This window comes from Bacteroides zhangwenhongii, from assembly GCF_009193325.2.
Taxonomy (GTDB): Bacteria; Bacteroidota; Bacteroidia; order Bacteroidales; family Bacteroidaceae; genus Bacteroides; species Bacteroides zhangwenhongii.
The window spans coordinates 5,128,399-5,186,069 of record NZ_CP059856.1 but is presented as its reverse complement, the minus strand read 5'-3'; the positions used below and the strand labels follow the sequence as shown (position 1 = coordinate 5,186,069).

Here is a 57,671-nt window from a genome sequence, read left to right as displayed (position 1 = left end):
GACAAGAAACCGGTTGAGGCAAAATGTTGTTGTGGCGGTGGCAAAGAACATACTTGTGAGAAAGATGTGGCTACTTTGGTATCCGACCGTGCTGCCAGCGAATTCGAGGCTTTGCGTCTTGAGACGGAAGCGTCCGGCAAACGTCCGAAAGCGTTCATGTTGACTATCGGTAATCTGGCAATGCGTCAGGCACGTGCGCAATACTCTTGCAACTTCCTGGCTTGTGCCGGTTATGAAGTGATTGATAATCTTGGCTTCGAAACGGTTGAGGCAGGAATAGAGGCGGCTATGGCTGCTAAGGCGGATATCGTGGTGCTTTGTTCCAGTGATGATGAATATGCGGAATATGCAATTCCCGCTTTCAAAGCTTTGAATGGCCGTGCTATGTTTATCGTCGCCGGTAATCCGGAATGTGCCGATACATTGAAAGCCGCAGGTATTGAGTACTTTATCCATGTCCGTGTGAATGTGCTGGATACCTTGAAAGAGTTTAACGCCAAACTATTGAAGTAAGATGAGAAAAGATTTTAAAAACATTGATATATATGCCGCATTTCAGCCTGCTAACGGTGCTGAATGGCAAAAGGCTAACGGTATCTCCGCTGATTGGAAAACACCGGAACACATCGAAGTGAAGCCTGTTTATACAAAAGAAGACCTTGAAGGAATGGAACATCTCGGCTATGCTGCCGGACTTCCTCCGTACCTGCGTGGTCCGTACTCGGTAATGTACACTCTGCGTCCTTGGACGATCCGTCAATACGCCGGATTCTCCACTGCCGAAGAATCAAATGCTTTCTATCGCCGTAACCTGGCTTCCGGTCAGAAGGGGTTGTCGGTTGCGTTCGACTTGGCTACGCATCGCGGCTACGACCCCGATCACGAACGTGTGGTAGGTGACGTAGGTAAAGCGGGTGTATCTATCTGTTCTTTGGAAAACATGAAGGTCCTGTTCGACGGTATTCCTTTGAACAAGATGTCCGTATCCATGACAATGAACGGGGCGGTGCTTCCGGTTATGGCATTCTACATCAATGCCGGTCTGGAGCAAGGTGCGAAATTGGAAGAAATGGCAGGTACTATCCAAAATGATATCCTGAAAGAATTCATGGTGCGTAATACCTATATTTACCCGCCTGCATTCTCAATGAAAATTATTTCCGACATCTTTGAGTATACTTCGCAGAAGATGCCTAAGTTCAACTCCATTTCCATTTCCGGTTACCATATGCAGGAGGCAGGTGCTACCGCAGATATCGAGTTGGCTTATACGCTTGCCGACGGTCTTGAATATCTTCGTGCCGGAACTGCCGCCGGTATTGATATCGATGCATTTGCTCCGCGTCTGTCTTTCTTCTGGGCGATTGGAACGAACCATTTCATGGAAATTGCCAAAATGCGTGCCGCGCGTATGTTGTGGGCGAAGATTGTGAAACAGTTTAACCCGAAGAATCCGAAATCATTGGCACTGCGTACCCACTCACAGACTTCCGGTTGGTCATTGACCGAACAAGATCCGTTCAATAACGTGGGACGTACTTGTATCGAAGCGATGGCTGCCGCTTTGGGACATACACAGTCTTTGCATACCAATGCGTTGGATGAGGCTATCGCACTTCCGACGGACTTCTCCGCACGTATTGCCCGTAACACTCAGATCTACATTCAGGAAGAAACATACATTTGCAAGAATGTTGACCCGTGGGGTGGTTCTTATTATGTAGAGACTCTGACGAACGAGTTGGCGCATAAGGCTTGGGAGCATATTCAGGAGATTGAAAAACTGGGTGGCATGGCAAAAGCTATCGAAACAGGTATTCCTAAGATGCGTATCGAAGAGGCCGCTGCACGTACACAAGCTCGTATCGACAGTGGTCAGCAGACGATTGTCGGTGTGAACAAGTATCGTCTGGACAAAGAAGCTCCGATCGATATTCTTGAAATTGATAATACGGCGGTTCGTCTTGAACAGATCGAAAACCTGAAACGTCTGAAAGAGGGACGTAACCAGGCTGAGGTAGATAAAGCGTTGGCGGCTATTACCGAGTGTGTGAAGACCGGTAAGGGTAACTTGCTGGAACTGGCAGTGGAAGCAGCGCGCGTCCGTGCCACATTGGGCGAGATTTCATCTGCTTGCGAACAGGTCGTAGGACGTTATAAAGCAATAATTAGAACTATATCAGGCGTGTATTCATCAGAAAGTAAAAACGATAGCGACTTCAAGCGTGCTTGTGAACTGGCTGAGAAGTTTGCGAAGAAAGAGGGGCGTCAACCCCGTATCATGATTGCGAAGATGGGACAGGACGGTCACGACCGTGGTGCCAAAGTAGTAGCGACCGGTTATGCCGACTGCGGTTTTGACGTGGATATGGGACCGTTGTTCCAGACACCTGCGGAAGCTGCCCGTGAAGCTGTTGAAAACGATGTTCATGTAGTCGGTGTTTCTTCGTTGGCTGCCGGACATAAGACATTGGTTCCGCAGATTATTGAGGAATTAAAGAAGCTGGGGCGCGAAGATATCGTAGTGATTGCCGGTGGCGTTATTCCTGCACAGGATTATGATTTCTTGTATAAAGCAGGGGTGGCTGCTATCTTCGGTCCGGGTACTCCGGTGGCGAAAGCTGCTTGCCAGATTTTGGAAATCCTGATGGACGAAGAATAAGACAGGACTTTCCTGTTTTTGATTTTATCCCGCCTTTTTAGTTCAAATGAACTGAAAGGCGGGATGTTTTTTACTGACATTCGTTTGTCTGAAATTAAAATTGGCTATATTTGTCCGGCTTTCATTATAAAAAGCAGAATAGATGAGTGAAAAAGTAGAAGACTTGGATGTTCGTTTTGAACGGTTTTACGCGGCTAACTACCCTCGTGTCAAGAACTTTGCGAAGTTGTTGACCAAATCGGAGGAAGATGCGGAAGACATCGCTCAGAATATATTTCTTAAGTTGTGGACACGTCCTGAACTTTGGCAGGAGCAAGAAACCATGACGAGCTATCTTTATACCGTTACCCGAAATGAAATCTTCAACCTTTTCAAACATCAGAAAGTGGAACAGGAATACGAAGATAAGATAATGAAAGCGCAACTAATAGGTGATTTGTGTGATGAAGATACTTCATTGCTCGAAAATCTCTATTATAAAGAAGTGCTCCTCCTCGTCAAGATGGCACTCGACCAATTGCCTCCCAAACGCAGGCAAATATTTGAGATGAGCCGGTTTGAAGGTTTGTCTCACAAAGAAATAGCGGAGAAACTGCAAATCCCTCTGCGCACAGTAGAAGACCACATCTACAAAACATTGACCGAACTTCGTAAAGTGTTAATGTTTGTTATTCTCTTCCGGTTCTTTCCGTAGTTTCTCTTTCTGAATGGTGGTAATTATGTAAACGTTTCTTAGAAACAATAAATATCACCTTATGAAGAATTATATTCGTGACGTTATAGACCGTTATATCAAGCATGACTATCCGGCGGAAGTTGACCGGGATTTTCGTGTATGGCTTATCGATGAAGAACGTGCCGATGAAAAGGATTCCGAATTGAGTCAGCTTTGGGAAGCTACCGAATCCGCAACTACTCCCAATTATCAACATTCGTTGGAGAGGATGAGAGAACTCACCGGAATAAAGACGAGACAAAAAGTACATACCTTACATACGCGGCTGGTTATCTGGAAGATTGCAGCGGCTTTGCTGATTGCCGTATCCGCTGGCTCTATTTATCTGGCTTTACAGAACAGACAGGCGCCGGACTTGTTGCAGGCTTATATACCTACTACCGAGATGCAGAATATTACTTTATCGGATGGCACGCAAGTGATGATCAATTCAGAAAGTACCTTGCTTTATCCTCAACAGTTTACGGGAGACAGTCGTTGTGTCTATCTGGTGGGAGAAGCCAACTTCAAGGTGAGACGTGACGAGGCACATCCGTTTATCGTAAAGTCGGCAGATTTCCAAGTCACGGCATTGGGAACGGAATTTAATGTGTCGGCTTATCCCGAAGAGGAAGAGGTAACGGCAACGTTGATTTCGGGAAAAGTTCTGGTAGAGTACAATGGATTGAAAGAGCAAGAGATACTGAAACCCAACGAACAGTTGGCTTATAATAAACACACCCGTTTGGGTAGTGTGACTTATCCGGATATGCAGGATGTCACAGCCTGGCAACGCGGTGAGATTGTTTTTCGCAGTATGACGATGGAAGAGATCTTCCCCCGTCTCGAACGCAAATATCCTTATACATTCGTGTATAGCTTTCACAGCCTGAAAAGTGACCGTTTTAACCTGACTTTCGGGCAGAACGCTTCCATAGAAGAAGTGATGGATATTATTGCCCGTGTGACGGGTAATCTGGATTATAAGATAGTGGGCGACAAATGTTATCTGACGGTGCGTCATAAATAACGTTCCCGCTACCGGACTATTTGAATAACACCGATTATTAACCTTAAAATATACGAGAAGCCTATGCGGAAAAAATATCCGGGAGAAGCTGCAACCTTCCCCCGGATGTGAAATCGAAATTCTTACTATTAGCGTTACACAAACGCTACTAAATTCGAGAATCTAACTTTATCTGTATAAACTAATACTAAGAAGATGCAGCAAATTTATGAATTTATAGCCAATAAGCAGACAATCAGCCGAGTATTTATGCTTTTTTTGTGCTGTCTGCTCCTTTCTATCCCCACTTTTGCTCAAAACAGCAGTGCCCGGATTACGATCCATAAGAAAAACATATCGGTCATTGAGGCGCTAAAAGAAGTGGAAAAGCAGACGAAACTTTCTGTCGGCTACAACGAATCGCAGTTGAAAAACAAAGCCTCCATCAGTCTGGCTCTGGAAAAAGCGACATTGGAGAACTCTCTCACCGAAATCCTGAAAGGAACAGGATATACTTATCAGTTGAAAGGCAAATATGTCATCATTGTTCCGCAAGAAAAGAAAGAAGTGGAGCAAGTGTCTGCCAAACGTATCACAGGGCAGGTGCTGGATGAACAGGGAGAACCGCTCATCGGTGTGAATGTGCTGGTGGAAGGAACGAGCATAGGAGCTATCACCGATATGGACGGAAACTTCTCGCTGGAAGCTCCGGTAGGCAGTACGTTGAGTATTTCTTACGTAGGCTATACTCCGAAGACATTGAAAGTGGGTGGAGCGAACAAGTACAGCGTGCAACTCGCTTCGGATACGAAACTATTGAATGAAGTCGTAGTGACAGCATTGGGTATCAAGCGTGAGCAAAAGGCATTGAGTTACAATGTGCAGCAGGTGAAATCCGACGAACTGACTCAAATTAAAGACGCCAACTTTGTAAACAGCCTGAATGGTAAAGTAGCGGGTGTTACTATCAATACCAGTTCTTCCGGTGTGGGAGGAGCAAGCAGGGTAGTGATGCGTGGTACAAAGTCCATCGAGCAGAGCAGCAATGCTTTGTATGTCATCGACGGTATTCCAATGTACAATTTCGGTGGCGGAGGCGATACGGAATTTGGTTCAAAAGGAGCTACCGAAGCCATTGCCGACATCAACCCCGAAGACATCGAAAGTATCTCCGTACTGACGGGAGCTGCCGCAGCTGCCATGTATGGTAGTAATGCCGCCAATGGAGCGATTGTGATTACCACTAAAAAGGGACACGTAGGGAAATTGCAGGTCGGTGTCTCTAGTGGCATTGAATGGTTGAAACCTTTCAAAATGCCGGATTTTCAAGGACGCTACGGAACCGGAAGCAACGGCAAAGCTGGTAATTCAAGCATTTATAGCTGGGGGCCGAAGTTGAATGCAGCCGCACAGACCGGATATGAACCGAGCGATTTCTTCGATACCGGCGCGGTGTATTCCAATTCTGTGACTTTATCTACGGGAACGGACAAGAATCAGACATTCTTTTCGGTAGCTACTGTCAATTCAGCAGGTATGGTACCCAACAATAGGTATAATCGGTATAACTTTACTTTCCGCAATACGACAAGTTTCCTGAATGATAAAATGAAACTGGATGTCAGTGCCAGCTACATCCTTCAGAACGACCGGAATATGACCAATCAGGGACAGTATTCCAATCCGTTGGTTTCTGCCTATCTTTTTCCTCGTGGAGATGATTTCTCTGTAATCAAGAACTTCGAGCGTTGGGATGAGGCGCGCAAAATCAGTGTACAGTTCTGGCCGCAGGGTGAGGGGGATTTGCGTATGCAGAACCCTTATTGGATAGCTTACCGCAATCTTCGTCTCAATAATAAGAAGCGTTATATGGCTTCGGCAGGTTTGAGTTATCAGATTCTGGACTGGTTGAATGTGGCAGGCCGTGTCCGCATCGACAATACCCACAGCGAATATGAAGGCAAGCTGTATGCAAGCACTAGTACGACACTGACCGATGGTAGCACGCAAGGGCATTACACCGTGAACAACGGACAAAACTCGCAGACATACGCCGATGTATTGATAAATATCAACAAACGTATTCAGGACTTTACGATTGTTGCCAATATCGGAGCCAGTTATAGCGGTATCACCAGCAAAGAATTGGGATATGCAGGCCCGATACGTGAAACAGGAATTCCCAATCTTTTCAATGTATACGATTTGGATAATGCCAAGAAACGTGCCACACAGACCGGTTGGCGTGAAGCGACGGAATCTATCTTTGCCAGTGCGGAGATTGGTTGGAAGAGTATGCTTTACCTCACTTTGACGGGACGTAACGACTGGGCTTCGCAGTTGACACATTCTCCGCAGGCTTCCTTCTTCTATCCGTCGGTCGGCTTGTCGGTCGTCATTTCGGAGATGGTAAAAATGCCGGAATGGGTGGATTATCTGAAAGTGCGCGGTTCGTTCAGTTCCGTAGGTAATCCCTATCCCCGTTTCCTAACTTATCCTACCTACTCGTATGATGCGACTAACATGGACTGGAAATCTCAAAAGAACTTCCCTATCGGCAAACTGTATCCTGAACGTACTGATTCTTGGGAAATCGGTCTGGACGCTACGCTTTTCAAAGATTTCAAGTTGAGCGGTTCGTTCTATTATGCCAATACGTACAACCAGACGTTCGATCCCGAACTTCCCGTATCCGCGCGTTACGACAAACTCTATGTGCAGACCGGATATGTACGTAACTACGGTTTTGAAGCCATGTTGGCTTATAATCATCGTTGGGGAAATTTTGGTTGGGATACCAGCTTTACTTATTCTACCAATAAGAATGAGATCGTAGAATTGGTGCGCAATTATGTGCATCCGGAAACCGGAGTCATCTATAACGTTGACAAGCTGGAATTGAAAACCAATGAAGGACGTGGTTTCGGTAAAGCGAAGTTTATTTTGAAAGAAGGCGGCACGCTGGGTGATCTTTATACACATGCCGACTTGAAACGTGACATTAACGGCAATGTGCTGATTGATGATGACGGCAATGTGACGGCTGTTGATAACGCAGGTGACATCAAGTTGGGAAGTGTACTTCCGAAGGCCAATCTTGCCTGGAACAATAGCTTCACTTATAAGGGAATCAATGCCGGATTCTTGGTTACCGCTCGTTTGGGAGGTATCGTTTACTCCGCTACCCAAGCTTATCTCGATCTGTACGGAGTGTCCGAGACATCGGCTGCCGCACGTGATGCCGGAGGCGCATGGGTAAATGGCCGTAGTCAGGTGAACCCGCAGAGTTTCTATTCCGTAGTGGCTTCGCAGAGCGGACTTCCTACCTATTATACGTACAGCGCGACGAACGTACGCCTGCAAGAAGCGCATATAGGCTATACCATTCCCCGTCGTTGGCTGGGCAATGTATGCGACATTAACGTTTCCCTTGTGGGACGTAATCTGTGGATGATCTATTGCAAGGCTCCTTTCGATCCGGAAGCAGTGGCTACTACCAACAACTATTATCAGGGAATCGACTATTTCATGATGCCGAGCACCCGGAACATAGGATTCAACGTTAAGATTAACTTCTAAATATTATGACGAACATGAAACGAATATATTACCTTCAGAGAATCATTCTTTCGGTGCTCTTGCTGTTACCCTTGTCCGGTTGTTTCGACAGCGATATAAACCGCAAGATGTATGAAGCGGATGATAGTGAAATGCAACGCGAAAATCATATCGTCGGCGCAACGTTGAGAGTGATGCAAGGACTTGTCAGTCCGACGCGCGAGCATTTGTACCAGTTTATGGATGCTATGGTGGGCGGTGCTTACGGAGGCTATATGGAAGGTATCGTAGATACATGGGTAATGAAGTTCTCTACATTCAACCCCGAACAGGGATGGCTGAAATCCCCGTTTGCCGATCCTATTACCGACCTTTATCCCCAATACCTCAAGATGTTGAGCGTGACGGATGATCCGGTAGCTTTGGCTTTGGGTAAAATCTTGCGTGTCTGCGTCATGCACCGTGTGACGGATATTTACGGACCTATCCCTTACTCGCAGATGTTGAGTAATGACAATCTGGGAGAGAACCTGTCCGTTCCATACGATTCGCAGGAACAGGTATATACGCAGATGTTGAAGGAGCTGGAAGAGGCCGATAAAGTGTTGGAAGAGAATAAAGACCTTTCTTCCGAAGCGTTCCGTAAATTGGAGGATCTGTATTACGGTAACATCTCCAAATGGCGCAAATTCCTTCATTCCATGCAGCTTCGCATAGCGATGCGCATGAGTTATGTGAACCCTACGGAGGCGCAGCGTATTGCAGAAAATGCCGTAGCGGCGGGAGTGATCGAAGCGAATGAAGATAATGCCATGCTCCATGTGGCAGAGAACCGTTCCGAACTGTTGTTCAATAATTGGAGTGATTATCGCATCAGTGCCGATATGGTTTCCGTGATGAAGGGATATGAAGATCCCCGCTTGGACGTTATGTTTGTGAAAGGTACCAATACCGTAGAAGTGGGTGGCGAGAAACAGGAAGTGAACGATTTTTATGGTGTGCGTATCGGTATCTTCACCGAGAAGAAAGACGACATGATTAATTTGTATTCCAAACAAATCATCAGCAGTACCGATCCTTACCTCTGGATGAATGCCGCTGAAGTGACTTTCCTTCGTGCCGAAGGTGCGTTGCGCGGTTGGAATATGGGCGGAGAGCCGCAGGCGTTGTATGAGAAAGCCATCGCTCTCTCGTTCGATGAACGCGGGGCTAAAGGAGCCGATAAATATGTGAAGGATGCAGAAAAGAAGCCGGTGAAGTACGTAGATCCGATGGGTGCTTATAGTGCGGATGCAGTGAGCGAGATTACGATTGCTTGGGAACAGGGGTCTGGAAAGGAAATCTTCGAGAGGAATCTGGAACGCATCATTACGCAAAAATGGATTGCCATTTTCCCGTTAGGTTTGGAAGCATGGGCGGAACATCGTCGTACCGGTTATCCGAGGTTGCTTCCTGCCGTAGAGAATAAAGATCCCAACAATAGCGTGAATGTTGCTATCGGTCCCCGTCGCTTGCCTTATCCGGCAGATGAATACAACTCTAACGGTGCTAATATAGCCAAAGCCGTACAGATGTTGGGTGGTACTGACGCTGCGGGTACGCCTCTTTGGTGGGACGCGAAAGACCATTCGGTTGAGAATAACTAATAGCTCTTTACAAGAACCTTTTTTAATCCATAAGATTATGAAATATAAATCAATATTCAATGTATGTCTGCTGACCGCTTTCCTGTTGACTGCGACCACTTCCTGTGACGATTGGACGGAAATGGAAATTCATGAGACGGATGTCAACGGAGCAAAGGAGCAGAACCCGGAACAATATGCCGTTTATACGCAGAACCTTCGGGCTTATAAGGCAACGAAGCATGCTGTGGTTTATGCCCGGCTTGACAATGCTCCGGACAAGGCTACCAGTGAAAAGTTTTTTCTCCGTTCCTTGCCGGACAGTATTGATATCGTATCCATGCGTAATGCCGACCGACTGACTGATTTTGACCGGGAAGACATGGCAATGGTACGTGCCGATTACGGAACGAGAGTGCTTTATTATGTGGATTGCACGCTGGGAGACAAACTGAATGCCGCCATCGCTTCCGCTGTTGAAGCCGTGCGGGCAGGAACATTTGACGGAGTCACGCTTGCTTCTTCTGCTGCGGTAGATGCGGCAACGTTGAAATCGCTGACTGACGCACTGGGACAAACACCGTGCTTGCTTGTCTTCGAGGGAACTCCTTCCCTGTTGCCGGAAGCGCAACGTAGCCTTTTCAGCTATTTCGTACTTGATATTTCCGAAGCAGCCGATGACTACGACATAGAAACGGAAGTTCTTTTGGCTACCGGATATGGCAAAACTGCTCCCGGACATCTGCTGTTGGCTGTCACTCCCGAAGGCTCGTTGACTGATTATAATGGAGTGACCCGTTCTGCCATTGCAGGAGCTGCTCACAGTGCTCTCCATATGGAGACACCGTTGGGAGGCATTGCCATTTACAATATTTCGGACGATTATTACGATGCTGATATTATTTATAAACAGACTCGTGGAGGCATTCAATTTTTGAATCCCGCTTCGGTTCATTAAACTAAGTAAACTATGAGAATACATAAACTTTATCAGTGCCTTGCAGCCGCAACCCTCCTGTTTTTGCCGGTTGCCTGCGACAATACCGATTATAGCGACCATTCACCGTTTGACAATTCGGCATACTTGAATGTGGCTGCTACTAAAAATGCGGAAACGTTCACTTTCAACCGTAAGGTGACGAACCAGACGAAAACGTTTACAGTGAAACTGTCGTATCCTTCGGGCGATGATGTAAAGGTGAATCTCAAGGTAGACCCTTCATTGATTGCCATATATAATGCGAAGAACGACACGCATTATGAAATGTTGTCTGCCGAACATTATCAATTATCGCAGGAATCCGTTACTATTCCTGCCGGAAAGATAACGTCCGACGAAGTCAGTATCAAATTCCTCAAACTCGATGAATTGGAGATTGACGCTACTTATCTCTGTCCGCTTTCCATCAGTGGAGCCGAAGGAGTGGGAGTGATGGACGGTTCACGTACAATGTATTATCTGGTGCGTCGTTCCAGCGCTATCACTACAGCGATGAATCTGAAGAATGTTTACGTTGCCGTTCCCGGATTTGATAAGGGAAGCCCTACGGCAGATGTGGTGAATAACTTGAGTGCCATTACGATGGAAGCCATCATTCGTGTGAATAGTTTCCAAAAAGAGATATCTTCTATTATGGGTATCGAACAATATTATCTGATGCGTATTGGTGATGCAAATTTTCCAAATCAACAGTTACAAGTACAGTCCACATTTGGTAAATTTCCTGAAGCCAGTAAACAGAAATTACTACTGGCAGGTGAATGGTATCATGTTGCTTTGACATGGGATTTAGCTAATGCCACTATTGCTTTCTATGTGAACGGGCAGTTGCAAAGCATTAGTAACGCTCATGGTAAGAGTGATCTGACTAGCATAAATTTAGGCGATAAGGTACCTGATGATGAATTTGGAAATGGAGGTGATTTTAATTTCTATTTTGGTCGTTCCTATGGTGAATCACACGATATAAGTCGCCAATTTGATGGCGAAATATGTGAAGCTCGCATTTGGAGTGTAGCCCGGACAGCCGAACAAATTTGGCAGAACATGTACGATATACCTAATCCAACGGAAGAACCGAACTTGTGTGCTTACTGGAAGTTTGACGAAGGGACAGGTTTGAAAGTTGTAGATCGTACCGGACATGGGAATGATGCGAAGGTAATTCCTTACTGGAAAGGAAGTGACCACACGGAAGTGTATAGTAAGACTGATGTGGATTTATGGCCAAGTGGCATTGAGGTGCCGAAAGTAAATCAGGAATGAGAGATTATAGATAACTATTAAAATGTATATGATTATGAAACGAATAATACAAAATATCTCTTTGTGCGTATTATTGGCTCTGGTGATGGGGGCTTGTGAAGAGGATGCGACATTGGTGAATCCAGATGTAGTACATGGAAAGTCGACGGTTGCTAAGGAAGAAGTTGCCGAAACGGCTTTTTTGTGGAGCACCTCGTCACCGAAAAATGGTTTTATTATCTATGATTATATAGATGCGGTGAATGATGAAGTGTATGTGGAATTGGCAAAGCCTGCAGAACATGATATGACCTTTACAATACGTGCTATACCTTCTTTAACCGCTGATCAAAAGGCTATGATAGAGAATAAATATTATCATGTGAAGCTCTTTAACGTTTTAGGAGATGTGGGCGAGTTCACTATTGCTGACGGAGGTAAAGTGAAGATATCGGCTGGTGAGAGACTCTCTACACGGGTAGGTTTTACCGCAACGAATCTGTTTACTGAATCTGCAGCAACTGTTATACTACCATTAGTAGCGACAGATGAAACGGGTAATCAATGTTATATCTGTTATTATATCAGCCAAGTGGAGATGGAACGTCAGGACAGATCAAAGAAGCCTTATACAGTGATAACGTATATTGATACCGAAATGATGAATCCTTTAATAGCTGACCAATATACTTCTAAATTACAGTACCTGAAGTCTCGTCGGGATAGAACAACTATTTACGAAAATGTTCCTGTATTTGATGTGGTGAATTTGCGAAAAGCTTTGTTGAAATACGACGAGTCCTCCCGTAGAGCGATTTTGAAATTAACACCGGATGTGGAACACGTGTTGAAAAACTATGCTCAATATATTCAACCATTGAGGCAGAAGGGTATTAAAGTCTGTCTTTCTATTGAAGGAGGAGGGACAGGTATAGGCTTTGCCAATCTGACAGATATGCAAATTGCTGATTTTGTGGCACAAATCAAGGTGGCTGTGAATATGTATCAATTGGATGGTGTTCATTTGCGTGATGAAGGTGCTGGGTACGACAAGACTGGAGCACCGGAAGTAGATGAAGTCTCCTATCCTAAATTAATTAAGGCACTACGTGAAGCGATGCCGGACATCATGTTGACTCTTGCAGATGATGGAGGTACTACGGCAATGATGGACAAAGAACGAGGTGGTATTGTAGTAGGTGATTATATTGATTTGGCATGGAATGTTGTGTGGGATACTGCGGTTAATCCGTGGGCAAATGGGTCGGAACGTAAACCTATAGCAGGAGTTACAAAAGAGCGATATGGGGGCATTTCCTTTTATATAAAGCCGCGAATGAGTGAAGAAAGCGAGTTCTTTGCGAATTTGATAGCTGAATCTAGGGTAATTGCTTTAAATGAGGGGCTAGGAAAAGTAGCCGTTGCGGAAAATATTCCTTATAGAGACTATATACAGGAAGTTGCAAATGTCGAGGGTATTGGGGGGCTTTTAAGTTGTTTTCATGATAATAATAATGACGAATATCCTTATTATCGCGTGCAGGTAATGGAGACGCAGGCGGCAGAGGGTTATTATGCTTTCCGCAAAGATTGGTAAATTGAAAAGTACCCTCTATTTATGTAAGAACTGTTTATAAGAGCAGTTTTATGTTTGAGCAGAGTTGGACTTTATAATTCCAGTATCTATAATTACTAAATAATTTGAATCATGAAGAATGTATTGAAAATCTGGTTAGTCGACAACACTGTAACCGTCGACAATAAAGATGATAAGATCGGTCAGCTCGAATCGTCCGGTAATCTCTCGTTGCAGGACATCCTCGACGAGATGCACAAGGAAGATACAGGGCTTCGCCCCGAAACCATCGAACACGTTGTGAAGCTCTACAACCGTGTGGTAGGCAACCTCATCCTTAGCGGATATAGTGTCAACACCGGTCTTTACCATGCCGTAGCACAACTTCGCGGAGTGATTGATGGCGGACGATGGAATCCCGACAAAAACTCCGTCTACGTCTCCTTTGCCCAAGACAAAGAATTGCGTGAGGCCATTGCGGAAACTTCCATCAGCATATTGGGCGAACGTCAAAGCGTGATGTACGTTGCCGGTTTCTCACCTGCTACCGCCACTGCAGGTCGTCCGTTCACCGTCAACGGTCGTATGCTGAAAATTGCAGGCACGGATTCTTCCGTCGGAATCACTATCACCGACAGTAAAGAACAAACCACACCTGTCGACCTTAATATGCTGGCGGTTAACAACCCGTCGCAACTCACATTCATCGTTCCTGCCGGGCTGGCGGATGGCGAATACACCCTCACCATCACGACACAGTATGCAGGAAGCACTCTTCTGAAAACACCCCGAATCACCATTGCTACTTTTTACGTCGGCACGAAACCCGACACAGGAGGCGGTTCTGGCTCTGGTGGCGACGAAGGTGGCGGAGGAGGAGAGGCTCCCGATCCTGCGGCATAAAATGTACCTGACTGGTGGAGTATTGCTCCCCCCGGTTTCTGCAGAGAGGCTGCATAGTTCTATACATGATGCGTGTATAGGGCTGTGCAGCCTTCGTGCATAGAGGGCCGCAAGGTGCGTATGAAGAAGGTATCGTTTATGCGAATCAGTAGCTGAACAAATATTGGGATATTTATTTTTCATTATCTGCGAAAAAGATTGTAACTTTGTCATAACTTAAAAAAGAAAGCGAAATGGAACAAACGGACAGGTATATTCGTTTCGACTGGGCAATCAAAAGACTGCTTCGTCAGAAAGCTAACTTCAGTGTTTTAGAAGGTTTCCTCACGGTCTTACTTGGCGAAGAGGTGAAAATCATCGAAATACTGGAAAGTGAAGGCAACCAGCAGACTGCCGATGATAAATTCAACCGTGTGGATATCAAAGCCAAAAACGATAAAGACGAAATAATCATCATTGAGGTTCAGAATACACGTGAGCTTTACTATCTGGAGCGCATTCTCTACGGAGTGGCAAAAGCCATCACGGAACATATATCCCTTGGCGAACGCTATTATGAGGTGAAGAAAATTTATTCCATCAGCATCTTATACTTTGATATCGGCAAAGGGAATGACTACTTATACCACGGACAGAACCACTTCGTGGGAGTGCATACGAACGACTGTCTTGAAGTGACTACCAAAGAGAAAGATGCACTGGTGCATAAGCTCCCAGCCGAGGTATTCCCCGAATATTTCCTGATTCGGGTGAATGAATTTAATAAAGTGGCTGTCACTCCTTTAGAAGAATGGGTGGAGTATCTGAAGACAGGCTGCATCCGTCCTGATACGAAAGCGCCGGGACTAAAAGAGGCTCGTGAAAAACTGGTTTATTATAATATGTCCAAAGCCGAACGCCAGGCGTATGATGAACATTTAAGTGCTATCATGATACAGAATGATGTGTTGGATGGAGCGAAATTAGAAGGACGCATGGAAGGACGTATGGAAGGACGTATGGAAGGACGTATGGAAGGACTTGCAGAAGGACTTGAAAAAGGGCTTGAAAAAGGTCGCATAGAAGTTGCCCGTAACATGAAAAAACTGGGAGTTCCTATGGAGGTTATCATACAAAGTACCGGATTATCAGAAAAAGACATAGAAATTCTATAAAGTGAAATACACATTGTGCCTTTACTGAAATAAAAAGCAGAGATTATGGCAAGAATAACGGTCCCTTATGCAGTGGCGGATTTCGAGGATCTTTGCGAACGTGGCTTTTATTATGTGGATAAAACGGATTGTATTCCCGAATTAGAGGATTATAAAGCTCCGGTAGGCTCGTTTTGTTGTGTTTTTATCAGGATAAGATTTGAATTCCATTTGCTGAAGAGCGGCGAATGATATTCCGAATAGTTCATAACGTTTTTGGGTAATCAACGGGTCAAGCCTATTATTTCTTTCTTGTAATCAGGGTATTCTGTAATCAATGAATTTCTATCCGCTAATTCGAAGTCTTCATACTCGAATCCCGGTGCTACGGCACAACTGACCAAAGTAAAACCGCTTGGCTCTTTCAATCGTGCGGCAAACCAGGTTCCCGGTTCTATTGTTATTTGCAATACTCCGTTTTCCTGATCTGATAATTCCCGACATACTAAAGCCCCTTCTTCAAAGGAATATATCAATAGAGGCGCGCCTTTATGAAAGAACCAGCTTTCCGGAGACTTGATGCGATGAAAGGCGGAGAAATCGTCATTCTCCAGTAAATAGTAAATGGTTGTCATTACTTGTCGTTTGGCTTCCCTGCCTTCCATAGACACCTGCTTCTTTGAGCGGTATTCTTCCCGATAGTAGCCCCCTTCAGGATGTGGTGTCATTTTCAAATGATCAATCCAATAGGCTGCATATTGTTTTTCATTGTTCTTCATCTTCAGCAATTCGTCTATATAAAAAAGGATGTGTCAATAATAACTTTATAGTGGATAAGGACTAGGACATTTATATATTCTACTTTGTCTTTTACACCAACATCCATATCTCTGTCTTATTGAATTTTACTACTTTTCTATAGCAAAGATAGTGAATTGAATATAATTTGCAATGAAACAACAGCTACATTTTGATGTAAATAAGGGTTTTATTTATACCTTTGTCTTAATTGAAAGAAAAAACAGAGATTATGGCAAGAATAACAGTTCCTTATGCAGTGGCGGATTTCGAGGATCTTCGCGAACGTGGCTTTTATTATGTGGATAAGACGGATTATATTCCGGGTTTAGAAGATTACAATGCTCCTGTATTTCTACGCCCCCGCCGTTTTGGAAAGAGCTTGCTGATATCTATGCTGGCTTCTTATTATGACCGTACGAAGGTGAATCGTTTTGAAGAACTTTTCGGTGGTACATGGATTGGAGAACATCCTACCAAAGAACATAATCAGTATCTGGTTATTCGCTATGACTTTTCGGCAATGGTGATGGCAGATGATATGCAAGGGCTGGCACAGAACTTCGATAAACTTAACTGCATACCGGTGGAAATAACGCTAGAACATAATCGTGATTTGTTTGGTGACTTTCAGTTTACAACTCGGGGGAATGCGGCACAAATGCTGGAGGAACTTTTGGGCTATGCACGTTCTCACGGATTTCCTAAGGCTTATATTCTAATTGATGAATACGATAACTTCACCAATCAATTGTTGACTTCTTATAATGATCCGCTTTATGAAGAAGTCACTACCAGCGATAGTTTTCTTCGTACCTTTTTCAAGGTGATAAAGAAAGGTATAGGAGAGGGCAGTATCCGTACCTGTTTCTGTACAGGCGTATTACCTGTCACAATGGATGATCTGACTAGTGGATACAATATTGCTGAAATTCTGACGTTGGAACCGAACTTCTTGCACATGCTCGGCTTTACTTACGAGGAAACGAAAACATATTTGCGTTATGTGCTGGATAAATATGATTCCGACGCAAGTGAGGAACGTTTCGAGGAGATATGGCAGCTTATAGTGAGCAACTATGATGGCTATCGTTTCAGTCCTACAGGCAAGCCTCTTTTTAACTCTACTATCCTTACTTATTTTCTTAAGAAATTTGCAGTCAATGGTGGAAGTATTCCTCCTGAGCTGATTGACGAGAATCTACGGACGGATATTAATTGGATTCGCCGACTGACCCTTTCACAGAGTAATGCAAAGGAAATGTTGGATGCATTGGTCATAGACGACGGGTTGCCGTATAATATTACAGATTTGTTCAGCAAATTCAACAAGAAGAAATTCTTTGAGAAAGAATTCTATCCGGTCAGTCTGTTCTATTTGGGTATGACCACTCTGAAAAGTACTTATCGAATGGTACTTCCTAATATGACCATGCGTAGCATTTATATGGATTATTATAACCAGTTGAATAAAATTGAAGGAAATGCCAGCCGTTATGTTCCCGTTTATGAACTTTATGATTCCAACCGGAGTCTTGAACCTCTTGTTCAGAATTACTTTGAACAATACTTGGGACAATTTCCTGCGCAAGTTTTTGATAAGATCAATGAGAACTTCATCCGTTGCTCTTTCTATGAACTTGTTTCCCGTTATTTAAGCAGTTGCTACACTTTTGCCATCGAACAGAATAACTCCGTAGGTCGTTCTGACTTTGAGATGACAGGTATTCCTGGTACGGATTATTATACGGATGACCGTGTTGTGGAGTTCAAATACTATCATGCCAAAGAGGCTGATCACATCCTCTCATTGACCGAACCATTGACTGAACACGTGCAACAGGTGAAAGGCTATGCCGAAGATACGAAAAAGAAGTTTCCCAATTACAATGTCCGTTCGTATGTGGTATATATCTGTGCCAATAAAGGATGGAAGTGTTGGGAGGTATAATCACTTTTTCCTGGCTTCATGCCGTCTGTGAGAAATATTCGTGTAACTTTGTAGGCTGATAGTATAAAAACAAGAAGGAAAAGAATGATAGTTTGCATAGCTGAAAAGCCATCTGTTGCACGTGATATAGCCGAAGTACTCGGCGCTCATACTAGAAAAGAAGGATATATAGAAGGAAACGGATACCAGGTGACCTGGACGTTCGGACATCTTTGCACCCTGAAGGAGCCACATGAATATACTCCTAATTGGAAGTCATGGAGCTTAGGTAGCTTACCGATGATCCCTCCGCGTTTCGGTATCAAACTGATTGGGCATGATCCGGGCATTGAGAAACAATTTCATATCATAGAGCAATTGATGCAAAATGCAGATGAGATTATCAACTGCGGTGATGCAGGACAGGAAGGAGAATTGATTCAGCGTTGGGTGATGCAGAAAGTAGGCGCCCGTTGTCCGGTGAAGCGTTTGTGGATTTCGTCTTTGACGGAAGAAGCTATTCGTGACGGATTTGCAAAGCTAAAGGATCAGGCAGATTTTCAGTCACTGTATGAAGCGGGACTTTCGCGGGCTATCGGAGACTGGTTGCTTGGTATGAATGCCACTCGTCTTTATACAATTAAATACGGTCAGAATAAACAGGTACTTTCTATTGGTCGGGTACAAACACCTACCTTAGCGTTGATTGTTAACCGACAGTTGGAGATAGCCAACTTCCAGCCTAAGCAATATTGGGAATTGAAAACGAACTATCGGGATACAACCTTTTCGGCTTTAATTCGCAAAAGTGATGAAGAAATCGCTGCGGAAGAAGAGAAAAACGGTGGGAAAAAGAAAATAATAGAGAATCCCGGTATTGATCCTATCGCTAATAGGGAAGAGGGCGAGGCGTTGGTAGAACGTATCAAAGACCTTCCGTTCGTAGTCACCAGTGTTAGTAAGAAAGACGGACGGGAGTTTGCCCCGCGTCTGTTCGACCTGACTTCGCTTCAGGTGGAATGTAACAAGAAATTCGCTTATTCTGCTGATGAGACATTAAAACTTATCCAATCCCTTTACGAAAAGAAAGTAGCCACCTATCCGCGTGTCGATACAACTTTCTTGAGTGACGATATTTATCCGAAGTGTCCCGGCATTTTGAAAGGACTTCGTGATTACGAAGTACTGACAGCTCCGTTGAACGGTTCCACATTGCCGAAATCGAAGAAAGTATTTGATAATTCAAAGGTAACAGATCACCATGCCATTATCCCTACCGGAGTGTACGCTCAAAACCTGACGGATATGGAGCGTCGTGTCTACGATCTGATTGCCCGTCGTTTTATTGCCGTGTTCTATCCGGATTGTAAGATTTCTACTACTACCGTGATGGGAGAGGTGGATAAAATAGAATTCAAAGTAAGCGGGAAACAGATTCTCGAACCCGGATGGCGTGTTGTCTTTGCAAAAGATGTAAAAGAAACGACCGAAGAAAAAGAGGAAGAAGACGAAAATGTACTTCCTGTTTTTGTGAAAGGGGAAAGCGGTCCTCATGTTCCCGATTTAAATGAAAAATGGACGCAGCCGCCCAGACCTTACACGGAGGCAACCTTACTTCGTGCAATGGAAACTGCCGGAAAGTTGGTTGATAACGATGAGCTCCGCGACGCATTAAAAGAAAACGGTATCGGCCGTCCGTCTACCCGTGCCGCTATCATAGAAACGTTGTTCAAACGGAATTATATCCGTAAGGAAAGGAAGAACCTGATTGCTACCCCGACAGGAGTGGAACTGGTGCAACTTATCCATGAGGAACTTCTGAAGTCTGCTGAATTGACGGGTATTTGGGAAAAGAAACTCCGCGAAATAGAGAGGAAAACGTACGATGCCCGCCAGTTTTTGGAAGAACTGAAGCAAATGGTTTCAGAAATCGTAATGAGTGTGTTGTCAGATAATACCAACCGTCGTATTACCATTCAGGATGCGGTAGCCGCCCAAGCCGAAGAAAAAGCGAAGAAAGAACCGAAGAAGCGTGAACGGAAACCGAGTGTGCCGAAAGAAAAGAAGCCGAAGGCTACGCCTGCGGCTACTTCTTTGACAACTGCTAATGCTGATTCCCTTGTCGGACAACCTTGTCCGCTTTGCGGCAAAGGGACGATCATAAAAGGCAAGACAGCCTACGGATGTTCGGAGTGGAAAAACGGATGTACTTACCGGAAAGCATTATGAAACTCAATCACCGCCTCTATTCCTTTACGGAAAATATCCAATGAGAAATTTTCATTCGGTGAATGGATGGCGTCCGATTCGAGTCCGAATCCCATCAATACGGTCTTAACTCCCAATACTTGTTCGAAAGTGGAGATAATGGGAATACTGCCGCCACGACGTACAGCCAACGGCTTTTTCCCGAAAGCTATCTCAAAGCCTTTCTCCGCCGCTTGATAGGCGGGAAGGGAGATGGGGCAGACATAACCCTGTCCTCCATGCATAGGAGTCATTTTCACTTGTACCGTGTCAGGAGCAATACTAAGAATATAATCCGCAAACATTTGAGAAATCTTATGGTGGTCCTGATGTGGAACCAACCGACAAGACACTTTGGCGTAAGCTTTTGAGGGAAGCACGGTTTTGGAACCTTCTCCTGTATACCCGCCCCATATACCGCATACGTCAAAAGACGGCCGGCAACTGTTACGTTCCAATGTACTGTATCCTTTTTCTCCGAATACTTCCTTCACACCGATCGCTTCTTTGTATTTCTTTTCATCAAAAGGAATACGGGCAATCATCTCCCGTTCGGCTTGTGGAACTTCTTCTACGTCGTCATAGAATCCGGGAACGGTGATTCTGCCATCCGCATCGGTTATTTTGCTGATAATCTGGCATAACACATTAATCGGATTGGCTACCGCACCTCCGAAATGTCCGGAATGTAAATCACGGTTTGGTCCCGTAACTTCTATTTCCCAATAAGCCAGGCCACGCAGACCTGTGGTTAACGAAGGGAGTTCCGCTCCTAGCATGCTAGTGTCCGAAACAAGAATCACATCGGATTTCAACAACTCTTTGTGCTCTTCGCAAAAAGCCTCCAAACTGGGAGAACCGATTTCCTCTTCTCCTTCAAAGATAAACTTCACGTTATTTTTTAGCAGTCCGTTCTTGAGGAGATATTGGAAGGCTTTCACCTGAATAAATGATTGTCCTTTGTCATCATCCGCACCACGTGCCCAAATGTGACCGTCACGTATTTCCGGCTCGAACGGTTGGCTTTTCCAAAGCTCCAACGGCTCGGCAGGCATCACGTCATAATGAGCGTAGACTAAAACGGTCTTCGCATCAGGATCCACAATCTTTTGGGCAAAGACAATCGGATTGCCTTTGGAGGGCATTACCAATGCTTCGTCCGCTCCGGCTTCCAATAATAGCTGTGCCCAGCGTTCGGCGCACGCCAGCATATCATCATGGTGTTCGGGCAGTGCACTGATACTTGGAATACGGATGAGGCTGAACAAATCCTCCATCATTCGGGACTCGTTCTCTGCTATATATTTCTGAATTTCGTTCATAAATTGAATTAAACATTAAAGCTGCGTGGTTTTATCCAGCAGGTAATAGTCAAGTATAGTCATCGCAGCCATTGCCTCTACAATGGGAACGGCGCGTGGCAGTACACAGGCGTCATGACGGCCGCGAGCTTTCAGCGTGGTGTCCACTCCGTCGATATTAACAGTTTCCTGCTCCATCAACAGCGTAGCGATCGGTTTGAATACCACACGGAAATAAATGTCCTGTCCGTTACTCAGTCCTCCCTGAATACCTCCTGAATGGTTGGTATGCGTTTCAATCCGTCCGTTGTTGTTATAGAAAACGTCATTCTGTTCCGACCCCTTCATCTTCAGTCCCTTGAATCCTTCACCGTACTCAAATGCTTTGGCGGCGTTGATACTTAACATCGCATTTCCCAAAGCCGCATGGAGCTTACCGAAAACGGGTTGTCCCAAACCGATGGGGCAGCCTTTGATGACACAAGTCAGCGTACCGCCGATAGTATCGCCTTCTCCTTTTACCTTATATATAAGGTCTGCCATTTCTTTTGCCTTTTCCGGGTCCGGGCAGCGTACATCATTTGTCTCGATCAAGTCGAGATCATAATCCGAGTAAGTGCCTTCCAGTTTGATAGCTCCTACCTGTGAAGTGTAAGCGGTGATACTGATACCTAACTGGCGGAGTGCCAACTTGGCCAAAGCACCGGCTACGACGCGTGATACCGTTTCGCGTGCAGACGAACGTCCGCCGCCACGATGATCGCGGATGCCATACTTCACTGTGTAAGTATAGTCGGCGTGTGAAGGGCGATATACATTTTTCAGATTGTTGTAGTCATTAGAATGTTGGTTTTCGTTCCAAACGATAAAACCGATGGGGCAACCGGTTGACTTACCCTCAAAAATACCGGAAAGAAACTCTACTTTATCCGCTTCTTTGCGTGCGGTGGTAAGGATGGATTGTCCCGGACGGCGCCGGTTCAGTTCCTGTTGTACGAACTCTTCGTCGATAGTGATTCCGGCGGGAAATCCGTCAATTACTCCTCCAATTCCTTTTCCATGAGACTCACCAAAACTTGTGAGCCGAAAGATGTTGCCAAATGAATTAAACATAGTCGTGGCTTTTTAAAATTACTGTATGCAAATATAACAAAGTTTTCGATAAGATTGTTGTGAACTCAAAATATCTTCAAAAAAGGTGGCATATTGAACCTTTTTTCTTCTTTTCAGTTTATAAATGATGATTAATAATAACTAAACCAATGACTGTATGAAAAAGAATCTATTGTATTTACTAGCATTAGTGTGTTCTATCACTTTCTTCGCCGCTTGTAGCAGTGACGATGACGATAGCAAGAAAAATGAGGGTAACGAACCCGAAGAAGAGGCGGTGGTGACAGCTCCGGATGTGGTTGGCACTTATTGGGGCAACTTGAATATATCTATGATAGCGGATGGCTCCGACCAGGAAAATGTTATAGCGGACGGAGTGCCTAAATTTATAACCTTTTCCCAAGTCAGTGATACGGAAATAAAAATAGAACTGAAAGATTTTGAACTGTTCATGAACGGGAAGATAATGAAGTTCGGAGATATTGTACTAGACAAGTGCACCGTAAAGAAGGGAGAGGGGATTTCGACCTTTACAGGACAACAGCAACTTACATTTGCTGGAGAGGCGGCTGCCTTGGGAGCTTGTGATGTAACTGTGGCGGGGACGGTGGAAGGTGCAGATGCCAATATGACCATCAACGTAAAAGTGCCGACTTTGCAACAGACAGTCAAGGTTACTTATTCAGGAGTAAAACAGGTTGAGAATCCTGATAAAGAATAACTTTAATATTCACCACAGATTACACGGATTAACACAGATAATAGAAATTAATTATCAATTTATTAAAATCAATCTGTGTTAATCCGTGTAATCTGTGGTGAGTTATATTTTAGAATGCATACCCGAAGCCGATATTCAGATATATAGGGTACATCGAGAAAGTGACCGTATGGAAGTCATTCTTGAAGATATTGTTGAGTCCCCAAGTAAGGTCGGCGTATATGTTGAGATGTTTGAACGCTCTCCATCCGGCTCCTGCCTGAAGTCCCCACTGAAAACGTCTCAGATCGTCGGAGAAGTCATAAGTTGCAATTTTATCATCGGTAAATTCTACTTTAGGTCCTGTTGGATCGTCTTCACGCAGATATCCTTCGTATACGTGTCCTGAAAATTCCCTTGAAAGTATATAAGAAAAATAAGGGCCTGCTTTCACATTCCAACGGCTACTCAACTTATAAGTAGCCATCAATGGGATGGTTAATCCGGCGGTATGTACTTTGGTTTTTACCCCTCCTGTCCATACTCCGCTGATCCTTTCACCTCCTTGTCCCAGAATTTCCATACTGTAATTCTTTACGGTAGCTTCGGTGGTCATAGCCTTGTTTTCAAGCCGTAGCCCTACGATGATACCCAGTTTGTTCTGAACCGCTACCCATTTGGTCACTTCACCCCCGATTGTAATGGCGAGAGTCGGATTGTAACCGTCGATAGACCGGATTTCCGCCGGTAAGGGAAGCGGAGCTGTGCCGCCGATACTGATTCCTGCTTTCACTTCGTATTCCAATCCGCGAAGGGCGGAACGGATAAGCGTTTCATTTCTATCCACTTGTGCATAACCGGGCAGGGTAACATTTAAACAAATAAGCAGACCGAATGTATAAAGGTATTTTTTCATCGTTGTAATTATTATAAAATCATTTAGGTTTTAGTTTTCTGTATGATAGACCAGTTCGACTTCATCAATCAGCAAGGTACTTCCGATGGCTCCATTGAAATAAGCGCCTTCCAAACTGGAGGTAAAGACGATTGCTACGTTGTATTTTCCATCCCTTAGCTTTTCTTTGTCGATGAACTTGCCGGGGCGGGTAATAAACGGAAGTTTGAAGTAAGTCCATTCATCTGTTTCTTTGGCGTTGTCGATGCGTGCTATTGAAACCAGATTCGGACTGGTGAACGCATTACTTCCGTCAAGAGTAGGAACAGACTCGCTCGTTTCGTACATGATGGCGTATATATCGCAGATGTCACGTTTCCCGTCAACGGGTTTTCCTTCTTCGGTGAACTTGTCTCCCGCCTTGTATTTATAATAACCGGCCAGATAGGTCGGCACATAACGGAAAGGCAGACCGAATTTGGTAGCTTGTAGTGGATAGCTCATGGCATTGTTCACATCAAAAGAGCCGATAAATAAGTTTCCTGCGGCAATGGGCATACCCATTAACTGCCCGAAGAAACCGGTACTGCGCGTTACTAGTAAAAGACATTTTCCCTCTTTACCATCCGCTATTTGGAAAGTGGGGTAGTCGTCGGCTGTTTTAGGAACGCCGGTCATGGCATAACCCGCATTTCCGCTGGCCCATTCCATAATCACTTTGTCTCCTTGCCGTTCTACGAATATATAGTATTTTTTCCCACCGAGAGTGTCCTCGAAGTTGTAGTTAGTTGCAAGTTCCGTATCAATAACCGAAACTGTATATGTTTTTTTCCAGACTCCGTCGGCTGCTGTGACAGTGTATTTTTGCGGTAGACTAAAATCGTGTACCGTTCCGCTCAAAGGGCTGATGGTGGCTCCCGGAGTCAGGGTGAATTCCGGTGCAAGGGTCGAAACGTCTGTTCCCGGTCCCACAAAAAGAGTCACCGAATTATTATTAATGATAGGACTTGTGGTCATTACTGCTTTCGGCAGTGTGCAACTAAGTATATCTGCTTCTGCGTTAAGGGCTTCGTCACGGATGCAAGAAGAGATGATAATACTTACCAGGAAATATAAAATTACGTGTTTTGCTTTCATTTTTCTCTTTTTTCTTACTGTTAAAGTTTAGTTCTCAGAAGCGTTTATAACAAAATGAAATTTTATTTGTTCAGTAAGAGATGTATGATAAAAAAGATTTTCTTACTTTTGTGTGTACTTAAAACTTATGAGTTTATGACTGAGTCAGAAAGAAGGCAAATTATAGAACTGATTAAGAGAGAGGTAATTCCGGCTATCGGATGTACAGAACCTATTGCTGTGGCGCTTTGTGTAGCGAAAGCCGCCGAAACATTGGGGATGCGTCCGGAGAAGATAGAAGTACTGCTCAGTGCCAACATTTTAAAAAATGCGATGGGGGTAGGAATACCGGGTACAGGAATGGTAGGACTTCCCATTGCCGTTGCTTTAGGCGCATTGATAGGTAAATCAGAGTACCAGTTGGAAGTATTGAAAGACTGTACACCGAAAGCTGTAGAGTGCGGAAAGCAGTTTATTGCGGAAAGACGGATTTGTATTTCCTTGAAAGATAATATCACGGAAAAGCTCTATATCGAAGTGATTTGCAGGTCCGGAGATAGAACAGCGAAAGCTGTAATTGCCGGTGGTCATACCACCTTTATATATATAGCCGATGGAGGCAACGTATTACTAGACAAGCAGCATACAGCCGATGAAGAAGAGGAAGCGACCGCTCCCGAACTGAACCTGCGTAAGGTTTATGATTTTGCCTTGACAGCTCCTTTGGATGAAATTCGTTTTATTCTTGATACGGCACGTTTGAACAAGGCAGCTGCCGAACAAGCCTTTAAAGGCAATTACGGACACTCTTTGGGAAGAATGCTTCGGGGAAGTTATGAACACAAAGTGATGGGTGACAGCGTATTCTCTCACATCCTCTCTTATACTTCTGCCGCTTGTGACGCTCGAATGGCAGGAGCTATGATTCCGGTCATGAGTAATTCCGGCAGTGGTAATCAAGGAATATCAGCCACGCTTCCTGTGGTGGTCTTTGCCGAAGAGAATAATAAAAATGAAGAAGAACTGATCCGTGCCTTGATGTTGAGTCATCTTACGGTTATTTATATCAAACAAAGTTTGGGACGTCTTTCCGCTCTCTGCGGTTGTGTGGTAGCTGCCACAGGTTCCAGTTGCGGAATCACTTGGCTGATGGGAGGAAACTATGACCAGGTTGCCTTTGCCGTTCAAAACATGATTGCCAACCTGACGGGCATGATTTGTGACGGTGCAAAACCGAGTTGTGCCCTAAAAGTGACTACCGGAGTCTCAACAGCTGTACTGTCTGCTATGATGGCAATGGAAGACCGTTGTGTAACTTCTGTGGAAGGTATTATTGATGAAGATGTAGATCAAAGTATCCGTAATCTGACAAGAATCGGCTCACAAGCTATGAACGAAACGGATAAAATGGTACTCGATATCATGACTCACAAAGGATGCTAGAAAATGAGGAGTTGGAAAATGAAAAATGAGGAATGAAGAATTAGCTGCGCAATGGTTGTATGGCAATTCTTCATTCCTCATTTTTAACTCTTCATTAACTTAGTGGCAACAGCCGCCACCGCATTCGTGGTCATCGCAGCCACCATTGCAACCACCATCACCGCAACTGTCGCATCCGCAACCGCAGCCTTCGCCACTCATCATTTTCACCAGTTCCTGAATTTCTTCGTTAGTAGCAGGACGGCTTTCAATCACTTCGCCTTCAAAGATGAGATCGGCGCCTGCCAACGGATGGTTGAGGTCAACGACTACTACATCCGGTTTGATTTCTACTACGCTGGCATTTACGCGTTGACCGTCACCGGTCATCAAAGGTACGATATTACCCTCTTTGATATGATCGCTGTCGAACTTGCCGTCAACCTCAAAGATATTTTTCGGGAGATCAATCACGTGTTGCTCGTCATATTGACCGTATGCTTTGTCTGCCGGAATGGTGAAGTCAAATTTGTCACCTTTAGAAAGAGAGGTTATCTGGTTCTCGAAGTCCTCGAGTGTTGTTCCTAATCCTGAAATGAACTGAAAGGGGTGTTCTGCTTTTGCTTCTTCGAACAATTCCTTTTCACCATCTTCCATTGTATATAATTTGTATGCAACGGTAATGTACTTGTTTTCTACTGTTTCCATCTGATTCTTTTTATTTCTAAATTAATAAATCCCGCAAATGCGGGCTGACAAAGATACGAATTATTTATTTCTGTCGTGATATAGGGAAGGTATATTTCAAAATATTAAATGCTTTTGTTAGAAAGGGACAATAGGATTCCGCTTATATAATAGTTGTGAATTTAACCTTTAAGTGATAAAATAGAGAAATAATACCTCTCTTTTCTTACAATTATTCGTTTTTATATGATTTTTTTCTTCGATTTGTTTGGATATAATAAAAAAGCCCTTACCTTTGCAGCACAAAAATAAAGAAAAGAAGATATGAATAACTTACACACATCTATTAACCTAGCAGTCTTGCATATTATTCGCGTCGTGGTGGTCCCATCAAGAGCGTGAGAAAGGTTTTTGTGCTGTATGTATTCGTACCATAAAGATAAAATTTAGAGCCTTTCTCACTGGTGTGAGAGAGGCTTTTTAATTAAAAGATAGATTGAAATGAAAAAGCAATTACGCAGTTCGTTTAGTACACAAGGCCGTCGGATGGCGGGAGCCCGTGCGTTGTGGGTAGCCAACGGCATGAAGAAGAATCAGATGGGTAAGCCTATCATCGCTATAGTCAATTCATTCACACAGTTTGTGCCGGGACACGTGCACTTGCATGAGATCGGTCAGTTGGTGAAAGCGGAGATCGAAAAGCTGGGGTGCTTCGCTGCGGAATTCAATACAATCGCTATCGACGACGGTATAGCTATGGGGCATGATGGAATGCTTTACTCGCTTCCTTCCCGTGATATCATCGCAGACAGTGTGGAATATATGGTGAATGCTCATAAGGCAGACGCGATGGTATGTATCAGTAATTGTGACAAGATCACTCCGGGAATGTTGATGGCGGCGATGCGTCTGAATATACCTGCTGTATTTGTGTCGGGTGGTCCTATGGAGGCGGGTGAATGGAACGGTCAGCATTTGGATTTGATCGACGCGATGATTAAGTCGGCCGACCAAAGTGTGAGTGACGAGGAAGTTGCCAATATTGAGCAGAACGCTTGTCCTACCTGCGGATGTTGTTCCGGTATGTTTACAGCAAATTCTATGAACTGCTTGAACGAAGCCATCGGCTTGGCTCTTCCCGGAAACGGGACCATTGTAGCCACGCATGAAAACCGTACGCAGCTTTTCAAAGATGCTGCTAAGTTGATTGTGGACAATGCGATGAAATATTATGAAGAGGGAGATGAGAGCGTGCTTCCGCGTAGCATTGCCACTCGTCAAGCTTTTCTGAATGCCATGACTTTGGATATTGCGATGGGTGGTTCTACCAATACGGTTCTTCACCTGTTGGCTGTTGCCCATGAAGCGGGAGTCGACTTCAAGATGGACGACATTGATATGCTTTCCCGCAAGGCTCCGTGCCTTTGCAAAGTAGCTCCGAATACACAGAAGTATCACATTCAGGATGTGAACCGTGCCGGTGGAATTATTGCAATCATGGACGAACTGTCCAAAGCCGGTCTGGTGGACACGTCTGTTCGCCGGGTAGACGGAATGACGTTGGCAGAGGCTATTGATAAGTATTCCATTACAAGTCCGAACGTAGGTGAAGAGGCTATCAAGAAATATTCGAGCGCAGCCGGAAATAGATTTAACCTTGTACTCGGCTCGCAAGGTATGTATTATAAGGAACTGGATAAAGACCGTGCAACCGGATGTATCCGTGATTTGGAACACGCTTACAGCAAAGACGGCGGACTGGCCGTATTGAAAGGTAACATTGCTCAAGACGGTTGTGTGGTAAAAACGGCAGGGGTAGACGAAAGTATCTGGAAGTTTACCGGACCTGCTAAAGTGTTTGATTCGCAAGAAGCAGCCTGCGAAGGTATTCTTGGAGGTCGAGTCGTCAGTGGCGACGTTGTCGTCATCACGCACGAAGGTCCGAAGGGTGGTCCCGGTATGCAGGAAATGCTTTATCCTACCTCTTATATAAAATCCCGTCATCTCGGCAAAGAGTGTGCTTTGATCACTGACGGACGTTTCAGTGGCGGAACTTCTGGATTGAGTATAGGGCATATCTCTCCCGAAGCGGCAGCAGGAGGTAATATCGGAAAAATAGTCGACGGAGATATCATTGAAATCGACATTCCCGCCCGGACGATTAACGTGCGACTGACGGATGAAGAACTGGCTGCCCGTCCGATGACACCTGTCACTCGTGACCGTTATGTGCCGAAGAGCCTGAAAGCGTATGCCAGCATGGTAAGCTCTGCCGATAAAGGAGCAGTAAGATTAATCGATTGACAAATGATGTCTTGACGTTGAGTTCAATCGTAAATTGTAAATCTTAAAATTGCAAATAAATAGATGAGTAAAGACTTAATAACAGGTGCGGAGGCGTTGATGCGCTCATTGGAACATCAGGGAGTAAATACGATTTTCGGTTATCCCGGCGGTTCAATCATGCCGGTATTCGACGCCTTGTACGACCATCGAAATAACTTGAACCACATTTTGGTTCGTCACGAACAGGGAGCTGCCCATGCGGCACAAGGTTATGCCCGTGTGTCGGGTAAAGTCGGTGTTTGCCTGGTGACAAGCGGTCCCGGTGCTACGAACACGATTACCGGTATTGCAGATGCGATGATCGATAGTACTCCTATTGTTGTTATTGCCGGACAGGTAGGAACCGGTTTTCTCGGAACGGATGCATTTCAGGAAGTCGATCTCGTAGGTATCACCCAGCCTATCTCCAAGTGGAGTTATCAGATCCGTCGTGCGGAAGATGTAGCGTGGGCAGTGGCACGTGCATTCTACATTGCCCGTAGTGGTCGTCCCGGTCCGGTTGTGCTGGATTTTGCCAAGAATGCACAGGTCGAGAAGACGAAATATGAGCCGACTAAGGTTGATTTCATCCGCAGCTATGTACCTGTGCCCGATACTGATGAAGACTCCGTAAAGGCTGCCGCCGAACTGATTAATAATGCGGAACGTCCGCTTGTACTGGTAGGGCAAGGCGTTGAGTTAGGGAATGCGCAGAGTGAGTTGCGTGAATTTATTGAAAAGGCGGATATGCCTGCGGGATGTACGCTACTCGGACTTTCGGCTTTACCTACGGAACATCCTTTGAATAAAGGAATGTTGGGGATGCACGGTAATTTGGGGCCGAATATAAATACCAATAAATGTGATGTCCTGATCGCTGTAGGAATGCGCTTCGACGACCGTGTGACCAGTAATCTGGCTACTTATGCCAAACAGGCAAAAGTGATTCATTTTGATATTGATCCGGCGGAGGTGAATAAAAATGTAAAAGTTGATATTGCAGTTTTGGGAGATTGCAAGGAGACATTGAAGGCTGTTACCCGACTCTTGAAAAAGAATGAACACGCTGAGTGGGTCGACAGTTTCACGGAGTATGAGAAGGTAGAGGAAGAAAAGGTGATTCGTCCCGAGCTTCATCCTGCCACCGACTCGTTGAGCATGGGTGAGGTGGTACGTGCGGTAAGTGACGCTACCCGCCACGAAGCAGTTCTGGTGACAGATGTAGGACAAAATCAAATGATGTCCGCACGTTACTTTAAATATACGAAAGAACGCAGTATCATTACTTCCGGCGGGCTCGGAACAATGGGCTTCGGCCTTCCCGCCGCTATCGGAGCTACTTTCGGAGCACCGGAACGTACCGTATGTGTATTTATGGGAGACGGTGGATTGCAGATGAATCTTCAGGAACTGGGTACGGTTATGGAACAGAAGGCTCCGGTGAAGATTATCTGCCTGAACAATAACTTTTTGGGCAACGTGCGCCAATGGCAGGCTATGTTCTTCAATCGCCGTTATTCATTCACTCCGATGTTGAATCCGGACTACATGAAAATTGCTTCGGCGTACGAGATTCCTTCCAAACGTGTCTTCTCTCGTGAAGAGCTGGCGGACGCTATCCGTGAAATGTTGGCAACAGACGGCCCGTTCCTGCTCGAAGCCTGTGTAGTAGAAGAAGGTAATGTACTACCGATGACTCCTCCGGGAGGCTCTGTCAATCAGATGTTGCTGGAGTGCTAGGAGAAGTTGAGAGTTGAAAGTTGAGAGTTGAAAGTTAAATTAAGGATTATGAGTGAAAAGACGTTATATACTATCATTGTTCATTCGGAAAATATAGCCGGATTGCTGAATCAGGTTACGGCTGTTTTTACCCGTCGGCAGATAAATATCGAGAGTCTGAATGTATCTGCTTCTTCCATCAAGGGGGTACATAAGTATACCATTACCGCTTGGACTGATAAAGATACGATTGAAAAAGTGGTGAAGCAAATAGAAAAGAAGATTGATGTAATTCAGGCGCACTACTTTACGGAAGATGAGATCTACTTCCATGAGATCGCTTTATATAAGGTGTCTACCCCCGAATTTCAAGAGACGCCGGAGGCCTCTAAGGTGATACGTAAATATAACGCCCGCATAGTGGAAGTAAATCCGGTATTTTCTATTGTCGAGAAGAATGGAATGAGTGAAGAGATTACCTCGCTTTACGGTGAACTGAAGGCTTTGAATTGTGTTTTGCAATTTGTACGTTCGGGGCGGGTAGCGATTACCACCAGTTGTTTTGAACGGGTGAATGAGTTTCTTGACGGACGGGAAGCCCGTTATAACCAAAATAAAAACCAGTAGGAAGAATGAGCGAATCAAATAAAATAGGAACTTATAAGTTTGTTGCAGAACCGTTTCATGTTGATTTCAACGGTCGCCTGACAATGGGGGTACTGGGCAATCATTTGCTGAATTGCGCAGGTTTTCATGCCAGCGATCGTGGCTTTGGCATTGCGTCTCTGAATGAGGACAATTATACGTGGGTACTTTCCCGCCTGGCAATCGAATTGGATGAAATGCCTTATCAGTATGAGGACTTTTCGGTTCAGACTTGGGTGGAAAATGTTTATCGCCTGTTCACCGATCGTAATTTTGCCATTATGAATAAAGAAGGCAAGAAAATCGGTTACGCTCGTTCCGTGTGGGCGATGATCAGTTTGAATACTCGTAAACCGGCTGACCTGTTGGCATTGCACGGGGGAAGCATTGTAGACTATGTATGCGATGAGCCTTGTCCGATAGAGAAGCCTTCGCGTATCAAAGTGACTAATACACAACCGTTGGCCACGCTGACTGCGAAATACAGTGATATTGATATTAACGGTCATGTGAATAGTATCCGTTACATCGAGCACATACTCGACTTGTTTCCGATCGATTTGTATAAAACCAAGCGCATTCGTCGTTTTGAGATGGCGTATGTGGCTGAAAGTTATTTTGGAGACGAACTGACTTTCTTCTGCGATGAAGCCAATGAAAATGAGTTTCACGTAGAGGTGAAGAAGAACGGCAGCGAAGTGGTTTGCCGGTCGAAAGTGATATTTGAATAAAATAGAATATAAAATCAATTAATAACGGATGGCGTAAGCCATCAAAACTAAAAACAAAAAGAAAAATGGCACAGTTGAATTTTGGCGGTACTATTGAAAATGTAGTGATCCGTGATGAATTTCCATTGGAGAAAGCTCGTGAAGTATTGAAAAATGAAACAATCGCTGTAATCGGTTACGGCGTTCAGGGTCCCGGACAAGCATTGAATTTGCGTGATAACGGTTTCAACGTGATCGTTGGTCAGCGTCAGGGAAAAACATATGATAAAGCAGTAGCTGACGGATGGGTTCCGGGTGAAACTTTGTTCGGAATCGAAGAAGCTTGCGAAAAAGGTACAATCATCATGTGTCTGTTGTCTGATGCGGCTGTTATGTCTGTATGGCCGACAATGAAACCTTACCTGACTGCCGGAAAGGCTCTTTATTTCTCTCATGGTTTTGCTATCACTTGGCACGATCGTACAGGGGTGGTTCCTCCTGCCGATATTGATGTTATCATGGTTGCTCCTAAAGGTTCGGGTACTTCATTGCGTACCATGTTCCTCGAAGGTCGTGGTTTGAACTCTTCTTACGCTATCTATCAGGACGCTACGGGTAAAGCTTACGATAGAACAATTGCTTTGGGTATCGGTATCGGTTCAGGGTATCTGTTTGAAACAACTTTCCAACGTGAAGCAACTTCCGACCTGACAGGTGAACGCGGTTCGTTGATGGGTGCTATTCAAGGTCTGTTGTTGGCACAGTATGAGGTGTTGCGTGAAAACGGTCATTCACCTTCCGAAGCCTTCAATGAAACAGTAGAGGAACTGACTCAGTCGTTAATGCCGTTGTTTGCAAAGAACGGTATGGACTGGATGTATGCAAACTGTTCTACTACTGCTCAACGCGGTGCTCTTGACTGGATGGGCCCGTTCCACGACGCTATCAAACCGGTAGTTGAAAAACTGTATCACAGTGTGAAGACCGGCAACGAAGCGCAAATTTCTATTGACAGTAACTCACAGCCGGATTATCGTGAGAAACTGAACGAAGAACTCCGCCAGTTGCGTGAAAGCGAAATGTGGCAAACTGCTGTTACTGTACGCAAACTTCGTCCGGAGAACAATTGATTTGATAGGATTATACAAGTTTGATACAAAAGGAGAAGAGCCGATGGCTTTTCTCCTTTTTTAAATATATAGATGTTGTGACTATATAATACAACTTCTTGTTTATCTTTGTGGCAACATTCGATAGCAATATAGGAAATGTAAGAAGAAAATATAAAAATATTGTTTGTTTTAATCCTCCTTTTTTATGAATGCCATAAGTCTTTTGTAAAAAGGATGTTTGGTAAGTGTGGCGGCTTCTCCCAGAATCACCAGTTTCATGCGTGCTCGTGTGATCGCTACATTCATTCGTCTTAAATCATTCAGAAATCCGATTTGCCCTTCCTCGTTGGCGCGGACGAGACTGATAAAAACGACATCCCGTTCCTGTCCTTGAAAACCGTCCACTGTATTTACTGTGATGAGGCTTCGGAGAGGGCGCAAGAAACTGCTTCCTTTAATTTTACTTCTCAAATATTGCACTTGTGCTTTGTAGGGTGAAATCAGTCCGAAATCAATCCTTTCCTCTAAAATTCGTTCCTTTCCGATCCGGTTGATATAGGCTTCCAGCTCCTCCAAGAGCAGATTAGCCTCCTGCTTGTTGATGCGTCCGAAACTTTCGCCTACAAATTCCTCGTGAAATTCCATTTCAGAAGTGTCAATCCAACTCATGGGGCTGTCGAAATCAAGGATTCCCCGATAACGTACCTCCGGAGCAGCCTCCAGTTCTCCCTGATAAAACCAGTCGGAAGGGAACTGCATGATAGCTTCGTTCATTCTATATTGCACTTTCAGTAACGAGACAGAGGACGGTTTTTGCCGAACCACCTTCTCCATTAATGTATATTCCAATCCTCCACGAGCGGCTTCTATACATTTTATGGTAGGCGGAAGCTGGCAATGATCTCCGGCGAGAACCACCCGGTCTGCTTTTCGGATGGCTATCCAGCAGGCAGCTTCGAGTGCTTGCGCAGCTTCGTCGATAAATAAAGTCGGGAAACGGCGGCCATTGAGCAGGCGATGGTTGCTACTGACTAAGGTCGAGGCAATCACGCGGGCACTGTCGAAGAGGTCGGCGTTAATTTGAATCTCAAGCTCGGTAGCACGGTCGCGTAGACGGCTCATACGACTGCGTATCCCTTCCCGTTCCTCATAACTTCCCCGCCGCATTCGTCCTCCCATTTCGCGGATGGACTTGCGGATTCCCCAAAGTTCCGGATACGCCGGATGGTTCTCAAACCGGCGTTCGTAGGTGAAGGATAACATTTTGTCATTTACGCGGGTAGGATTTCCAATGCGGAGCACCGGAACACCCCGATCTACAAGTTTCTCGCAAATCCAGTCGACGGCAGTATTACTTTGAGCGCACACCATCACTTGTGGTTCGCGGTGCAGTGTCTCATAAATCGCTTCGACAAGTGTTGTTGTCTTTCCCGTTCCCGGAGGACCGTGCACAATAGAAACATCACGTGCGCAAAGCACTTTATTGACAGCCGTCTCCTGCGTACTGTTCAACCAAGGAAAACGTACGGGGTATAATTCGCGAAATCCGGGCTTTAGCGTTCCCAGCAACGTGTCGCGCAGTTCGGCAAGGCGATTGCCTTTGGCACGGATCACGTCCTCCAGTGCTTCAAACATAGCGCGATAGGAAGTCTCATCAAAGTAAAGCTGTACGCCCAGCACACCGTCGGTTTGTAGTTCCATCAATGCCCCTGCTCCGGGGAGCACGACTACCATTCGTTCTTCGTCTGCATAACTGACGGTTGCGGTGAAATTCAGATATTTCACTTTTCCGTCGAATGACTGGTGGAAAAAGGAAACGGGACGGCCGAATTCAAAAGAGTGTTCTATCTCTTTATTTTCGCTTCTTGTAATATCTACAACAAATTGATTCAGAGAATTATAATAACTTCGGCCGAGAGAGACAGGATACCAGCAAAGACCGCGTTTCACTTTTCGGGCAATACCCATCGTTTCAGTCTGCCGTTTGAATTCCTCTTTCTCATATTCGTACTCCATCCGTAAGAGGAGTTGTTGTTGCTGAAGGTCGGCTATCGGATTTTTCGGATTATTATTCATAATAGGCGCAAAGGTAACAATTCTTCTTCCCGAGACGAAAATTTATTTCATTTTGTTAAACATTACTCGAACGTCATTCGTTATTTTAATAGATAGACTAAAAAAACAAAAAGTGATATGGTATACGATGCAACTATGTTAGAAGCTTTCTACACTGCTTATAAAGGAAAGGTAGAACACGTACGGGCTATATTGAAACGTCCTTTGACGTTGGCCGAAAAAATACTGTATGCCCATTTGTATGATGTGGCTGATGTGAAAGATTACCAGAGAGGGGAAGATTATGTGAATTTTCGTCCCGACCGTGTTGCGATGCAGGATGCGACAGCCCAGATGGCTCTGCTTCAATTTATGAATGCGGGCAAAGATCAAGTTGCTGTGCCTTCTACGGTGCATTGTGACCATTTGATACAAGCGTATAAAGGTGCAAAAGAAGATATTGCCACTGCAAGGCTGACCAATGAAGAAGTGTACGATTTCCTTCGTGACGTATCTTCCCGCTACGGAATCGGTTTCTGGAAACCGGGAGCTGGAATTATCCATCAGGTTGTACTCGAGAACTATGCTTTTCCCGGTGGAATGATGGTAGGGACCGACTCGCACACGCCAAATGCGGGTGGACTGGGCATGGTTGCTATCGGGGTTGGCGGTGCGGATGCGGTGGACGTCATGACCGGTATGGAGTGGGAACTCAAAATGCCGAAAATCATCGGTGTCCGCCTGACCGGAAAACTGAACGGCTGGGCTTCTCCGAAAGATGTGATTTTGAAACTTGCCGGAATTCTTACCGTAAAAGGGGGAACGAACGCCATTATCGAATACTTTGGTCCAGGAACCGAATCGCTCTCGGCTACCGGGAAGGCGACCATTTGTAACATGGGGGCCGAAGTGGGGGCTACCACCTCATTGTTCCCGTTTGACGAGCGTATGGCTACCTATTTGAAAGCTACCGGAAGAGAGCGGGTGGTTGAACTGGCAGAGACCGTTGCCGCCGACCTTCGTGCTGACGATGAAGTGGCGGAGGAACCGACTAAGTATTACGACCGCGTCATTGAAATAGACCTGTCTGAACTCGAGCCTTATATAAACGGCCCTTTCACACCGGACGCTGCCACTCCTATTTCCAAGTTTGCGGAGAAGGTGTTGTTGAACGGTTACCCGCGTAAGATGGAAGTGGGATTGATCGGTTCGTGTACCAATTCGTCCTATCAGGATTTGAGCCGTGCCGCTTCTCTGGCGAAGCAGGTTGCCGAAAAGAACCTGAGTGTAGCCGCTCCGTTGATTGTGAATCCGGGTTCGGAGCAGATTCGTGCCACTGCCGAGAGGGATGGAATGATAGAAGCTTTTGAACAGATAGGAGCTACAATTATGGCAAACGCCTGTGGCCCTTGTATTGGGCAGTGGAAACGTGAGACGGATGATCCGACGCGGAAAAATTCAATTGTCACTTCCTTCAACCGTAACTTTGCCAAACGTGCCGACGGCAATCCGAATACATACGCTTTTGTCGCTTCTCCGGAACTGACGATGGCACTGACAATTGCGGGTGACCTCTGTTTCAATCCTTTGAAAGACAGACTGGTGAATCATGACGGCGAGAAGGTGAAGCTGTCTGAACCGGTGGGAGATGAACTTCCTTTGAACGGCTTTGCGCAAGGAAACGAGGGTTACGTTGCTCCTCATGGAGGAGAGACGGAAATCAGGGTGAAGCCGGATTCACAACGCTTGCAACTGTTGGCTCCTTTCCCAGCTTGGGATGGTCAAGATTTATTGAATATGCCTTTATTGATCAAAGCGCAAGGCAAATGTACTACTGATCATATTTCGATGGCAGGTCCGTGGCTCCGTTTCCGGGGACATCTGGAAAATATTTCGGATAACATATTGATGGGAGCTGTCAATGCCTTCAACGGTGAGACGAACAAGGTTTGGAACCGTTCTACCAACACTTACGGAACTGTTTCCGGTACGGCAAAAATGTATAAGTCCGAAGGAGTGCCGTCTATTGTCGTGGCCGAAGAAAATTACGGTGAAGGCTCCAGTCGTGAGCATGCGGCTATGGAACCGCGTTTTCTGAATGTACGTGTCATTCTCGCCAAGAGTTTTGCCCGTATTCATGAAACGAATCTGAAGAAACAGGGTATGCTTGCCCTCACTTTTGTAGACAAAGCCGATTATGATAAAATTCGTGAACACGACCTTCTGTCCGTGCTTGGTTTGGTGGACTTCGCTCCGGGACGCAACCTGACTGTCGTTCTCCATCACGAAGACGGGACGAAAGAGAGCTTTGAAGTGCAACACACTTATAATGAACAGCAGATAGCTTGGTTCCGTGCCGGTTCTGCCTTGAATGCCAGATAATTTAAAAAAGACAAGAAAAATAAAAATCATGAGCAAAATAATTATGCAAGCAGATGGTACGCTGTCAGTGCCCGATGTGCCTACCGTACCTTATATTACCGGTGATGGAGTGGGAGCGGAAGTTACTCCCTCCATGCAAGCCGTAGTCAATGCAGCTGTTCAGAAAGCGTACGGTGGCAAACGCCGTATCGAGTGGAAAGAAGTGTTGGCGGGAGAACGTGCCTTTAATGCGACAGGTTCTTGGCTACCGGAGGAGACGATGAAGGCATTTCAGGAGTATCTGATTGGTATTAAAGGTCCGTTGACGACGCCTGTCGGAGGCGGTATCCGTTCGTTGAATGTGGCGTTACGCCAGACGCTTGATTTATACGTCTGTCTTCGTCCCGTCCGTTGGTATCCGGGAGTACAGTCGCCGGTGAAAGCACCCGAAAAAGTAAATATGTGCGTGTTCCGTGAAAATACGGAAGACATTTATGCAGGTATTGAATGGGAAGCAGGCACTCCGGAAGCGGAAAAGTTTTATAAATTCCTGAAAGACGAGATGGGTGTGACAAAGGTACGTTTCCCGGAGAGCTCCTCTTTCGGTGTGAAACCGGTTTCGCGGGAAGGTACGGAACGTCTCGTGCGTGCTGCTTGCCAATACGCGTTAGACCATCATCTGCCCTCCGTAACGTTGGTTCACAAGGGAAATATAATGAAGTTCACCGAAGGCGGTTTCAAGAAATGGGGCTACGAATTGGCGCAGCGTGAATTTGCCGACGCGTTGGCAGACGGACGATTGGTAATTAAGGATTGCATTGCCGACGCTTTCCTGCAAAATATGCTTCTGAGCCCTGAAGATTACTCGGTCATAGCCACTCTGAACCTTAATGGAGACTACGTTTCCGACCAATTGGCGGCAATGGTGGGTGGTATCGGGATTGCTCCCGGAGCCAACATCAATTATAAAACGGGGCATGCCATCTTTGAAGCCACGCATGGAACAGCGCCTGCTATTGTGGGCAAAGATGTGGTGAATCCTTGCTCTATCATACTTTCGGCAGTCATGATGCTTGAGTATTTGGGTTGGAAAGAAGCGGCAGCTCTTATCGAGAAAGCTTTGGAACAGAGTTTCTTGGATGCGCGTGCCACCCATGACCTCGCTCGTTTCATGCCGAATGGAGTCTCCCTCTCCACTTCCGCTTTCACCCGTGAAATCGTGGAAAGAATAGAAAAATAGAAGTAACGAATAAAGACAAAGAAAATGAAGAAAGAGTACTTGATTTACAAGCTTTCCGAAGAGATGAAGGAAGCTACCCGGATTGACAATGAATTGTTCCCCAAATTTGACGTGAAGCGCGGACTGCGTAACGAAGACGGCACAGGAGTTCTGGTAGGTCTGACTAAAATCGGTAACGTGGTCGGTTACGAACGTGTTCCGGGAGGCGGATTGAAGCCTATACCGGGAAAATTGTTCTATCGCGGTTATGACGTGGAAGATATTTCTCATGCCATTATCAAGGAGAAACGTTTCGGCTTTGAGGAAGTGGCCTACCTGCTGCTTTCGGGACGCTTGCCGGACAAGGAAGAACTGCTTTCTTTCCGTGAACTGATCAACGACAACATGCCGTTGGAGCAGAAGACGAAAATGAATATTATTGAGTTGGAGGGAAGCAATATTATGAATATTTTGTCGCGCAGCGTGCTCGAGATGTACCGTTTTGATGCGAATGCGGACGATACCTCCAGAGACAACCTGATGCGCCAAAGTATTGAGCTGATTTCGAAGTTTCCCACTATCATTGCATACGCTTATAATATGCTTCGTCATGCTACTTTCGGGCGTTCTCTGCATATCCGCCATCCGCAGGAAAAGCTTTCTATTGCCGAAAATTTCTTATATATGCTGAAGAAGGACTATACCGAATTGGATGCTCGCACACTCGACTTGTTATTGATTCTTCAGGCAGAGCACGGTGGAGGTAACAACTCTACCTTTACGGTCCGTGTCACTTCCTCTACCGGAACGGATACCTACTCGGCCATCGCTGCCGGTATCGGTTCGTTGAAAGGTCCGCTTCATGGAGGAGCGAATATCCAAGTGGCGGATATGTTCCACCACTTGAAAGAAAATATCAAAGATTGGACGAATGTGGATGAAATAGATACTTATTTCACTCGTATGTTGAACAAGGAAGTGTACAATAAAACCGGACTTATCTATGGTATCGGTCATGCTGTCTACACCATTTCCGATCCACGTGCACTTCTGCTGAAGGAACTTGCCCGTGACCTTGCCCGTGAGAAGGGCAGAGAGAGTGAGTTTGCTTTCCTCGAACTGCTGGAAGAACGTGCTATCGCTACTTTCGGACGTGTGAAGAACAATGGAAAGACGGTATCCAGCAATATTGATTTCTATTCCGGTTTTGTGTACGAAATGATCGGACTGCCGCAGGAAATTTTCACTCCTTTGTTCGCAATGGCTCGTATTGTCGGCTGGTGTGCACACCGTAATGAGGAGCTGACCTTTGACGGAAAACGTATTATTCGTCCTGCTTATAAGAACGTTCTTGAGGAACTGGCCTATGTTCCGATCAAGAAACGCTGATCCGCATCGATCCTTTTTCTATATAATGTAAAATGTTCCCCGAATAGATATTGAGTCTCGATTCTGTCCGGGGAACGGTGTGAATGAAAACAATACTTCCGCTAACGTTTTTTTATTCGGTAGAATAGATTAACTTTGCCAATACATCTATAAAAGTCAGTTGGATTATGAGTCAAGTGAAAAGAATACCTTATGGAATATCGGATTTTAACCAATTGAGAAGTGATAATTGTTATTTGGTAGATAAGACCAGGTATCTGCCGCTGATTGAGCAAATGCCCAATTATTTGTTTCTTATTCGTCCGAGACGATTCGGGAAAAGTCTTTTCTTAAGCATGATGCGTACTTATTACGATATATTGCAGCGGGACAACTTTGACAAGTATTTTGGCGATTTATGGATTGGCACGCATCCCACTGAAGAACGCAATCGTTTTCAGGTTCTTTATTTCGATTTTTCCAAAGCCGGTTGTTCAGGCGTAGGCGACGGGTTGATGACGAGTTTTAATGAGTATTGCGGTTTGGTCATTGATAAGTTTGCCCAGCAATATGCCTCATTCTACAATGATGATTTTGAATCGAGAGTATTGAGCATTGAGAATCCGAAAGCTAAACTGGCTTATATTGAATTGGAAGCAAAGGAAAAGGGATATCCTTTGTATCTGATAATTGACGAATATGATAACTTCACGAATGTCATATTGAGCGAACACGGTCAGAAAATGTTTCATGGTCTGGCACACGCCAGTGGATTTTATCGGGAATATTTCAAGCAATATAAGGGAATGTTCAACCGCATTTTCCTGATGGGAGTTAGTCCGGTCACACTGGACGACTTGTCTAGTGGATATAATATAGATTGGAATATATCGACTGATTCTCGCTTCAATGCAATGATGGGATTCAGTGAAACGGAAGTGCGTGAGATGTTTACTTATTATAAATCAAATGGTTTGTTGACCGGTGAGGTGGAAGCGATGATATCGGAGATGAAGCCGTGGTATGATAATTATTGCTTTGCACGGATGAGCTTGAATGATGATAGAGTTTTTAATTGCGACATGACGTTATACTATTTGCGTAGCCAGATTGACTTTCATCGTTCTCCCGAAGACATGGTAGATAAAAATATTCGTACCGATTACAGTAAACTGAAGATGCTTGCCCGTATCGATCATGACAGTAGCCGTGAAGGAAGTCGTATGAGCACGATTGAGGAGATTGCTGCAAAAGGAGAGATTCTGGTGAACCTTCACACTTCATTTCCGGCGGAGAGGATAGTGGATATTGATAATTTTCGTAGCCTGCTCTATTATTACGGATTGCTTACAATTTGCGGCACACGTGGTGACCGGCTGCGGATGTGCATCCCCAATCATTGTGTACGCGAGCAATATTTCGGTTTCCTGCGTGATTATTATCAACAGATTCATCCGTTAAATCTTTCTCATTTGAAAGACCAGATAGACGATTTGGTTTACGACGGTCATTGGAAACCGTTCTTTGAGTCCATAGCCGGTGCTTATCATGAGAATTCCTCTATACGTGACGGAATGGAAGGGGAAAGAAACCTGCAAGGTTTCCTCAAGGCCTATCTGGCACTCGCTTCCTATTATCTGGTAGAGCCTGAGCTGGAGATGAATTATGGTTACTGTGACTTTTTCCTTCTGCCTGACAAGCAGCGTTATCCAGATATAGAGCACAGCTATATTCTGGAGTTGAAATACGCGGCACGTACTGCTACCGATGCGGAACTTGCGGCACAAGCAGAGGAAGGGCGCAGGCAGTTGCATCAATATAGTGAAGATAAAATAGCTCGCCAATTGGCGAAAGGCACAACTCTTCATCGTTTACTTCTTCAATTCCGGGGATGGGAGATGCTGAGATGCGAGGAAATATAAAATTGGAAATAATAACATAATTAACATTTCGAATAGCTCCCTCGTCTCCTCTTATGGAGAAAAGAGCGTTCTTGGTGTCAAGGAAAGGCGGTTTCTGCCTACCAAGAAAGGCGTTTTAACATCGTGTTAAAACGCCTTTTCTCTATTTGATAACTTGCCCTTTGTATACTGGTGTAAATCAGTGAATTATGTGCAATCGTTGCCCGCGAGTCCTTCGATGGTAAATTCTTGAATCCAAAGTGTAGTTGTTATTTTGGTAAGTTTAATATTTAAAAGACATTTTGTGTGGCTATTATTTTCATTTTTGCTATTTTTGTGCATTACAAAAGAACTTCAATATGAATTTAGCAGCTTTTAATCTGTTTTTGGGTGTAATGAGCTTGATTGCCCTGATTGTTTTTGTCGCTCTCTACTTCGTGAAAGCAGGATACGGAATCTTCCGCACGTCTTCGTGGGGAGCGGCTATTTCAAACAAACTGGCTTGGATACTGATGGAAGCTCCGGTCTTCCTCGTGATGTGCGTGATGTGGATGTATTCGGAACGCCGCTTTGAGCCGGTGATATTGACCTTCTTTTTATTCTTCCAACTGCATTATTTTCAACGGGCTTTCATTTTCCCTTTGTTATTGAAAGGAAAAAGTAAAATGCCGTTGGCCATCATGTCAATGGGAATCCTTTTCAATCTGTTGAATGGATATATGCAAGGAGAATGGATTTTCTACCTTGCCCCCGCAACGATGTACCAGTCCGATTGGTTCACCTCCCCGTACTTTATAATAGGTACTTTGCTGTTTTTCACGGGTATGCTGGTGAACTGGTCGTCCGATTATATCATCCGCCATTTGCGTAAACCGGGAGACACACGGCATTATCTGCCACAGAAAGGCATGTACCGCTATGTGACTTCCGCCAATTATTTCGGTGAAATCGTAGAATGGGCAGGCTGGGCAATTCTTACCTGTTCGCTTTCCGGACTTGTTTTCCTTTGGTGGACGATTGCAAACCTCGTTCCGCGAGCCGACGCCATTTGGAAACGTTATCGCGAGGAATTCGGCGACGCGGTAGGCACACGGAAGCGGGTGTTTCCTTTTCTCTACTAGGAGATTTTTTTATCACGAATTGAATTAAGACTAGAATTAAGACTTGAATAAATATAAACTACTATGGAATCTAAACTTTTCACTCCGGTCACTTTCGGCCCTTTGACGCTGCGGAACAGGACGATACGTTCGGCAGCGTTTGAAAGTATGTGTCCGGGCAATACTCCCTCGCAGATGCTATTGGATTACCACCGCTCGGTTGCTGCGGGAGGAGTGGGGATGACGACCGTAGCTTATGCCGCCGTGACGCAAAGCGGGCTCTCTTTCGATCGTCAGTTATGGATGCGTCCGTCCATAATTTCCCGTTTGAATGAATTGACAAAAGCCGTGCACGACGAGGGTGCTGCGGTAGGTATCCAGATAGGGCATTGCGGAAATATGTCCCACAAAAAGATTTGCGGTGTCACGCCTATATCCGCTTCTTCTGGTTTTAACCTCTATTCGCCTACGTTTGTGCGTGGAATGGAACAGGAAGAACTTCCGGAAATGGCACAGGCTTACGGAAACGCTGTCAACTTGGCACGAGAAGCGGGGTTTGATGCGGTGGAAGTGCATGCCGGACACGGTTATTTAATCAGCCAATTCCTCTCACCTTACACCAACCATCGCAAAGACGAGTTCGGAGGCTCGCTGGAGAACCGGATGCGTTTTATGGATCTGGTGATGGAAGAGGTGATGAAAGCGGCGGGCAATGACATGGCGGTGATTGTCAAAATGAATATGCGCGACGGTTTCAAAGGCGGAATGGAAATAGACGAATCCATTCAGGTGGCGAAGCGGCTTCTGGAGCTGGGTGCTCACGGACTGGTGCTGAGTGGAGGCTTTGTCAGCAAAGCCCCGATGTATGTGATGCGGGGAGCGATGCCGATTCGCTCGATGGCGCACTACATGGACTGTTGGTGGCTGAAATACGGCGTCCGGATGTTCGGAAAATGGATGATTCCGTCCGTACCTTTTGAAGAGGCTTATTTCCTGAAAGACGCCTTAAAGTTCCGGGAAGCTCTTCCGGAAGCTCCCTTGATTTATGTTGGCGGACTCGTTGCCCGTCAGAAGATAGATGAAGTGCTCGATGCGGGCTTTGAAGCTGTGCAGATGGGACGTGCCTTACTCAACGAACCTGGATTTGTGAACCGGATGAAGCAGGAGGAGCAGGCCCGTTGCAGCTGTGGACACAGTAATTACTGCATAGGCCGTATGTATTCGATAGAAATGGCTTGCCATCAACATTTAAAAGAAACGTTACCTCCTTGTCTGCAAAAGGAGATTGAAAAATTGGAAAAGAAATGAATGATATAAAATGGGCTATCATTACCGGTGCGGACGGAGGGATGGGAACGGAAATCACACGTGCCGTTGCCAAAGCTGGTTATCAGGTAATAATGGCTTGTTACAACCCCCAAAAGGCGGAGACTGTCCGCGCTTGTTTGATTGAAGAAACCGGGAACCCGAATCTGGAAGTTATGGCTCTTGATTTGGCTTCCATGCAATCCGTAGCTTCTTTTGCCGACCGGATATTAGAACGTAACCTTCCTGTTTCTCTGCTGATGAATAATGCGGGAACGATGGAAACGGGACTTCATATTACCGTAGATGGGTTTGAGCGAACGGTTAGCGTGAATTATGTAGGACCTTATCTGCTTACCCGGAAACTGATTCCTGCGATGGTGCGCGGTGCGCGAATTGTAAACATGGTGTCTTGCACTTATGCGATCGGGCGTATTGAACTTCCCGATTTCTTTCACAGAGGCAAGGTCGGAGAATTTTGGAGAATTCCCGTTTACAGCAATACGAAACTGGCTTTATTGTTGTTTACCATTGAACTGTCCAAGCTACTCCGTGATAAAGGAATTACCGTCAATGCTGCCGATCCGGGCATTGTCTCTACTAATATTATTACTATGCATAAGTGGTTTGACCCGCTGACGGATATTTTCTTCCGGCCTTTTATTCGCAAGCCCGCACAAGGGGCTTCCACCGCTATCGGTTTGTTGTTGGATGAGAAAGAAGCCGGAGTGACGGGGCAACTGTATGCTAGCAATCGTCGGAAAAAATTATCGGATAAATACGTTCATCACGTGCAGAGGGAGCTACTGTGGGAAGTCACGGAACGTTCGTTGGCACGATGGATTTCTTCCTAAGAGGAAAAAAAGGAAATGCGGATTAACGCGGATTTGCGCAAAGAAAGATTAAATTTTATTTGCGTTATCCGTGTTAATCTGCGTTTTATTTATTATTCCGAGCCTTAGATAGAAAGCTCTTTCAATACATTCACAAGATCTCTTTTTATCGGCTTGTCATTTTTAATCGCTTTGCTGAACGGTACGTAAACAATTTCGTCATGTTCGATACCGATCATTACGTTACGTTGGTCTTCCATGATAGCGTCGATAGCGGCAGCCCCAAGTCGGCTTGCCAAAATACGGTCGTGAGCAGTCGGGCTACCTCCGCGTTGCAAGTGTCCCAAAATCGTTACACGTACGTCGTATTGCGGGTATTCGTTCTTTACACGTTCGGCATAGTGCATCGCTCCTCCGGTCAGTTCGCTTTCCGCCACTAGTACGATACTACTATTCTTCGATTTGCGGAATCCGTTCTTGATAAACTCTTCCAATTGGTCGACTTCCGTACTGAACTCCGGAATGATGGCGGCTTCGGCTCCCGAAGCGATTGCTCCGTTCAGCGCAAGGAAACCTGCGTCGCGTCCCATTACTTCGACGAAGAACAAACGTTCGTGCGAGGTTGCCGTGTCGCGAATTTTATCCACAGCGTCCAGAATCGTATTCAATGCCGTGTCATATCCGATAGTGGTATCCGTGCCATAAAGGTCGTTGTCGATTGTTCCCGGAAGTCCGATACAAGGAATATCAAACTCCTGTGCAAAAATGCGTGCCCCCGTCAACGAGCCGTCTCCACCGATGACTACCAAAGCGTCAATACCTTCTTTTTTCATGTTATCGTAGGCTAGTTGACGTCCTTCCGGAGTGGTAAACTCCTTGCAGCGCGCTGTTTTCAGGATAGTACCGCCCAGTTGGATGATATTACTTACGTTCTGACTTTTGAACTCTTTGATTTCGCCTGTCACAAGGCCCTTGTACCCTCTATATATACCTTTAACTTGCAATCCGTTATAGATAGCCGCACGTGTCACCGCACGTATAGCTGCGTTCATTCCGGGGGCGTCACCTCCGGAAGTCAAGATTCCGATACACTTAACTGTTCCCATAACACAATCTTTTCATTAATTAGTTTGACGTGGCAAATGTACAATAAAAAGTTGAAAGCAATGGTTATGAAGTTTCTTTTCGTATGAAGAAAACATTAAAAATGTTCAAATTGCAGCTATTTGCTTTCTTCTATAAGCGACTGAATGTGGTTATATATTTTTTCCATCAGCCATTTGGGGGTGGAGGTAGCTCCGCAAACACCGATTGACTGTACATTTTGGAGTAGGGAAGGGTCTATTTCCTTTTCATTGTCAATTAAATGTGAATTGGCGTTCACTTTCAGGCACTCTTCAAACAACATCTTTCCATTTGAACTTTTCTTCCCGCTGACGAAAAATATCAGATCGTGTGTAGCCGCAAACTCCCTTAACTTGGGCATACGGTTTGCCACCTGGCGACAAATCGTATCGTAGTATTCGAATGTCGCTTCCGATGAAATATTCTGTTTGATATACGCTACAATTTCCTGAAACTCATCCAGCGACTTGGTGGTCTGCGAGAAGAGACGGATACTTTTATTCAAGTCCAGCTTCTTTACTTCCTCTGCCTTCTCGATGACAATCGCTTTCCCGTCGGTCTGTCCCACTAGTCCCAGCACCTCCGCATGACCGTTTTTGCCATAAATCACAATCTGTTTTTCATCGTTGGCGGCGTCTTGCAGAAACTCCTGTTTGATACGTTTTTGCAAGCGTAACACCACCGGGCAAGTCGCGTCGATGATTTCTATATTATTCTCGCGGGCGATCATATAAGTTTCAGGCGGTTCTCCGTGCGCGCGGAGCAGTACTTTTGCATTCCGCAACTGCTTGAATTCCTCCCTGTTGATGGTGATTAATCCCATCGTTTTAAGTCTTTCCACCTCTCGGCTATTGTGAACGATGTCTCCGAGACAATAAAGTGTTTCTCCTTTTGCCAATTCCTCCTCTGCCTTGTTGATGGCCGTCACCACACCGAAGCAGAAGCCGGAACCTTCGTCAATCTCTACCTTAATCATAATTTGCGGTCGTTATCTGCGGTTATTGAATGCCACTTACTTTGTTGAACTGTTCAAACAGCCATTCTTTCTGCTGCTCGATTGTCAGGTTCGTATTATCCAGCAGCAGAGCGTCCTCTGCTTTCCGCAATGGGCTGACGTCCCGATGCTGGTCGATATAATCCCGTTGTTTCACGTTCTCCAGAATCTCGTCGAAGCTGGCTTCCTGGCCTTTCGCCTTCAACTCGTCGTAACGGCGTTGGGCACGGATCTCGGGTGTGGCGGTTACGAAAATTTTCAACTCGGCTTCCGGGAAAACGGTCGTTCCGATGTCACGTCCGTCCATCACAATGCCTTTTTCCTTTCCCATTGCCTGTTGCTGCGCTACCATTTCTGTGCGTACGAAATCGAGTGCGCTGATGGGACTGACTTTAGACGACACCTCCATCGTCCGGATTCTGTTCTCCACATTTACACCGTTGAGGTACGTGTCCGGCCGTCCGGTCGCCGGATTCAGGCGGAATGAAATACGGATGTTTCTGATTTCTTTTCTCAGCTTTTCCGTGTCGATGTCGTTCCCGTCGAAAATGCCGTTTTCTATACTATATAAGGTGACCGCGCGATACATAGCTCCGCTGTCAATGTAAATGTATCCTACTTCGCGGGCAAGGTCTTTGGCCATTGTACTTTTTCCGCAAGAAGAGAAACCGTCGATTGCTATTGTTATCTTTTTCATATTCAGTTCTTCTGATTTGTCCGCCAAAGATACATTTATTTTGAAAATCAACCATGCATTTGCCGTTAAAAGGAGCCGGATAAGTCCGAAAGAATTAAAAAAGTTAAAAAGCCGGATAAAAAGAAGGGAAGAGGTGGACGGTTATCTGAAAATGTACTATATTTGCCCAGAGACACATAGGAAGACACTTTTTTTATTAATCATTATATTAATTATTTTATGGAAGTTAAAAAATCACCCAAAGCAGACCTGGAAGGCAAGAAGTCTACATGGCTGCTCGTTGGTTACGTGGTAGTGTTGGCTTTCATGTTCGTGGCGTTCGAATGGACCCAGCGTGACGTGAAAATTGATACAAGCCAGGCAGTAGCTGACGTTGTGTTTGAAGAGGAAATCATTCCTATCACCGAGACCCCTGAACAACAAGCTCCACCACCACCCGAAGCTCCGAAGGTGGCTGAATTGCTGGAAATTGTCGACGATAAAGCAGAAATTGATGAAACAACTACCATTATCAACGAAGATAATGTGGCTCCGGTAGAAGTAAAATATGTTCCGGTGCAAGTAGTTGAAGAAGAGCCGGAAGAACAGACTATCTTTGAAGTTGTAGAAAACATGCCGGATTTCCCCGGCGGTCAGGCAGCTTTGATGCAATATCTGGCTAAAAACATCAAATATCCGACTATCGCTCAGGAAAACGGAACTCAAGGACGTGTTATCGTACAGTTCGTTGTCAACAAGGACGGTAGTATTGTAGACGCAAAAGTAGTACGTAGCGTTGACCCGTACTTGGACAAGGAAGCCCTCCGTGTGATTAACACCATGCCGAAGTGGAAACCAGGTATGCAGCGCGGAAAACCGGTACGTGTTAAATTTACAGTTCCTGTAATGTTCAGATTGCAGTAATTTGTAACACAATAATTTGGGAGGCTGCCGAAAGCAGCCTCTTTTCATTCATTAAATATTTTCTCCATCCTCATGTATACAGCTTCTCAACTACTTGATAAAATAAATAAATATATTGCAGATATCCAATTTACCCGGACACCGAAAGGACTTTATGAACCGATCGAATATACTCTTTCTCTGGGTGGGAAGCGGATACGCCCCGTATTAATGTTGATGGCGTACAATTTGTATCGGGAGGATGTTGCTTCTATCTATGAGTCGGCTACTGCTATCGAGGTGTACCACAACCACACGTTGTTGCATGATGATTTGATGGACCGTTCGGATATGCGTAGGGGAAAACCGACCGTGCACAAAGTCTGGAATGATAACACGGCTGTGCTGTCGGGAGACGCTATGCTGATTCTGGCATTCCGCTATATGACGGCTTGCCCGGCGGAACACTTGAAAGAGGTGATGGATCTGTTTAGCCTGACTATGCTTGAGATTTGCGAGGGACAGCAGCTGGACATGGAATTTGAATCCCGCGGTGATGTGACGGAAGACGAGTATATTGAAATGATCCGCCTGAAAACAGCGGTGCTGCTTGCGGGCAGTCTTAAGATTGGCGCTATCTTGGCGGGGGCGACTGCCGAAGATGCGGAAAATCTATATAAATTCGGAATGCAGATAGGCGTTGCATTCCAGTTGCAAGATGACTTGTTGGACGTTTATGGAGATCCGGAAGTGTTCGGAAAGAAAATAGGCGGAGACATCCTGTGCAACAAAAAAACATATATGCTCATCAAGGCATTGGATCGTGCGGATGCGAAACAGAGGGAGGAACTGAACCGTTGGCTGAATGCGGAAGCTTGTCAGCCGGCCGAGAAAATAAAAGCGGTTACTGAATTGTATAACCAACTGGACATTCGTAGTGTCTGCGAAAACAAAATGCGCGGCTATTACACGCTTGCTATGGAAAGCCTTGCCGCAGTGGGAGTGGCTGAGGAAAGAAAAAAAGAACTGAAGAACCTGGTGAAATTGTTAATGTACCGTGAAATGTAGCTAAGTCCTTGAAGCATGCCTTATAGACGATTACCAAATACAGATCAAGCGAGAGTTCGGGCGCTGAAAGCGGCGGTCGAAAAAGGGGATGTATATAATGTACGCGATTTGGCTATTTCATTAAAGACGCTGTTCGAGGCACGTAACTTCCTGCAGAGGTTCGAGGCTGCGCAAATTTACTATACGCAATGTTACGAGAATCAGTCTCGGGCTAGTCGCAAGCACCAGGCAAATGTGAAAACCGCCCGGTTGTATATTTCTCATTTTATCCAAGTGCTCAATTTGGCTGTGCTTCGTGACGAGATAAAAGCGGTACACAAAAAACTGTACGATCTGCCCGATGCCAATGTCGTGCCCGATCTGTTGAGTGAGGCTTCGTTGGTGGAGTGGGGGAAGAAAATCATTGAAGGCGAGCAACGCCGGACAGGACAGGGCGGTATACCTATTTATAACCCGACCATTGCACGTGTAAAAGTGCATTACGATATTTTTCTGGACAGTTATGAACGGCAAAAGAATTATCAGGCATTGACCAACCGTAGTCTTGATGAGCTGGCCTCTATGCGTGAGCGTGCCGATGAACTGATTTTGGATATCTGGAATCAGGTAGAAGCGAAATATCAAGACGTTACTCCAAACGAGGATCGTTTGGATAAGTGCCGTGATTATGGACTGATATATTATTACCGTTCCAGCGAGAAAGTAAAAGAAGAAAATTAGTTATCATGTTGATAGACACCCATTCACACCTTTTCTTAGAAGAATTTGCCGAAGACTTGCCGCAAGTTATGGAGCGTGCGCGCCATGCCGGTGTCTCGTCTATTTTTATGCCCAATATTGACAGTACGACGATTGACGCTTTATTATCCGTTTGTGCGAAATATCCGGATCTTTGTTATCCGATGATTGGATTGCACCCTACTTCGGTGAATGAGACGTATGAGCAGGAATTGGCAATTGTACGTGAACGTTTGTCGGCTCCCAATCATTTTGTGGCTATCGGTGAGATCGGTCTGGACCTCTATTGGGACCGGACTTTTCTGAAAGAGCAGCTTTTGGTCTTTGAAAGACAGATCGAATGGGCGCTTGAATATGAATTGCCGGTTGTTATTCATACGAGAGAAGCATTTGATTATATATATAAGGTAATGGAACCCTATAAGAAAACCGCATTAAAAGGGATTTTCCATAGCTTTACCGGAACGCCGGAAGAAGCGGCTAGACTGCTGGAGTTCGATGGTTTCATGCTGGGCATTAACGGAGTGGTCACTTTCAAAAAGTCGACGTTGCCGGAAACCCTGTTGACCGTTCCTTTGGAGCGTATTGTGCTCGAAACCGACTCTCCTTATTTGACCCCCGTTCCGAATCGCGGGAAGAGAAATGAAAGCGCCAACGTGAAAGATACCCTTGCCAAAGTAGCGGAAATTTATCAGAAGAGCCTTGAATACGTGGCTCAGGTCACTTCTGAAAATGCGCTAAAAGTGTTCGGATTCCGCAAATAAGGCACGAAAGGTTTTAAATTATATTAATTTGCAGTATTTATTCGAGATAAAAAAGGGATAATGCTTCAAGAAAAGAAAAAAAAGGATACATTTGTAGCTGAAAATACAGAAAACCCATAGGGAGAGGTGCTCGAGTGGTTGAAGAGGCACGCCTGGAAAGCGTGTATACACCAAAAGTGTATCCGGGGTTCGAATCCCCGTCTCTCCGCAGAAATTGAATGTGAAACGAGAAGTAAAAACAATAATAATAATCAATTAATTAATCTTAAAAATTAGACACACAATGAAAAAGTTATTCGCAATTGTTGCTGTGATTGGGGCCTTAACATTTGGCTCAACTCAACTTGCTCAGGCTCAAGACGCTCCTGCAGCAGAACAAACTGAACAACAAGCTGTTGCTCCTGCTGCTGAAGCTACAACTGCTGCTGCTCCTGCTGCAGAAGAAGGTGGTATTCACAAGGAAATCAAAGTTAAATTCATCGAAGGTACTGCATCTTTCATGAGTTTGGTAGCTATCGCTTTGGTGATTGGTTTGGCTTTCTGTATCGAACGTATCATCTATTTGAGCTTGGCTGAAATCAACACAAAAAAATTCATGGCATCTATCGAAGCTGCTTTGGAAAAAGGTGACGTTGAAGCTGCAAAAGACATTGCTCGTAACACTAGAGGTCCTGTTGCTTCTATCTACTACCAAGGTTTGATGAGAATCGATCAAGGTATCGACGTAGTTGAGAAGTCAGTTGTATCTTACGGTGGTGTACAGGCTGGTTACCTTGAAAAAGGATGTTCTTGGATCACACTGTTTATCGCAATGGCTCCGTCACTCGGATTCTTGGGTACTGTAATCGGTATGGTGCAGGCATTTGATAAAATCCAGCAGGTAGGTGATATCTCTCCGACAGTTGTTGCAGGTGGTATGAAAGTGGCCTTGATTACAACAATCTTCGGTTTGATCGTAGCATTGATCCTTCAGGTATTCTACAACTACGTACTTTCTAAGATTGAAGCTCTTACAAGTGAAATGGAAGATTCTTCTATCTCTTTGCTTGACATGGTGATCAAATATAACCTGAAATATAAAAAATAATTCGAAATGAGTAAGTTAACATATAGAATATCGTATTACGCATTGTATGCGATGTTTGCTATTATCCTGATCGTGATGGGGCTCTTCTTCTTCGGAGGAGACGCTACTGGAGCGGCAGTGATCCCGGGAGTAGATCCCGAAATGTGGCAACCGGCCCAGACAGATGCCTTACTCTATTTGATGTATGCTTTGTTTGGTATTGCTATTGCCGCTACTTTAGTTGCCGCAGTATTCCAATTTGGTGCAGCTTTGAAAGACAGCCCGGCAGCCGCTATTAAGTCTTTGCTTGGTCTGGTTCTTTTGGTTGTTGTTTTAGTTGTAGCTTGGGCTATGGGTGACGGTACACCTATGCAGATTCCGGGTTATGATGGTACTGACAACGTTCCTTTCTGGTTGAAGCTGACTGATATGTTCCTTTATTCTATTTACATCCTGTTGTTTGTAACAATTGTTGCAATCATTGCAAGTGGTATAAAGAAAAAATTATCATAATCAATTGAGAGTACTCAATTAAAAAGTAATTACAATGGCAAAAGGAAAAAGAAAAGTTCCTGATATTAACTCAAGTTCTACGGCGGATATCGCTTTCTTGTTGCTGATCTTCTTCTTGATTACAACATCAATGGATACGGACCGTGGTTTGGCAAGACTTTTGCCTCCACCTCCCGAAGATGAAAAGAACGAGAATACGGATAAAATCAAAGAACGTAACATCTTGCAGGTGTATCTGAATAAGGATGATGCTTTGATGTGCGGAAATGATTATATCGGTGTTGATCAGTTGAGACAAAAGGCCAAAGAATTTATCGCTAACGTTGCTAATGCAGAAAATATGCCTGAGAAAACACAGAAGAATGTAGAATTCTTCGGCACATGCATGGTTAACGACAAGCACGTAATTTCTTTGCAGAATGACCGTGGATCTTCTTATCAGGCATATATCAGTGTGCAGAATGAATTGGTTGCTGCATACAATGAATTGAGAGATGAGTTGGCTAAAGAAAAATTTGGGGTTACTTATTCGGAACTGAACGATTTACAACAGAAAGCAGTTCGTGAGATTTATCCGCAACGTATTTCTGAGGCAGAACCTAAAAAATACGGAGAAAAAAAGAAGTAAGTAATGGGAAAATTTAATAAGACTGGTAAACGTGAAATGCCGGCATTGAATACTTCTTCGTTGCCTGACCTTATCTTTACCTTGTTGTTCTTCTTTATGATTGTAACAACAATGCGTGAGGTAACATTAAAGGTGCAGTTTACGCTTCCGCAAGGTACTGAACTCGAAAAACTGGAGAAGAAATCATTGGTGACATTCATTTATGTAGGTGAACCTACACAAGAATACCGTGCGAAAATGGGTACTGAAAGTCGTATTCAGCTCAACGACAGCTATGCTGAAGTGGGCGAGGTGCAGGACTTCATTTTCCAGGAACGTGCTAGTATGAGTGAAGGTGACGCCGCGAAGATGACTGTGTCTCTGAAAGTAGACCAAAAGACAAAGATGGGTATCGTTACTGACGTAAAGAATGCCCTCAGAAAATCTTATGCTTTGAAGATTAACTATTCTGCTACTAAACGTGGTGAGAAATAATTAGTTAATCCTATTATATAAAGAAAAGGCTTCCAAATCATTTTGGAAGCCTTTTCTTTGTTCTGTTATTCTTTCTACTTCACTCTTTTACTCCGTAGACGATCGTGTGCAGTTTATGCTTTATATCTTCGTAGTCTTTTTCCGGATCAAGGTTGCCGTGTACCATTAGATACATTGGGAGGAAGTGATCACCGGGCTTGTAAGGAGGCTGGTGGTAGTCTTTCTTCCATAAGACAAATCCTTGACGTTGGTAGAAGCCGATACGTCTCTTTGCCATTTCTTCTACCGGACGCTCCACTTCGAGTACAATGGGGAGTTTTAAGTAGTCGCATAGATATTCCAGCGTACGTTTGCCGTACCCTCCGTTGCGCAAAGCAGGATTGGTTGCAAAGTGCTCTACGTAATAGAAGTTACCGAAGTCCCAATAGGTGATGAAGCCTATCGGCAAGTCGTCATCAAAAATAATGTTGTTATGGAAATTGCCTGTCCGGTCGGTGAATTCACGTAACTGTTCCAATTGTCGGTACTCTTCCGGTGGAAAAGAATCTACCAGCAGTTCTTCCATAAATTTGTAATGTTGCAGGTCAGATGTACTGATTGGTTGAAGTCTGATCATGAGGTTCGGGTTTTAAAATTAGATAATATTTCTGTTTTACAATTTCATTCTTATTCTTGCATCAAGGAACGTAGAATTCGATTATACGCCGGATGGCACGTTGGCAAACCGGACAAAATTCCTTGTATTCGTTTGTTTTCATGCGGCAATTATGGGCAGGGCGATAAATACCTTTGGCAGAGTAACCTCCACCTTCGTATACCCCGATAGGGAACTTCTCCCATTTGTTGGCAGGAGTAGGTATCGGAGTGCCTGCCGGAAGCAAATCTTCCCATTTGGAGGAAAAATTCACCCGTGTTGATATATTTTGCTCCCACGGTTCGACATCCAGTGGATAAGTATCCGTCATGGTATCGTTTTCGTAAAAATATTCATCAGCCAACCCGGCAAAACTGTGGCCGAACTCATGGACTACCACCGGTTTAAACATGGGATGGTGGGCGGTGGTCAGTGTGTAGGAGTTATAGATTCCTCCTCCGCCGTAGACGTCCGTGTTGGCAAGGATAATAATGTGCTCGTAGGGGATACCCGCCAAAGTGTTATGGATAGACTTTACCCGGCTGGTAGTCAGATAGCGGTCTGAATAGAACGTGTCGAAGTGTGAGTGGACAGCCGTCTGTTTCCATTCATTCTCGCGAGGAACACTTACACCGCTATCAGTGGACGGGCTGGCTACGGCAACAATATTGAATTTATCCTTCATTGAGCGGAACGGCTCATGCGAAAACAGGCTTTCGCGGGCACTTTCGGCATCTTGGTAAAACAGATCCATCTCTTTATCCGTATAGCCTTCAGCAAGTATGGCAACGTCAATGCAGTCTTTCTCGTTTCCGTTCCGGAGCAGATACCGGTGCGGAGTGACGTGGGACACGCCTCGTTGATGAATCAGTATATCATCCGGACGGACAAGGTGTTTGTAGCGTGCCATAACCTCTTTGCGGGGAGAATACAAAGTAATCTCCACTTCAGCAGGCTGTTTGGGAAATGGCAGGAGAAATGTATTTTCGAAGCCCTTAGCAGTCTCTTTTGCTTCGTCTGTGCTCAGCCATTCATGGAACAGTGAAGAGAAAGAAGTCTTATAAATAGTTTGTTGGGTAGCGAGATCCTTAACGATGATTTGTCCGTTGCCCTCCAATGGAAGTTCCGAAAGGTGGTGTTGCCGTCCTGCCCAAGACGGAAGTTGCGATAATTCATCCAGGTAAATATTTTGTCTTTCCGCATTTCCGGTAAAGATATAATCTACTCGTAAAGTTTTGTTCTGAAAGTAATCCGCAAAATCTTGCGCATGGCTTCCTGCAAAAGCGAAGAATAGTAGGATGGTACAGCAAATTTGTTTCATATAAATAGTATATTTATGTTTTTACAAAGGTACAAACTATTGGCGACTTATCCGCCTCCTATAAATAAAAGTAATAGTTTATAGTATTTGTTGCCGAAAAATCGCTAACTTTGCACAAAAGATTCATCGTTTTAAACAATTTGATTTGAAAATGGGACATCATCAAATAGATATTTTGGATGAGCAAATCCTGAAACTGATTGCAGGAAATGCGCGTATTCCTTTTCTTGAAGTAGCAAGAGCGTGTAATGTTTCCGGTGCTGCCATTCATCAACGTATTCAGAAGTTGACAAATCTTGGAATCCTGAAAGGTTCAGAATATATTATTGATCCTGAGAAAGTAGGGTATGAGACTTGCGCCTACATCGGTATATATCTGAAAGATCCCGAATCTTTTGATTCGGTGACGAAGGCTTTGGAAGCTATACCCGAAGTAGTCGAATGTCATTTCACTACCGGAAAATATGATATGTTTATCA

Annotated in this window: 48 protein-coding genes, 1 tRNA gene and 1 pseudogene (2 of these 50 only partly in view); 38 read left to right on the top strand and 12 right to left on the bottom strand. The window is 44.9% G+C overall.

The annotated features are described in order from the left end of the window. The 12 genes and pseudogenes from mutA to GD630_RS21635 form a co-directional block, all read left to right on the top strand. Positions 1 to 513: the 3' portion of a methylmalonyl-CoA mutase small subunit gene (mutA, locus tag GD630_RS20495; protein WP_007766879.1), read on the top strand. The gene continues 1,392 nt to the left of window position 1, outside the view; only the last 513 of its 1,905 coding nucleotides appear in the window; the start codon falls outside the window, past its left edge; its stop codon occupies positions 511 to 513. Between the two features lies 1 nt (position 514). Then, positions 515 to 2,662 carry a methylmalonyl-CoA mutase gene (gene scpA, locus GD630_RS20490; protein ID WP_007751753.1) on the top strand — a complete coding sequence of 716 codons (2,148 nt, stop codon included), beginning with the start codon at positions 515 to 517 and terminating at the stop codon, positions 2,660 to 2,662. Between the two features lie 142 nt (positions 2,663 to 2,804). Further along, a complete protein-coding gene (locus GD630_RS20485) occupies positions 2,805 to 3,356 on the top strand; it encodes an RNA polymerase sigma-70 factor (RefSeq protein WP_143864989.1) in 552 nt (183 codons plus the stop codon). Between the two features lie 61 nt (positions 3,357 to 3,417). After that, complete coding sequence (locus tag GD630_RS20480; RefSeq protein WP_143864990.1) at positions 3,418 to 4,407, top strand: FecR family protein; 990 nt, start codon at positions 3,418 to 3,420, stop codon at positions 4,405 to 4,407. 195 nt (positions 4,408 to 4,602) lie between these two features. After that, a complete protein-coding gene (locus GD630_RS20475; RefSeq protein WP_143864991.1) occupies positions 4,603 to 7,965 on the top strand; it encodes a TonB-dependent receptor in 3,363 nt (1,120 codons plus the stop codon). 5 nt (positions 7,966 to 7,970) lie between these two features. Then, positions 7,971 to 9,590 carry a SusD/RagB family nutrient-binding outer membrane lipoprotein gene (locus tag GD630_RS20470; protein WP_143864992.1) on the top strand — a complete coding sequence of 540 codons (1,620 nt, stop codon included), beginning with the start codon at positions 7,971 to 7,973 and terminating at the stop codon, positions 9,588 to 9,590. A 37-nt stretch (positions 9,591 to 9,627) separates the two neighbouring features. Beyond that, positions 9,628 to 10,527 (top strand): glycoside hydrolase family 18, encoded by a 900-nt coding sequence (locus tag GD630_RS20465; RefSeq protein ID WP_143864993.1) that lies wholly within the window; start codon positions 9,628 to 9,630, stop codon positions 10,525 to 10,527. 12 nt (positions 10,528 to 10,539) lie between these two features. Then, positions 10,540 to 11,835, top strand: a complete 1,296-nt coding sequence (locus tag GD630_RS20460) for a DUF1735 and LamG domain-containing protein (RefSeq protein ID WP_143864994.1) — start codon at positions 10,540 to 10,542, stop codon at positions 11,833 to 11,835. Positions 11,836 to 11,869: 34 nt separating this feature from the next. Further along, positions 11,870 to 13,411 (top strand): glycoside hydrolase family 18 protein, encoded by a 1,542-nt coding sequence (locus GD630_RS20455; RefSeq protein WP_238482949.1) that lies wholly within the window; start codon positions 11,870 to 11,872, stop codon positions 13,409 to 13,411. Between the two features lie 111 nt (positions 13,412 to 13,522). After that, the gene (locus GD630_RS20450; protein WP_143864996.1) at positions 13,523 to 14,293 is read left to right on the top strand and encodes a DNA-binding domain-containing protein; all 771 of its coding nucleotides are present in this window, start codon (positions 13,523 to 13,525) and stop codon (positions 14,291 to 14,293) included. Between the two features lie 233 nt (positions 14,294 to 14,526). Beyond that, positions 14,527 to 15,447 (top strand): Rpn family recombination-promoting nuclease/putative transposase, encoded by a 921-nt coding sequence (locus GD630_RS20445; protein WP_143864997.1) that lies wholly within the window; start codon positions 14,527 to 14,529, stop codon positions 15,445 to 15,447. A 45-nt stretch (positions 15,448 to 15,492) separates the two neighbouring features. Further along, positions 15,493 to 15,612: pseudogene (locus tag GD630_RS21635) on the top strand (AAA family ATPase); the annotation flags it as partial. A 98-nt stretch (positions 15,613 to 15,710) separates the two neighbouring features. On the opposite strand, the gene GD630_RS20435 reads toward GD630_RS21635, so the two are convergent. After that, positions 15,711 to 16,205 (bottom strand): cupin domain-containing protein, encoded by a 495-nt coding sequence (locus tag GD630_RS20435; RefSeq protein ID WP_143864998.1) that lies wholly within the window; start codon positions 16,203 to 16,205, stop codon positions 15,711 to 15,713. A gap of 251 nt (positions 16,206 to 16,456) precedes the next feature. Here GD630_RS20435 and GD630_RS20430 point away from each other — a divergent pair, with 251 nt between their 5' ends. Beyond that, on the top strand, positions 16,457 to 18,175 hold the full coding sequence (locus GD630_RS20430; protein ID WP_143864999.1) for an ATP-binding protein: 1,719 nt from the start codon (positions 16,457 to 16,459) through the stop codon (positions 18,173 to 18,175). A gap of 84 nt (positions 18,176 to 18,259) precedes the next feature. Then, positions 18,260 to 20,383, top strand: a complete 2,124-nt coding sequence (locus tag GD630_RS20425; protein ID WP_143865000.1) for a DNA topoisomerase 3 — start codon at positions 18,260 to 18,262, stop codon at positions 20,381 to 20,383. Here GD630_RS20425 and GD630_RS20420 read toward each other — a convergent pair. Continuing rightward, positions 20,365 to 21,723, bottom strand: a complete 1,359-nt coding sequence (locus GD630_RS20420) for a dipeptidase (protein ID WP_143865001.1) — start codon at positions 21,721 to 21,723, stop codon at positions 20,365 to 20,367. The two genes, GD630_RS20425 and GD630_RS20420, sit on opposite strands and share 19 nt — an antisense overlap. Positions 21,724 to 21,738: 15 nt before the next feature. Continuing rightward, positions 21,739 to 22,815, bottom strand: a complete 1,077-nt coding sequence (aroC, locus tag GD630_RS20415) for a chorismate synthase (protein ID WP_007751711.1) — start codon at positions 22,813 to 22,815, stop codon at positions 21,739 to 21,741. A 157-nt stretch (positions 22,816 to 22,972) separates the two neighbouring features. On the opposite strand from aroC, the gene GD630_RS20410 reads away from it, so the two are divergent. Continuing rightward, positions 22,973 to 23,536 (top strand): calycin-like domain-containing protein, encoded by a 564-nt coding sequence (locus GD630_RS20410; protein ID WP_143865002.1) that lies wholly within the window; start codon positions 22,973 to 22,975, stop codon positions 23,534 to 23,536. 109 nt (positions 23,537 to 23,645) lie between these two features. Here GD630_RS20410 and GD630_RS20405 read toward each other — a convergent pair whose 3' ends face one another. Together GD630_RS20405 and GD630_RS20400 are read right to left on the bottom strand one after the other, a co-directional pair. Then, positions 23,646 to 24,431, bottom strand: coding sequence for a porin family protein (locus GD630_RS20405; RefSeq protein WP_143865003.1), 786 nt, complete (start codon positions 24,429 to 24,431; stop codon positions 23,646 to 23,648). Between the two features lie 30 nt (positions 24,432 to 24,461). Continuing rightward, entirely contained in the window at positions 24,462 to 25,547 is a 1,086-nt protein-coding gene (locus tag GD630_RS20400) for a PCMD domain-containing protein (protein WP_143865004.1), read from the bottom strand. A gap of 135 nt (positions 25,548 to 25,682) precedes the next feature. Between GD630_RS20400 and GD630_RS20395 the strand changes: the two genes are divergently transcribed. Further along, positions 25,683 to 26,969, top strand: coding sequence for an L-cysteine desulfidase family protein (locus GD630_RS20395; protein WP_143865005.1), 1,287 nt, complete (start codon positions 25,683 to 25,685; stop codon positions 26,967 to 26,969). A gap of 99 nt (positions 26,970 to 27,068) precedes the next feature. Here GD630_RS20395 and GD630_RS20390 read toward each other — a convergent pair whose 3' ends face one another. Beyond that, positions 27,069 to 27,656: an FKBP-type peptidyl-prolyl cis-trans isomerase gene (locus GD630_RS20390; RefSeq protein ID WP_007766819.1), complete on the bottom strand. Its 588-nt coding sequence runs from the start codon at positions 27,654 to 27,656 to the stop codon at positions 27,069 to 27,071. A 480-nt stretch (positions 27,657 to 28,136) separates the two neighbouring features. Here GD630_RS20390 and ilvD point away from each other — a divergent pair, with 480 nt between their 5' ends. The 5 genes from ilvD (at position 28,137) to ilvC (ending at position 34,164) form a co-directional block, all read left to right on the top strand. Continuing rightward, positions 28,137 to 29,939 carry a dihydroxy-acid dehydratase gene (gene ilvD / locus GD630_RS20385; RefSeq protein ID WP_007766817.1) on the top strand — a complete coding sequence of 601 codons (1,803 nt, stop codon included), beginning with the start codon at positions 28,137 to 28,139 and terminating at the stop codon, positions 29,937 to 29,939. 63 nt (positions 29,940 to 30,002) lie between these two features. Continuing rightward, positions 30,003 to 31,700 (top strand): biosynthetic-type acetolactate synthase large subunit, encoded by a 1,698-nt coding sequence (gene ilvB, locus GD630_RS20380; RefSeq protein ID WP_143865006.1) that lies wholly within the window; start codon positions 30,003 to 30,005, stop codon positions 31,698 to 31,700. Positions 31,701 to 31,748: 48 nt separating this feature from the next. Beyond that, positions 31,749 to 32,306, top strand: a complete 558-nt coding sequence (gene ilvN / locus GD630_RS20375; protein ID WP_143865007.1) for an acetolactate synthase small subunit — start codon at positions 31,749 to 31,751, stop codon at positions 32,304 to 32,306. Between the two features lie 5 nt (positions 32,307 to 32,311). Beyond that, positions 32,312 to 33,055: an acyl-[acyl-carrier-protein] thioesterase gene (locus GD630_RS20370; RefSeq protein ID WP_055278378.1), complete on the top strand. Its 744-nt coding sequence runs from the start codon at positions 32,312 to 32,314 to the stop codon at positions 33,053 to 33,055. Positions 33,056 to 33,120: 65 nt separating this feature from the next. Further along, positions 33,121 to 34,164, top strand: a complete 1,044-nt coding sequence (gene ilvC / locus GD630_RS20365; RefSeq protein ID WP_007766808.1) for a ketol-acid reductoisomerase — start codon at positions 33,121 to 33,123, stop codon at positions 34,162 to 34,164. 171 nt (positions 34,165 to 34,335) lie between these two features. On the opposite strand, the gene GD630_RS20360 is transcribed toward ilvC, so the two are convergent. Further along, entirely contained in the window at positions 34,336 to 36,222 is a 1,887-nt protein-coding gene (locus GD630_RS20360; protein ID WP_143865008.1) for an AAA domain-containing protein, read from the bottom strand. A gap of 117 nt (positions 36,223 to 36,339) precedes the next feature. Between GD630_RS20360 and GD630_RS20355 the strand changes: the two genes are divergently transcribed. The 7 genes from GD630_RS20355 (at position 36,340) to GD630_RS20325 (ending at position 46,309) form a co-directional block, all read left to right on the top strand. Further along, entirely contained in the window at positions 36,340 to 38,583 is a 2,244-nt protein-coding gene (locus GD630_RS20355) for an aconitate hydratase (protein ID WP_143865009.1), read from the top strand. Positions 38,584 to 38,611: 28 nt separating this feature from the next. Further along, on the top strand, positions 38,612 to 39,802 hold the full coding sequence (gene icd / locus GD630_RS20350; RefSeq protein WP_143865010.1) for an NADP-dependent isocitrate dehydrogenase: 1,191 nt from the start codon (positions 38,612 to 38,614) through the stop codon (positions 39,800 to 39,802). 24 nt (positions 39,803 to 39,826) lie between these two features. Then, positions 39,827 to 41,170 carry a citrate/2-methylcitrate synthase gene (locus GD630_RS20345; protein ID WP_007751677.1) on the top strand — a complete coding sequence of 448 codons (1,344 nt, stop codon included), beginning with the start codon at positions 39,827 to 39,829 and terminating at the stop codon, positions 41,168 to 41,170. A 167-nt stretch (positions 41,171 to 41,337) separates the two neighbouring features. Beyond that, positions 41,338 to 43,071: an ATP-binding protein gene (locus GD630_RS20340; RefSeq protein WP_143865011.1), complete on the top strand. Its 1,734-nt coding sequence runs from the start codon at positions 41,338 to 41,340 to the stop codon at positions 43,069 to 43,071. A gap of 338 nt (positions 43,072 to 43,409) precedes the next feature. Continuing rightward, positions 43,410 to 44,171, top strand: a complete 762-nt coding sequence (locus GD630_RS20335) for a DUF1295 domain-containing protein (RefSeq protein WP_007751660.1) — start codon at positions 43,410 to 43,412, stop codon at positions 44,169 to 44,171. A 63-nt stretch (positions 44,172 to 44,234) separates the two neighbouring features. Continuing rightward, positions 44,235 to 45,458, top strand: a complete 1,224-nt coding sequence (locus GD630_RS20330; RefSeq protein WP_143865012.1) for an NADH:flavin oxidoreductase — start codon at positions 44,235 to 44,237, stop codon at positions 45,456 to 45,458. Next, a complete protein-coding gene (locus GD630_RS20325; RefSeq protein WP_143865013.1) occupies positions 45,455 to 46,309 on the top strand; it encodes an SDR family oxidoreductase in 855 nt (284 codons plus the stop codon). Before GD630_RS20330 ends, GD630_RS20325 begins: the two co-directional genes overlap by 4 nt. A 104-nt stretch (positions 46,310 to 46,413) precedes the next feature. Here GD630_RS20325 and pfkA read toward each other — a convergent pair whose 3' ends face one another. From pfkA to cmk, 3 genes are all read right to left on the bottom strand, one after another. Next, positions 46,414 to 47,394, bottom strand: coding sequence for a 6-phosphofructokinase (gene pfkA, locus GD630_RS20320; protein ID WP_007766801.1), 981 nt, complete (start codon positions 47,392 to 47,394; stop codon positions 46,414 to 46,416). A 116-nt stretch (positions 47,395 to 47,510) separates the two neighbouring features. Then, on the bottom strand, positions 47,511 to 48,389 hold the full coding sequence (locus tag GD630_RS20315; protein WP_143865014.1) for a 4-hydroxy-3-methylbut-2-enyl diphosphate reductase: 879 nt from the start codon (positions 48,387 to 48,389) through the stop codon (positions 47,511 to 47,513). A 22-nt stretch (positions 48,390 to 48,411) separates the two neighbouring features. Continuing rightward, on the bottom strand, positions 48,412 to 49,104 hold the full coding sequence (cmk, locus tag GD630_RS20310) for a (d)CMP kinase (RefSeq protein WP_007766790.1): 693 nt from the start codon (positions 49,102 to 49,104) through the stop codon (positions 48,412 to 48,414). 219 nt (positions 49,105 to 49,323) lie between these two features. Between cmk and GD630_RS20305 the strand changes: the two genes are divergently transcribed. The 9 genes from GD630_RS20305 (at position 49,324) to GD630_RS20265 (ending at position 55,237) form a co-directional block, all read left to right on the top strand. After that, positions 49,324 to 50,007 carry an energy transducer TonB gene (locus GD630_RS20305; protein ID WP_007766787.1) on the top strand — a complete coding sequence of 228 codons (684 nt, stop codon included), beginning with the start codon at positions 49,324 to 49,326 and terminating at the stop codon, positions 50,005 to 50,007. Positions 50,008 to 50,079: 72 nt separating this feature from the next. Beyond that, entirely contained in the window at positions 50,080 to 51,054 is a 975-nt protein-coding gene (locus GD630_RS20300; RefSeq protein ID WP_143865015.1) for a polyprenyl synthetase family protein, read from the top strand. Positions 51,055 to 51,069: 15 nt separating this feature from the next. Continuing rightward, positions 51,070 to 51,774: a hypothetical protein gene (locus tag GD630_RS20295; protein ID WP_143865016.1), complete on the top strand. Its 705-nt coding sequence runs from the start codon at positions 51,070 to 51,072 to the stop codon at positions 51,772 to 51,774. A gap of 5 nt (positions 51,775 to 51,779) precedes the next feature. After that, positions 51,780 to 52,556, top strand: coding sequence for a TatD family hydrolase (locus GD630_RS20290; protein WP_143865017.1), 777 nt, complete (start codon positions 51,780 to 51,782; stop codon positions 52,554 to 52,556). 120 nt (positions 52,557 to 52,676) lie between these two features. Next, positions 52,677 to 52,764: transfer RNA gene (locus GD630_RS20285), tRNA-Ser, on the top strand. Positions 52,765 to 52,839: 75 nt separating this feature from the next. Beyond that, on the top strand, positions 52,840 to 53,643 hold the full coding sequence (locus GD630_RS20280) for a MotA/TolQ/ExbB proton channel family protein (RefSeq protein ID WP_007751637.1): 804 nt from the start codon (positions 52,840 to 52,842) through the stop codon (positions 53,641 to 53,643). Between the two features lie 6 nt (positions 53,644 to 53,649). Further along, a complete protein-coding gene (locus GD630_RS20275) occupies positions 53,650 to 54,135 on the top strand; it encodes a hypothetical protein (protein ID WP_007766780.1) in 486 nt (161 codons plus the stop codon). A gap of 34 nt (positions 54,136 to 54,169) precedes the next feature. After that, the gene (locus tag GD630_RS20270) at positions 54,170 to 54,763 is read left to right on the top strand and encodes an ExbD/TolR family protein (RefSeq protein ID WP_055278385.1); all 594 of its coding nucleotides are present in this window, start codon (positions 54,170 to 54,172) and stop codon (positions 54,761 to 54,763) included. Positions 54,764 to 54,766: 3 nt separating this feature from the next. Continuing rightward, a complete protein-coding gene (locus GD630_RS20265) occupies positions 54,767 to 55,237 on the top strand; it encodes an ExbD/TolR family protein (protein ID WP_005678886.1) in 471 nt (156 codons plus the stop codon). A gap of 79 nt (positions 55,238 to 55,316) precedes the next feature. Here GD630_RS20265 and GD630_RS20260 read toward each other — a convergent pair whose 3' ends face one another. After that, positions 55,317 to 55,853: a GNAT family N-acetyltransferase gene (locus GD630_RS20260; protein WP_143865018.1), complete on the bottom strand. Its 537-nt coding sequence runs from the start codon at positions 55,851 to 55,853 to the stop codon at positions 55,317 to 55,319. A gap of 61 nt (positions 55,854 to 55,914) precedes the next feature. Next, positions 55,915 to 57,192, bottom strand: coding sequence for an IgA Peptidase M64 (locus tag GD630_RS20255; RefSeq protein ID WP_143865019.1), 1,278 nt, complete (start codon positions 57,190 to 57,192; stop codon positions 55,915 to 55,917). Between the two features lie 151 nt (positions 57,193 to 57,343). Between GD630_RS20255 and GD630_RS20250 the strand changes: the two genes are divergently transcribed. After that, positions 57,344 to 57,671, top strand: partial view of an Lrp/AsnC family transcriptional regulator gene (locus GD630_RS20250; RefSeq protein ID WP_007766776.1) — the 5' portion only. The gene runs 152 nt beyond the window's last position; 328 of the gene's 480 nt are visible here — the first part of the coding sequence; the start codon lies at positions 57,344 to 57,346; its stop codon lies off the right edge, out of view.

Coding starts and splice junctions, on each gene's coding strand:
- scpA (WP_007751753.1), top strand. CDS start 515: ATGAGAAAAGATTTTAAAAACATTGATATATATGCCGCATTTCAGCCT.
- GD630_RS20485 (WP_143864989.1), top strand. CDS start 2,805: ATGAGTGAAAAAGTAGAAGACTTGGATGTTCGTTTTGAACGGTTTTAC.
- GD630_RS20480 (WP_143864990.1), top strand. CDS start 3,418: ATGAAGAATTATATTCGTGACGTTATAGACCGTTATATCAAGCATGAC.
- GD630_RS20475 (WP_143864991.1), top strand. CDS start 4,603: ATGCAGCAAATTTATGAATTTATAGCCAATAAGCAGACAATCAGCCGA.
- GD630_RS20470 (WP_143864992.1), top strand. CDS start 7,971: ATGACGAACATGAAACGAATATATTACCTTCAGAGAATCATTCTTTCG.
- GD630_RS20465 (WP_143864993.1), top strand. CDS start 9,628: ATGAAATATAAATCAATATTCAATGTATGTCTGCTGACCGCTTTCCTG.
- GD630_RS20460 (WP_143864994.1), top strand. CDS start 10,540: ATGAGAATACATAAACTTTATCAGTGCCTTGCAGCCGCAACCCTCCTG.
- GD630_RS20455 (WP_238482949.1), top strand. CDS start 11,870: ATGAAACGAATAATACAAAATATCTCTTTGTGCGTATTATTGGCTCTG.
- GD630_RS20450 (WP_143864996.1), top strand. CDS start 13,523: ATGAAGAATGTATTGAAAATCTGGTTAGTCGACAACACTGTAACCGTC.
- GD630_RS20445 (WP_143864997.1), top strand. CDS start 14,527: ATGGAACAAACGGACAGGTATATTCGTTTCGACTGGGCAATCAAAAGA.
- GD630_RS20435 (WP_143864998.1), bottom strand. CDS start 16,205: ATGAAGAACAATGAAAAACAATATGCAGCCTATTGGATTGATCATTTG.
- GD630_RS20430 (WP_143864999.1), top strand. CDS start 16,457: ATGGCAAGAATAACAGTTCCTTATGCAGTGGCGGATTTCGAGGATCTT.
- GD630_RS20425 (WP_143865000.1), top strand. CDS start 18,260: ATGATAGTTTGCATAGCTGAAAAGCCATCTGTTGCACGTGATATAGCC.
- GD630_RS20420 (WP_143865001.1), bottom strand. CDS start 21,723: ATGAACGAAATTCAGAAATATATAGCAGAGAACGAGTCCCGAATGATG.
- aroC (WP_007751711.1), bottom strand. CDS start 22,815: ATGTTTAATTCATTTGGCAACATCTTTCGGCTCACAAGTTTTGGTGAG.
- GD630_RS20410 (WP_143865002.1), top strand. CDS start 22,973: ATGAAAAAGAATCTATTGTATTTACTAGCATTAGTGTGTTCTATCACT.
- GD630_RS20405 (WP_143865003.1), bottom strand. CDS start 24,431: ATGAAAAAATACCTTTATACATTCGGTCTGCTTATTTGTTTAAATGTT.
- GD630_RS20400 (WP_143865004.1), bottom strand. CDS start 25,547: ATGAAAGCAAAACACGTAATTTTATATTTCCTGGTAAGTATTATCATC.
- GD630_RS20395 (WP_143865005.1), top strand. CDS start 25,683: ATGACTGAGTCAGAAAGAAGGCAAATTATAGAACTGATTAAGAGAGAG.
- GD630_RS20390 (WP_007766819.1), bottom strand. CDS start 27,656: ATGGAAACAGTAGAAAACAAGTACATTACCGTTGCATACAAATTATAT.
- ilvD (WP_007766817.1), top strand. CDS start 28,137: ATGAAAAAGCAATTACGCAGTTCGTTTAGTACACAAGGCCGTCGGATG.
- ilvB (WP_143865006.1), top strand. CDS start 30,003: ATGAGTAAAGACTTAATAACAGGTGCGGAGGCGTTGATGCGCTCATTG.
- ilvN (WP_143865007.1), top strand. CDS start 31,749: ATGAGTGAAAAGACGTTATATACTATCATTGTTCATTCGGAAAATATA.
- GD630_RS20370 (WP_055278378.1), top strand. CDS start 32,312: ATGAGCGAATCAAATAAAATAGGAACTTATAAGTTTGTTGCAGAACCG.
- ilvC (WP_007766808.1), top strand. CDS start 33,121: ATGGCACAGTTGAATTTTGGCGGTACTATTGAAAATGTAGTGATCCGT.
- GD630_RS20360 (WP_143865008.1), bottom strand. CDS start 36,222: ATGAATAATAATCCGAAAAATCCGATAGCCGACCTTCAGCAACAACAA.
- GD630_RS20355 (WP_143865009.1), top strand. CDS start 36,340: ATGGTATACGATGCAACTATGTTAGAAGCTTTCTACACTGCTTATAAA.
- icd (WP_143865010.1), top strand. CDS start 38,612: ATGAGCAAAATAATTATGCAAGCAGATGGTACGCTGTCAGTGCCCGAT.
- GD630_RS20345 (WP_007751677.1), top strand. CDS start 39,827: ATGAAGAAAGAGTACTTGATTTACAAGCTTTCCGAAGAGATGAAGGAA.
- GD630_RS20340 (WP_143865011.1), top strand. CDS start 41,338: ATGAGTCAAGTGAAAAGAATACCTTATGGAATATCGGATTTTAACCAA.
- GD630_RS20335 (WP_007751660.1), top strand. CDS start 43,410: ATGAATTTAGCAGCTTTTAATCTGTTTTTGGGTGTAATGAGCTTGATT.
- GD630_RS20330 (WP_143865012.1), top strand. CDS start 44,235: ATGGAATCTAAACTTTTCACTCCGGTCACTTTCGGCCCTTTGACGCTG.
- GD630_RS20325 (WP_143865013.1), top strand. CDS start 45,455: ATGAATGATATAAAATGGGCTATCATTACCGGTGCGGACGGAGGGATG.
- pfkA (WP_007766801.1), bottom strand. CDS start 47,394: ATGGGAACAGTTAAGTGTATCGGAATCTTGACTTCCGGAGGTGACGCC.
- GD630_RS20315 (WP_143865014.1), bottom strand. CDS start 48,389: ATGATTAAGGTAGAGATTGACGAAGGTTCCGGCTTCTGCTTCGGTGTG.
- cmk (WP_007766790.1), bottom strand. CDS start 49,104: ATGAAAAAGATAACAATAGCAATCGACGGTTTCTCTTCTTGCGGAAAA.
- GD630_RS20305 (WP_007766787.1), top strand. CDS start 49,324: ATGGAAGTTAAAAAATCACCCAAAGCAGACCTGGAAGGCAAGAAGTCT.
- GD630_RS20300 (WP_143865015.1), top strand. CDS start 50,080: ATGTATACAGCTTCTCAACTACTTGATAAAATAAATAAATATATTGCA.
- GD630_RS20295 (WP_143865016.1), top strand. CDS start 51,070: ATGCCTTATAGACGATTACCAAATACAGATCAAGCGAGAGTTCGGGCG.
- GD630_RS20290 (WP_143865017.1), top strand. CDS start 51,780: ATGTTGATAGACACCCATTCACACCTTTTCTTAGAAGAATTTGCCGAA.
- GD630_RS20280 (WP_007751637.1), top strand. CDS start 52,840: ATGAAAAAGTTATTCGCAATTGTTGCTGTGATTGGGGCCTTAACATTT.
- GD630_RS20275 (WP_007766780.1), top strand. CDS start 53,650: ATGAGTAAGTTAACATATAGAATATCGTATTACGCATTGTATGCGATG.
- GD630_RS20270 (WP_055278385.1), top strand. CDS start 54,170: ATGGCAAAAGGAAAAAGAAAAGTTCCTGATATTAACTCAAGTTCTACG.
- GD630_RS20265 (WP_005678886.1), top strand. CDS start 54,767: ATGGGAAAATTTAATAAGACTGGTAAACGTGAAATGCCGGCATTGAAT.
- GD630_RS20260 (WP_143865018.1), bottom strand. CDS start 55,853: ATGATCAGACTTCAACCAATCAGTACATCTGACCTGCAACATTACAAA.
- GD630_RS20255 (WP_143865019.1), bottom strand. CDS start 57,192: ATGAAACAAATTTGCTGTACCATCCTACTATTCTTCGCTTTTGCAGGA.